Below are 56,917 nucleotides of genomic sequence, written 5' to 3'. Positions count from 1 at the left end.
GGCGATGGTGATTTGGTGATCACCGATGTGGTGATGCCGGACGAAAACATTTTTGATGTTCTGCCGCGCATAAAAAAGCTGCGGCCCGATTTGCCTGTTGTTGTGATGAGCGCTCAAAACACGTTCATGACGGCCATCAAGGCCTCCGAAAAGGGCGCCTATGAATATCTGCCAAAGCCGTTCGACCTGAAAGAACTGACCGGCATTGTCGGCCGGGCGCTCGAAGAACCGAAAGTGCGCCGTCCGGTCGACGACGATGAGGATATGGGCGAGGGGATGCCCCTGGTTGGCAGGTCTCCCGCCATGCAGGAGATCTACCGGGTCCTCGCCCGTTTGATGCAAACCGATCTGACCGTCATGATCAACGGCGAATCCGGGACCGGCAAGGAACTGGTGGCCAAAGCACTGCATGATTACGGCAAGCGCCGCAATGGCCCGTTTGTGGCAATCAACATGGCGGCGATTCCGCGCGACCTGATAGAGGCCGAGCTTTTCGGCCACGAGAAAGGCGCTTTTACCGGGGCACAGGTGCGCAGTTCCGGCCGGTTCGAGCAGGCAGATGGCGGAACGTTGTTCCTGGACGAGATCGGCGACATGCCGATGGAAGCCCAGACCCGCTTGCTGCGTGTCCTGCAACAGGGCGAATACACCACTGTGGGCGGGCGCGTACCGATCAAAACAGATGTGCGGATCGTTGCGGCCACCAACAAGGACTTGCGCCATCTGATCAATCAAGGGCTTTTCCGTGAGGACCTTTACTTTCGCCTGAACGTCGTGCCGATCCGCTTGCCGCCTCTGCGGGAGCGTGTCGAGGATATTCCCGATCTCGTGCGGCATTTCTTTACCCTTGCCGAAAAGGAGGGACTGCCGGCTAAGCAGGTGGATCAGGCGGCACTCAATTTGCTGCGCCGGTATCGATGGCCGGGCAATGTGCGTGAGCTGGAAAATCTCGTGCGGCGGCTCGCGGCGCTTTACCCGCAGGATGTCATCAGCGAAAGCCTGCTCGAACATGAGTTGAGCCAGCCGGCAACGGTTCCGATCGAGCAGGAAAGCGAAGAAGCTGCAAATTTGGGGGGCTCGGTGGAGCGGTTCCTGACGGGATATTTCGATACTTTCGGCGATGCCTTGCCGCCTCCGGGGCTGTATCACCGGATATTGCGCGAAGTGGAATACCCGCTGATCAGCGCGGCTCTGGCTGCAACACGGGGCAACCAGATCAAGGCGGCGGAGCTTTTGGGCGTCAATCGGAACACGTTGCGTAAAAAAATCAGGGATCTGGACATTCAGGTGTTGCGCCCGTCCCGATGAACAGCGGGCACGATTGCGGAAAATGGCTCTTTCAGGCGTGAACGGCCTGGGTCATTGATCAGTGCCGGAATAACACCTCGACAACGCCAGGACGATCTCTGTCAGACTGTTGCCTGCCTGCTTTAGAGCGTTTTCGGTCAGCTCCGGTCCGGCGGCAGACAGCGCTTGCGCAGACTTATTCAGCTGCGCCAGGTTGTTGTTGAGGCGGTTCAGGTCTTCACGCAGGGCGGGAGCCTGCGGTAGATCCGGGTTCTTAAGGGCCTGGGTGAGAGTTTCAATCCGCATTTCAAGCCCGTCCAGCCTGGCCTTCAAATCGCCGGGCGCGATTTCCATCCGTGCAAGAGCGGCTTCGGTTGCTGCTGCTGCAAGCGTTTCGCTTGCTGTTTCAATGCGGTTGAGCATGACAATCACCAGAACAGCCGCGACAATCACCAAAATGGACGTCGCGTTGATCAGGGCAACCAGAAATTGGCCCGGCAAGGCCAGGATGCGGCGGGTCAGGGTGTTGGACGTGTGACGCATGAAATGATCCAGGGGCTTTCAAAGCGGGGAATGTCTGTGTGCAACCTTCCTACGTTGGGGACCGCTTTGCAAACCTGCGCTTTTAGTTTTTTGAATAGGCCTGAAAGTCCGCTGCGCATCTAAAATTAGAATCTTTCTAAACAAAAACAGGCGTTTAGGGTCATTTGGCTGCGATCCATGGAAACCTGAGGTATTTTCTCCGATTTTCCTTGACGCAGGCGCTGGATCCTTTAGTGGAATGTTTGGGTCAGGTTTGGCCACCCGTTTTAAACTCAAAGGGAGAAATATATGCCGAATACCCGTACCGCCTTTGCAAGCGCCGGCCTTGTTGCTGCGCTGCTGCTGTCGGCGTCATCCGCGGCCTTGGCAAATGGCGAAGTCAATCTGTATTCGTCCCGCCACTACGATACCGATGAACGCCTTTATTCCGACTTCGAAGAGGCGACCGGCATCAAGATCAACCGGATCGAAGGAAATGCCGACGAGCTTATTGCCCGCATGCAGGCTGAAGGCGTGAACAGCCCGGCCGATGTTCTGCTGACCGTCGATACATCCCGTCTTGAGCGAGCCAAAGAGGCTGGCGTCCTGCAACCGATTGAGTCAGATGTTCTTGAAGCACGTCTTCCCGACTATGTGCGCGACGATGACAATCAATGGTTTGGCTTTTCCCAGCGCGCCCGGATCCTGTTTTATGACAAAAACGACGTCGCCGAGCCGCCGATGACCTATCAGGATCTGGCTGATCCAAAATATGAAGGCCAAATCTGCATCCGCTCGTCCTCGAACGTCTACACACAGACAATCACGGCAGCGTTGATTGAGCACATGGGCGAAGAAGAGGTCCGTGATTGGGCCGCCGCCGTCGTCGGCAACTTCGCGCGGGATCCGCAAGGCGGCGACACCGACCAGCTGCGCGGGATCGTCTCCGGCGAGTGCGACATTGCCATGTCGAACACCTATTATTTTGCCCGCGCCATTCGCAAGCCGGTTGACGGTGTTTCCGACAGCATTGACCAGATTGGTTGGGTGTTTCCGAACCAGGATGGCATTGGCGCCCACATGAACCTGTCTGGCGGCGGTGTTGCAGCCCATGCGCCAAACAAGGAAAACGCCATCAAGTTCCTGGAGTATCTGGCTTCCGACCAGGCCCAGCAGTACTTCTCAGCGGGCAATGACGAGTATCCGGCAGCTCCCGGTGTTGCAATCAGCCCGTCGGTTGCGCAACTCGGCTTCTTCAAGCCGGACGACGTGGATGCGTCCGCGATTGCCGCAAACATCCCGGCAGCCCAGAAGATCCTCAACGAGGTCAATTGGAAGTAACTGTTCCGGCTCGTGCAAGGCGGCCTTACATGCCTCCCGGTGGAAACATCGGGAGGCTTTTTGGTTCGGTGGCAAATTGGTGTGATCGCCTACGCGCCGGTGCCGGACGAGCGGCTAGTTGACGAATGCGGGCGGGCAAGATTGCGGCACACAAGAAACACCGGCAACAGGCCGATCGCGACAATGACCAGAGACGGAACGGCAGCTCCCGAAAGCCGCTCGTCCGCCGCCAGCCGGTGCGCTTGAACAGCAAGCGTATCGAAATTGAACGGCCGCATGATCAACGTCGCCGGAAGTTCTTTCATGACATCGACAAACACGATCAAAAGAGCCGTCAGCAGGCTTGGTCTCAAGAGCGGGAGATGCACCCGCCATAACATTTTCATCGGAGATTGCCCGAGGGTGCGGGAGACAGCATCGACGCTCGGTTTGATGGTGGTCATGCCGCCCTCGAGAGAATTGAGTGCAGCGGCCATGAACCGCACCGTATATGCCATGACGAGAACCGTGATGGTTCCGGTGAAGATCAGTCCGGTGGAGATGCCGAAATAGGTACGGGCGAGCGCGTCCACCCAATTGTCAAAGAAGGCAAACGGCACCAGAAGCCCCACCGCGATGACACCACCGGGAACCGCATATCCGATCCGTGCGGTGTGGGCGGCCCAGGTGGCGCGTTTGCCGGCATGCAGACGCTGGTTAAAGGAAATCAGCAGTGCTCCAACTACGGTGACCACTGCGGCGACGCCGGCAAGCGTCACCGAATTCGTGATGAAGCCGATATATCGCGCGGAAAACAGGTCTTGCTCTGACCGGAGGCCCATCGTGAACAGAAGCACCAGCGGCAGGACGAAACCGAACAGCACAGGGGCAGCGCAAAACAGAATTGCGCCAAAACGGGCCCATCCTTTCAACGGTACGGGAGGACACCGCTCGAACCGCTTTCCGGCGTCGTGGTTTTGCGCTTTTCCGCGCTGTACCCGCTCCAACACGGCCAAAAACAGAGCAAAAACCAAAAGACAAAGAGCCAGCTGCGCGGCGCCGCCCCGGTCAGCAAGCGAAAACCAGCTCGTATAGATGCCTGTTGCGAATGTCTGAACGCCGAAATAGCTCACCGTCCCAAAATCGGCGATTGTTTCCATGACCGCCAAGAGCACACCTCCGGCAATCGCGGGCCGCGCCATGGGCAGCGAAACGCTCCAAAATGCGCCCCAGGCATTGCGTCCCATGGACCTGGCGGCAAGCGTTGCGGTGGCCGACTCCTGCATGAAAGCCGCACGGGCGAGCAGATAGACATAAGGGTACAAAACAAGCGCCAGCATAAGCGCCGCTCCGCCCGTGCTGCGGACCTCGGGAAACCAGTAATCGCGCGGTCCCCAACCGGTCAGATCGCGAAGCGCGGTCTGAACAGCGCCCGGGTGATCCAGGAAATCGGTATAAGCATAGGCCATCACGTAAGCGGGAAACGCGAAGGGAAGGGCGAGCGCCACCTCGAACACCCGAACACCTGGAAACCGCGTCATGGTCACGAGCCAGGCCGCGCCGACACCGATAACGGTCGTCATGACCGCAACCAGCACAACCAGCTGCACGGTTGTAATCGTGTAGCGCATCAGGACGGTGTCGGCGAGGTGGCGCAAGGTTTCCAGGGAGCCGGTTGCAGCCGCAAGCGCGACGGCGACCATGGGCAAAAGACACAGGCCGGCAGCCAGATAGGCGCCGTATTTCAAGAATGGGGTATCGCCGGTTTTCCGGGTCGGACGGATTTTTGGTGCCCCGGAGCGGTACACATTTGCAACGTCGGTCAGGGGAATGCCCTCAAGTGTCAAAGCGCCAGAGCGAACCATGCTCTGGCCTGTCAGGTTTGCTCCGGTTCTGTCGCAGCTTGACCGAAACCTACATCATTTTCTCAAGTTTTGTCGGTAAATCGCAAACCCCGCGCCGCCCGTCAAGACAAACCCGTCGCTTTCTACGAGCAAGCCGCCAGCACATTTTTGCAGAGAACCCGGGCGACCGCCGGGCGGGACGGGCTGGTCGCACACAGATTTACCTTGGCCGATCTTGCCAAATGCTGTCATGCGTTTAGGAATGGCCGGGAACACGAGACAGGCTTCAGACCGGGAAATGATGTGAATCCCTTTATTGTAATCCCGAAAAAGCACGGCGACGCGCGCGGTTTCTTTTCCGAGACTTATAAAAAAAGCCAGCTTGAAGCAGCGGGAGTGTCCATTGATTTCGTTCAGGACAATCATGCGTTTTCTGCGGCCAAACATACGGTGCGGGGTTTGCACTTCCAGACGCCGCCTTTTGCGCAACACAAGCTGGTCCGTGTGACCCGCGGTGCAATTCTCGATGTGGCGGTTGATATTCGGTGTGGATCACCGACCTATGGTCAGCATGTTTGCGCCACGATCTCGGCAGACAACTGGCGTCAGATATTGGTGCCAGCCGGGTTTGCCCATGGCTTGATTACCTTGGAGCCGGAGACTGAGGTGCTCTACAAGGTGTCGGCAAACTACGCGCCGGACCACGACAAAGGCCTTTTGTGGAACGATCCCGATCTTGGCATTGATTGGGGCGTTGCCGAAGCTGATGCGCATTTGTCCGACAAGGACCGCACGCATCCCCGACTTAAGGATCTTCCGCAGTTTTTCCAGTTTGACCCTGAAAAGGACCTTCCGCTTGTTCTCAACAGCATTTCCTAGCCAGACACCCACACGCCTTCGTCACATTGGAAACGGGCATCGGCTTTTCCCTTTCGGGCGCCGCCCGTTCCAGACGGGAACAGGCCTGTCCGTCAAATGCGGAGCTGATGAGGCATGAAGGTTGTTGTCACAGGCGGAGCCGGTTTCATTGGATCTGCTGTTGTTCGTTATTTGGTGAAAGAACAACACCACTCGGTGGTGACAGTCGATGCGCTGACCTACGCGGGAAACCTGTCTTCGCTCGAACCGGTTTTGGCATCGCCGTTGCACAAATTCGTCCATGCTGACATCCGCGATGAGAAGAAGATGTCATCCCTGCTGGACATCGAAAAGCCTGACGGCGTGTTGCACTTGGCTGCTGAAAGCCACGTTGACCGCTCAATCGATGGTCCGGCGGATTTTATTTCGACCAACGTGGTTGGGACATATGCGTTGCTCGAGGCTTGCCGTGCCTATTGGTCGGGTTTGCCGGCTGTCCAGAAGGATAGATTCCGGTTTCTTCACGTGTCGACCGACGAAGTCTACGGGACATTGGGGCCAAAGGGCCTGTTCCGGGAGGACACTCCCTACCAGCCCAATTCACCCTATTCCGCGTCCAAAGCATCCTCTGATCATTTGGTCCGGGCGTGGCACCACACCTACGGGCTGCCGGTTATCACAACCAATTGCAGCAACAATTACGGTCCCTTCCAGTTCCCGGAAAAGCTCATACCCTTGATGATCTTGAACGGATACTCCGGAAAACCGCTGCCGGTCTACGGCAATGGAGCCAATATCCGCGACTGGCTGTTTGTGGAAGATCATGCCAAGGCGTTGTGGACCGTGTTCGAACGCGGCCGTGCTGGCGAGACCTACAACATCGGCGGAGAGGCCGAAAAAACAAATCTCGATGTGGTGCGGCAGATCTGCCGGTTGTTGGACACGCGCGCACCGGCAAAAACCAGCCGCAATGAGCTTATTACCTTTGTTGAAGACCGTCCGGGACACGATGCCAGGTACGCGATGGATATTTCCAAGATCCGCTCGGAACTGGGCTGGGCACCGGACACCACGTTTGATGCCGGACTGGAAGCCACCGTCGATTGGTATCTGAAGAACCATGGCTGGTGGCAAGCCATCCTGGATGGTTCGTACCGCGGTCAACGCCTTGGGCTGTCGACCTCCCGCCGGTCTGAGGCGCTGCAATGACGGGTATGCTTGTTCTCGGGGCGAACGGTCAGGTCGGCCGCCAACTTGTGCGGGGCGCATCCGAACAGGGGCTTGCAGCGACCGCGCTTACGAGGTCCGATCTTGATATCACCAATCAACAGGCCGTCGAAGACAGCGTTCTGCGTTTAAAACCGGATGTGGTGGTGAATGCAGCGGCTTACACGGCTGTGGACCGGGCTGAAAGCGAACCCGAAAAGGCTCTTGCGGTCAATGCGGAAGGGCCCGGTTATCTGGCTGAAGCCTGTGCCCGCCAAGGTGCAGTTCTCGTGCACTTGTCGACGGACTATGTGTTTGATGGAAAGAAGACCGGAGCGTATACCGAGTCGGACGAAGTTGCTCCGCTTGGTGTTTATGGACGCAGCAAAGAAGCTGGCGAACAGGCGATACGCCGGCATCTTGACCGGCATATCATTTTGAGAACCTCATGGGTGTACGGACTTGACGGGAACAATTTCGTCAAGACGATGCTCCGCCTGGCCACTGAACGGGAGGAAGTGTCCGTTGTCGCAGATCAGGTCGGCTGCCCGACATGGGCCGGCGATCTTGCCGGAGCGGTGTTTGCTGCAGCAGGAAAACGGCATCACCGTGCAGAGGACAGAGAGTTCTTCGGGACATTTCACTGTGCAGGGGACGGACAAACAAGTTGGCATGGGTTCGCCGAGGCTATTTTTCGCCACGCACGTGCGAGAGGGTTTCAGGTTCCCCGTGTCTTGAACAAGATCTCAAGTGCCGAGTATCCGGCGGCTGCGCCAAGGCCGGCAAATTCTGTGCTGGATTGCAGCCGGTTTGCTCACACTTATGGATATCGAATGCCGCGTTGGGAAGAGAGTCTAGCGAGAATGCTGGACGGCTGTTTGAAGCCCTGACATCAGACAATTGAGGGAATGGAATATGAAGGGCATTATTCTGGCCGGTGGGAGCGGGACCCGGCTTCATCCCATTACGCGGGCCATATCGAAACAGCTTTTGCCCGTCTATGACAAGCCTATGATCTATTATCCGTTGTCCTGTCTGATGCTTGCCGGGATACGCGATATTCTGGTCATCACAACGCCGAATGATCAGTCAAATTTCCGGGCATTGTTGCAGGACGGGTCGCAATGGGGATTGGACCTGCAATATGCGGTGCAGCCGAGCCCGGACGGGCTTGCGCAGGCATTCTTGATTGGCCGGCAGTTCATCGGCGATGACAGCTGCGCACTGGTGTTGGGAGACAACATCTTTTACGGCCACGGCCTGACGCAGAAGCTGCGCCAGGCTGCGGCACAGTCACATGGCGCCACCGTTTTTGGATATCATGTGCGGGAGCCGGAACGGTATGGCGTGGTCGAATTCGAAAGAGGAGGCCGGGCCGTTTCCATAGAAGAAAAACCAAGCACGCCGAAATCAAATTGGGCGGTGACCGGGATCTACTTTTACGATAATCAGGTTGTTGATATTGCCGGGTCAATTAAGCCGAGTGCGCGGGGTGAGCTTGAGATCACCGATGTCAACAACCACTATCTGGTGGCCGGGCAGCTGACGGTCCAACAGCTGGGCCGCGGCTTTGCATGGTTTGACACCGGTACGCATGACAGCCTGGTTGAAGCATCGAATTATGTTCAAACCATTGAAAAACGGCAGGGCCTGCGCATCTCGGTTCCGGAAGAAATCGCGTTTGACAATGGATGGATCGGCAGTGCCGAGCTTGAAGCCCTGGCGGAGCCGATGAAGAAAAACGGCTACGGCGAATATCTCATGCAATTGCTGGCCAGCCGTGGCTAAACGCCCGGCTGCAAAATATGAAAAAGGACGTTTGGCTGGGGAACCTGGATTCGAACCAGGACTAACGGAGTCAGAGTCCGCGGGTCTACCGTTAACCTATTCCCCAAGCGGGCGCAGGGCGCGCCTGAATGAGAGGGTCGTATACATCCAAGCTGCTCGAATATGCAACAGCCACACACCATTTTTTTCGCCTGCTGAAAACAGGTTGGCAAGCCTGGCACAAGCGCCAGGTCAGGTGCTTGTTTGCAGGTGCAGCTAAACCAGTTCTTTCCGTGCGCCGAGCAACCTGTTACAGTTTTGCCAACACATGATACGCGCAGTGTTAAGCTTTCGCGCTAAACAGCTGGGCTGAAAGGTAAAACAGTGACTGAGTCAGGTCAGGAGCCGCCCGAAAATGGGCGTGGAGCCGCTGACACGTCCGACAAGGGAAGCGCTCTTTCCGAGCGCGGCAGATCAAAACGGCGGCGGCGCAAGCGCCGCGCCAAGGCACGGGCGGAACACGCCGCGAAGGCGGGTGGCGGTGCCCAAGAGGGAGCAACTGACGCTTCCGGTCTGCAAAACGACCCTTTGAGCGGACGTGAGCCCCGGCATGGGCATCGCGCAGCGGATGGGAAAAGCGAACCCGGCAAGCCGGGTGCGCCGCGCCCTGGTGCCAACGGAGCCCGGCGGCGGCCGGGCGCTAAAAAACTCACAGGTCATGCGGCCGGCGCTGCAGACAATGCAGAAGCCGCAACTCCCGCCAGTGCGCCGGACAAGCTGCAAAACGAACGGCAGGACACTCGGCGCGGTCGAAAACGCAAACGGCGGGGCGGACGGTCAGAAGGCCGCAATCGGGCGGTGCCTGCCGGACCAGGCCCGGGTCTGTCACCGGGTTCACCCAGCAGCGATGCGAAACCGCAAAATGCGGCGGGACAGGGGCCGCTGGGGCACCGGCGGTCCGAGGTTTGTGATGCTTCTGCGGACGGCGACACGCTGTCCAACGGCACGCTGTCCAACGGCACCGGTCTGAATGGCCGGCCCGACGGCGCAGTCTCGCGCAGCGGGTCTGACCCCTTGCGTCAGCCTGCGGAACGGGCCGGTGTGGCGCCTTATATGCGTCACCGCGTCAGCACGCCTGATAGACCGCTCTATGCAGCACTTGATCTTGGCACCAACAACTGCCGGCTGTTGATTGCGCGGCCCGAAGAGCGCGGATTTCGGGTTGTCGATGCTTACTCAAGGATCGTCCGGCTGGGCGAAGGCGTCGGTGCGAACAGGCGTTTGAGCGACGCTGCGATGGACCGGGCGGTTGAAGCGCTGGCCAATTGTCAGCGCAAACTGGTTGACCGCGGCGTCGAACGATCCCGTCTTATTGCCACAGAAGCCTGCCGGGCTGCCGAAAATGGCACAGAATTCATTGACCGGGTGAGGAACGAGACCGGTCTGGATCTGGAAGTGGTCAACCGCGAAACCGAAGCCCGGCTTGCCGTCGCGGGCTGCGTATCTCTGGTGGACCGCGATGCGGACGGCGTCATCCTGTTTGATATTGGGGGCGGTTCTTCGGAAATCGTCTGGCTTGACCTGCGCAACCGGTGCGGTGCGCGCGGTTATGCGCTCACGCGGTTTATCCGGTCCTGGGCATCCTTGCCGGTCGGGGTGGTCAATCTGGCAGAACGGCATGGCGGTGTGCATGTCACGCCCGACGTGTTTGAGGCGATGGTCGATGATGTGAGCGCCCACCTGCAAGACTTCTCCCTTGGCAACGACTTGAGCGCGGCAATCTCCGGCGGCGCCGTGCACATGCTGGGAACCTCCGGAACGGTGACAACGCTGGCCGGTGTTCATTTCGGTCTGAAACGCTACGACCGGCGGCGTGTGGATGGCGCGTGGCTCGATGACACGCAAGTGGGCTCCATGATTGATCGCCTCCGGGACATGCCTTACGAAGAGCGCGTCGAGAATCCGTGCATCGGGGCAGACCGCGCTGATCTCGTTCTTGCGGGCTGCGCAATCCTGGAGGCCATCCGCCGCCGGTGGACCTGTTCGCGCCTGAGGGTTGCCGACAGAGGGCTGCGTGAGGGAATTTTGACAGAATTGATGTCCGCCGATGGGGTCTGGTCCCGGCGGCGAAAACACACAGGCCGCGAACGTGGCCGATATCGGGGCAAACCATGAGCCGATCGAAAAAGGGTACCGGCGACCGCGGCATGAGCGTCAAGGTCAAGACTGCCGCGCGGCGCCGGGAATCATCGACCCGCTGGCTGCAACGGCAGCTGAACGATCCCTATGTGCGCAGGGCAAAGATCGACGGCTACCGCTCACGGGCTGCCTACAAGCTTCTGGAGATCGACGACAAGTACAACCTGCTCAAACCGGGCTACCGTGTGGTGGACCTCGGGGCGGCTCCGGGGGGCTGGTGCCAGGTTGCTGTCGACAAGGTAAAATCGAAACCGGAAGCGCCCAAGGTGGTTGGCATTGACTATCTTGATATGGACCACATTCCCGGCGTCGCCTTCCTGAAAAAGGACTTTCTGGATGATGACGCGCCGGATGCTCTGATTGAGGCGCTCGGCGGGCAGGGGCCGGATCTTGTCCTGTCCGATATGGCCGCGCCGACCACTGGGCACCGCCAGACGGACCATTTGCGCACCACCCATTTGTTTGAGGTGGCGATCGATTTTGCCCGTCAGAATCTGGTGCCAGGCGGAGCGTTTCTGGCCAAGGTGTTTAGAGGCGGAACGGAAAACGAGCTCCTGCGGGCCCTCAAAAGCGATTTTAAAACCGTTGCGCACATAAAGCCGCCGGCCAGCCGTAAAGAAAGCCCGGAGTTGTATGTCATTGCCAAGGGGTTTCGCGGACGGGCCGAAACAGATGGTCCTCATCAGATGGATGATGACCTTGGATGACCTGCCGGCGCCGCGGCGAAGTTGAGAGCTGCGGCACCTGGTTTTGAAACAGGACTTTTCATCCTGTCACCTGCATGTTATTTACCCGCGCCAACTTCTCCGGCACAGCCGAAGCGACTCGATGCGACGCAAAACCCCGACTCGGTTCTGCGTCCCGGACCTTATTTTTATTCCAAGGGGAATTGGCATGGCCTCGTTTTTCGTTCCGTCCACTGGTGGTGAAGCGCTCACATTTGATGATGTGCTGCTCCTGCCCGGCCATTCAGAGGTCATGCCCGCGCAAACGGATTTGCGCACAAAGGTGACCAAGAGCCTTGAGCTGAACATACCGATCCTCTCTTCGGCGATGGATACGGTCACAGAAGGCCGTCTGGCCATCGCCATGGCCCAGGCGGGCGGCATTGGTGTCGTCCACCGCAATTTGTCGCTTGATCAGCAGGCTGAAGAGGTGCGCAAGGTCAAGAAGTTCGAATCCGGCATGGTTGTCAATCCGCTGGTAATCGGCCCGGATGCGACGCTTCAGGAAGCCTTGGACTTGATGAAGCATTACGGGATCTCGGGTGTGCCGGTGGTCGAAAACGGCGGCACCGGCGGTCAAATCACAGGCAAGCTCGTTGGTATCTTGACCAACCGGGATGTGCGGTTCGCATCAAGACCTGATCAGAAAGTCCGCGAGCTGATGACCCACGAAAGTCTCGTCACGGTCTCAGAAAGTGTCAGCCAGGAAGAAGCAAAGCGCCTGCTTCACCATCACCGTATCGAGAAATTGCTGGTCACTGACGCTGACGGAAAGTGTATCGGACTGATTACCGTCAAGGACATGGAAAAGGCCCAGCTGAATCCGAACGCCTCGAAGGACGATCAGGGCCGCTTGCGTGTTGCTGCTGCCACCAGTGTTGGTGATGAAGGTATGGAACGCGCCGAGCGCCTCGTGGATGCGGGTGTGGATCTGGTTGTTGTCGATACAGCCCATGGCCATTCCAGCCGCGTTCTGGAGATGGTTGCCAAGGTCAAGCAATTGTCGAATTCTGTTCAGGTTCTGGCTGGAAACGTTGCAACCGGCGAAGCCACAAAAGCGCTCATCGATGCAGGCGCGGATGCCATAAAGGTTGGCATTGGCCCCGGATCAATCTGCACCACCCGTATCGTTGCGGGTGTGGGTATGCCGCAACTGAGCGCGATCATGGAATCTGTTGCTGAAGCGCAGAAGCAGGACATTCCAGTCATAGCCGATGGCGGAATCAAGTTTTCAGGCGATCTTGCCAAGGCGATTGCTGCAGGCGCATCGGCCGTGATGGTCGGATCCTTGCTGGCGGGCACGGAAGAAAGCCCGGGCGAGGTATATCTTCACCAGGGCCGGTCCTACAAATCCTACCGCGGTATGGGGTCGGTCGGCGCAATGGCGCGTGGCTCGGCCGACCGCTACTTCCAGGCCGAAGTGCGCGACAGCCTCAAACTCGTGCCGGAAGGCATTGAAGGTCAGGTGCCGTATAAGGGTCAATTGTCCAGCGTTTTGCACCAGTTGGCTGGCGGATTGCGGGCTGCCATGGGATATGTCGGCGGAAAAAACATCAATGACTTCCAGGAAAAAGCCCGTTTTGTCCGCATTTCCGGCGCGGGGTTGCGTGAGAGCCACGCGCATGATGTGACAATCACGCGCGAAAGCCCGAACTACCCTTCAAACGTTTGACACATGAGCTGCCCGGCTTGATCCGGATCAGCGGAGTATTTCATGAAAGATGGTGGACGCCTTCAGGCGGCGATTGAGATTCTTGAGGAAATCGAAACGCGCCACCGGCCCGTTCAGGCGGCGCTCAAAGACTGGGGCAATTCACACCGGTTTGCCGGATCCGGTGACCGTACGGCAATTGGCAACCTGGTCTTTGATGCGCTCCGGCATAAAGCAAGTCTCTCGGGGCGTCTGAAGTCCGACACGGCGCGCATGCTTGTTTTCGGAACCTATGTTCTTAGCTGGGAAAAAGGCGCCGAACAGCTCCTCGCTGTTGTCGGCGATGATCGGCATGCACCCGAAACACCTTCAGAGGCAGAGCTGTCAGCGCTGACAGAGGCTCAAGGTGTCGAAATAGACGGAGCAGCTGCAGCGGATGTTCCGGACTGGCTTTGGCCGCATTTTGAAGATGCTTTTGGAGACAGGGCTGTTGCAGAAGGACAAGCTCTGGCTGCACGTGCGCCGATCGACTTGCGTGTGAACACACTCAAATACGACCGTGAACGGCTGTTGAAACGTCTGGCGCATGTCAATGCGGTTCCGTGCCCCTGGTCACCGGCAGGTCTTCGAATTTATCCCACGCCCGGTGCCTTGCGAATGCCGCATGTTCAGGCGGAAGAAGCCTATCAAAAGGGCTGGTTTGAACTGCAGGACGAGGCCAGTCAGATGGCTGCTTTGCTGGCAGGTGCCAAACCAGGCGACCAGGTTTTGGATTTTTGCGCCGGTGGCGGTGGCAAGACTCTCGCATTGGCGGCCGCAATGGAAAACAAGGGCCAAATTTACGCCTTTGATGCGGACCGACTGCGTTTGGCGCCGATCCATGAGCGATTGAAGCGTGCCGGCGCCCGGAACATCCAGGTGCGCGATCCGGCCAGTTCCTCGCTGGACGATCTGATCGGCGAGATGGATCTGGTGTTCATTGATGCCCCATGCACCGGCACCGGTGTCTGGCGGCGCCGGCCGGACAGCAAATGGCGCCTGTCGGATAAGGCTCTGGAGGACCGGATTGTCGACCAGCGCAACGTTCTGGATCGAGCCGCGCAATATGTAAAACCCGGTGGCCGCCTTGTGTATGCGACCTGTTCGGTTCTGCCGCTTGAAAATACCGGACAAGTCAGCTGGTTCTTGGAGAAATACCAGGACTTCTTATCTGTTTCCGCTGCTGCAAGGTGGCAGGAGTGCGCGGGCGGCGGTTCGGCAGCGGTGGAGCTGCCGGCATACGCTACCGCGCGCGGCGACATAACCCTGTCTCCGGCTTCGACCAATACCGACGGGTTTTTCGTCTCGATCTTGGAGAAATCGCAATAGCGATTTGAAGGCTCAGCTGATCAGGTCGATGCGGCCAAATCGTTGGCGTTATCCGGCGAGTCGCGCTCGCCGGTCAGTTTTACAATAAGATCGCCGATCCGCTGTCTCAAATCCTCTGGCAAGGGTTTGTTTGCTGCGACACTCGTGAGCACGGCCTGCGCGTCTTTGGGACGGGACAGGGCGGCAAGAGCCGCGCCGAGCGCATTGCCGGCGCCGATTGCAGCCGGGTTGTCGTCATAGGCGTCATTTGCAAAGGCGAGGGCGATGCCGTGTTCGCCCAGTTTCCGGCTGATAACGCTGATCCGCACCTTCAGCTCGTTGTTTTTTTCGTCGAGATTGAGCGCTTCAACAAAATCCTGGCGTGCTTCTTCCAGCCGGCCCGCGGTCTGAAGGGCGTCGCCTCGGGCGAGCAGCCCGTCCATTTCCTTCGGCTTGAGGGCAATGGCGCGATCGGCCAGGTCTATGGCCTCGTCGATCCGCTGCCTACGTTTGAGCACATGCGAAAGACCAAGCAGGGCCGGGCGGTAGTCCGGATCGATCTGGAGAGCCTTGCGAAACGCCGCAACGGCCGCGGAGGCCTGCGGGTCATGCGCTTTGGAAGCTGCATAAAGGCTCAATGCGGGCGCAGAGCCCGGCATGATTTCAACCAGATGCGCAGCCGGTTTTTCCGCATCTTGGGCACGCCCGGTTTTCAAATAGACACTCGCGAGTCCATAAAGCGCGTTTCTATTGTCCGGCGCCGCTTTCAGTACTTCCAGAAAATTGGTCTCGGCGGTTTCATAGTCTTCCATCAGCAGCTGGCAGTTTCCAAGACTTGCACGGGCGGAAACATGCTCGGGATCGGCGAACACGATCCGGCGCAGCTGCGACACCGCTTCGTCGAGAAAACCCGAGCGGAGCAATGAGACTGCAGTGCGATAGGCGATTTCCGTGTCCTCGGGCGCAAGTTCGAGCGCGCTTAGATAAGCTGCCAGCGCTTTGTCGTCTTCCCCCTTGGTTTCGTGAGCGATGGCGCGCTCGAAAGCCATTCTGGCAGCAGAAGTCATTCCAAAGGTCCTTTCGCCGCGATGGGCGGTGCGGCCGGCGAATCGTTTTGCTTGCCGACAATGCTTGCGTCCAATGGTGGGCGAGGCTCAGGAGTTAAGGAAGACGGAGGGCTGATTTTCCTGTTGATCGCACAAGCTGCCCGGAGTTTCGGCAACAGAAATTCGCTGGGAGTGGACCACCAGCCAAAAGAAGGTTTTTTCGGTTCAATTTCGCCGAAAAGGCAGATAAAAGCGCGCCATGACACATCATCACGACCGCCTCCTTATCATCGACTTTGGTTCGCAGGTGACCCAGCTGATCGCCCGGCGCCTGCGCGAGCTGAATGTCTACTGCGAAATCCACCCGTATCAGAATGTTACCGACGCGTTTTTGGCCGCGTTTGGGCCCAAGGCCGTGATCTTCTCCGGTGGACCGGATTCCGTAACGCGGGAAGGGTCTCCGCGCCCGCCGGAAAGCGTCTACAGTCTCGGCGTTCCGATCCTCGGGATCTGCTATGGCCAGCAAGTGATGATGCAGCAGCTGGGCGGCGAAGTGCATGGTGGCAAGATTTCCGGCGGGGGCGGCACCGCAGAATTCGGCCGCGCCTTCGTGACGCCTGCCGGGTCGGATCTTTCGATCCTGAACGGCTGGTTTGCAGGCGGCAGGGAACAGGTCTGGATGAGCCACGGCGATCACGTCGCCAAGCTCGCGCCTGGGTTCGAGGTTTTCGGCACTTCGCCAAACGCGCCTTACGCGATTACAGCGGACACCAGCCGGAATTTTTACGCCGTTCAGTTCCACCCGGAAGTGCACCACACACCGAACGGCAAGACGCTTTACGAAAATCTCGTCAAGCTGGCCGGTTTCACCGGTGACTGGACCATGGGCGCCTACAAGGACGATGCGATCGAGAAGATCCGTCAGCAGGTCGGCGACAAGAAAGTCATCTGTGGTCTGTCCGGCGGCGTTGACAGCTCTGTCGCTGCTGTCCTGATCCACGAGGCCATCGGTGATCAGCTCACCTGTGTGTTCGTCGACCACGGACTGATGCGGCTCAACGAGGCGGAAGAGGTCGTCTCGATGTTCCGGGACAACTACAACATCCCGCTGATCCACGCCGACGAAAGCGATCTGTTTCTCGGTGAACTGGACGGCCAGTCCGACCCGGAAACCAAGCGCAAGATTATTGGCAAGCTGTTCATTGACGTCTTCCAGAAACACGCCAATGAGATCGAGGGTGCTGAATTCCTGGCTCAGGGCACACTCTATCCGGACGTGATCGAGAGCGTCAGCTTCTCAGGTGGGCCTTCGGTGACGATCAAGTCGCACCACAATGTCGGCGGCCTGCCGGAAAAGATGGGCTTGAAACTGGTTGAACCTCTTCGCGAGCTGTTCAAGGACGAGGTGAGGGCGCTTGGCCGCGAACTCGGCCTGCCCGAGAGCTTCATTGGCCGGCATCCATTCCCGGGACCAGGCCTTGCCATCCGCTGTCCCGGCGAAATCACCCGCGACAAACTTGAGATCCTGCGCAAGGCGGACGCCGTCTACATCGATCAGATCCGCAAGCACGGCCTTTACGACGAGATCTGGCAGGCGTTTGTTGCGATTCTGCCGGTGCGCACGGTCGGTGTGATGGGCGATGGCCGGACTTACGATTACGCCTGCGCTCTGCGCGCTGTAACTTCCGTAGACGGAATGACCGCCGACTACTACCCGTTCAGCCATGAATTCCTAGGCGAGACGGCAACCCGGATCATCAACGAGGTCGAAGGCATCAACCGTGTGACCTACGACATCACCTCGAAACCTCCGGGCACGATCGAGTGGGAGTGACGCTCGCCCTTTTGCGCGGATAAGCTTGTCTCCCATGCGCATTGTCATCCTGACGGACAACTCTGACCGGCATTTCTACTTCTGCAACAAGATCATCGCAGAAACGGGAGGCGTTGTCGGGGTTGTGACCGGCGGTAAGGAGATCCGCCGGTCCGCTGCAGAGGAGTTTAAACGGGCTTGGGGACGGCATTTCGCTCGGACAGTCCAAAAACGCGTTTTTCAAGTCCTCTACAAAAACGCCGGTCTCACAGTGAAGGCTGAAAAGAAGCGGGCGGAAAAAGCGGCGTTTGGCGGAGAAACGCAGCGTTTTGCGGACCGTTACAACCACCTTCACCTTGCAGCAGTCGGACCGGACGACAGATCGATCAATGACGCGCGCTTTGTTGAGCTCGTCCGCGCCCAAAAACCGGATCTGATCGTCGTCATGGGCACCTGTTTGATCGGGCGCCGGTTGATGGACTGCGCCCCGCTTGTGCTCAACATGCACACGGGTTTGTCACCCTATTATCGCGGCGGGCGAACCAATTTCTGGCCTTTCGTTGAGGGCGAACCAGGGTATTTCGGGGTGACGATCCACAAGATGTCCGGGGGCATAGACGCGGGCGATATTCTCCATAGCCGCCGTATAGCGGTATCGGCAGGCGATGATTTTGGAACCATCAATTCACGGGCGATTGTTACCGGGACGGACCTGATGATTGATGTGATCCGGCGCGTTTCAGACGGTTCTGCCGCGTTCTTGCCGCAATGGACTTGCGGCAGGCTGTACTTTGACAAGGATTGGGATTTCCGAAAGGCTTCCGTCTATCTGAGAAACCGGGACCGGGTGGTTCAGGCAGCAATCGCGCAACAGGACGATGGCGGTGCCAGTGACATCGCGACCGTCGACAACGGGAAGCAAGTGTTTGGCTGACGGATCAGTAAATCGCAGCTTTTCGCATGTCCTGCTGTACCATGGCGCCTACGCAAGGGTACCGGCCGAACTCGGCAGCAGTCTTCACAATGTGACGCCTGATGCGCTTTTCCGGCAGCTGGAGTGGATGAAACAGCACTTTGATGTGGTGCGGCTCGACGACCTGCTGAACATGGAGGACCGGCGCGGCACGGTCTCGGTCACATTTGACGATGCTTACAAAAGCGTCTTCGATGAAGCCCTGCCGGTTCTGGAAACCTTGCAGGTTCCCGCAACTGTTTTTGTGATCGGTTGTACCTTGTCGGGTGACATTTTCTGGCGCGACAAAGTCAGGCTTTTGATCAGTGCCGGTCATGTCGAACGATTTGTTGACTGGGCCGAAGCCTTTTGCGCGGCAAATGGCATCACAAAGGGAAATTTTTACAAGCGCAGCAAAGATCCAGCGGTCGATAGCCGGAAGATCGATGATTTGATGGCAGACTTCCTGACGGCGTTCGGAAACACGCAAGAGGATGTCACTCGTTTTTGTGTCGATGCCGGAACAGATCTTCCGCGCCATGAACTTCTTGCCTACGGAAATCACAGCTTAAACCACTATGTGTTTTCGTCGCTCCAAAACGCTGTCCAGCGAGATCAGATACAAGCGAACAAAGAGGTTTTGGCGCGCATGAACCTGCCGGTCTCGGACGTGTTTTCCATACCGTTTGGCGGCTTGGACACGTTTACGCCTCATACGCTCAGGTGTATCGGCGACAGCGGGTACCGGGCAGCCCTTTTGTCGCGTGGCCGGTTAAATGCGCAAAATACCGGCGCCTTGGCAAAACTGAGCGGTTTTCCGGTCATTGAAAGATATATGCCGCCTGGAACCCTTGCCGAGTTTCAGCATCAAGTCTCTGTTTTGGAAAAAGCCGCCTTGGGCTAAGTCTCTTGGGAGCAAAACAGGCTATCGAGCGCAGGAAATGCACATGGCTGCCGCCGGATCGATTTCGAGACGCTTGTCGGCAATGTCATCTCCACATTCAACGCAACATCCGTAATCGCCGTCCTCAAGCCGTTTAAGTGCCGCGTCGATGCGCTGGATTTCAGTCCGTCTCTGCCGTTCGGAAGCCTGTGCCATGGCCTGCCCCTGCAACGCATCCATCCGGGACAAGCGGCCGACAGATTGCTGATCGAGGGCGACCGGCTCCCGCGACGTAGCGGAGAGGTTGCTGATATCTTCCAGCTCGCGTCTCAAAGCATGCAGTTTGTCCCGTATGAGTTTGTCTGTGAGCGCCATTTTTCCTCCCTGTTCCGGATTTTTACGTAAGGTTCGAAAAATGGAAAGGGATTGGCAACACATTTCGGGAACACTTGGCAACTGAAAGCAGTCTTCTTCTCGCACAGGCGAGGGGGCGGATCAGGAGATGCCAGGTGCAAACGCGGGAAAACACAGCCTATAGCGGACTTACCGAACTCCTGAATGTTGAAGCGTCCATGCGCGGATACAATGCGTTTATCGTCAATCACTTCGTACGCGAGTTGTCCGGCTGTCGGAAAGTGGCCGATTTTGGAGCAGGGATTGGTACCTTGGCCGAGATCTTTGCCGACAAGACAGGTCGTTTGCCATCTTGTGTTGAGATCGATGAGACGAACAAAGCGATTCTCGGCCAGCGCGGATTTCCGGTCTATGACACGATCGACGCGATGCCGGATGGTCTGGATGGTTTTTTCAGCTCCAACGTTCTTGAGCACATTGAGGATGATGTGTCCGTTTTGAAGCAAATGCATGCAAAGCTTGCGCCCGGCGGCAAGGTCGCGCTCTATTTGCCTGCGTTTCAGGTGCTTTACTCCGGATTAGACGAGAGCGTTGGCCATTACCGCCGGTATGGCCGCAAGGAAATCTGTTCAAAGCTCAAGCAAGCTGGCTTCCAGGTGAACAAGGTCCGGTTTGTCGACTGCATCGGCTTCTTTGCATCTCTTTTGGTTCGGTTTTGGGGCTACAATCCGCAAGACGGTTTGGGCAGCCAGGCATCGCTGAATTTCTACGACAAGTTCGTGTTTCCGGTAAGCCGCGAAATCGATGCGCTTGGCCTTCGCATGCTGTTCGGTAAAAACATATTGGTTATTGCCGAAAAACCAGCCTAACCGGGATTCCGTCACGCGTGTGTTCGCCTCGGTCCGCCATGCGTTGAACTAAGCTGACAGCTTCGTGATTTTCGCCCATAAGCGCGCCGATGCACATTGGTGCCTTGAGCGGTGCAGGAGGTTTGCGTGATCCACTTATTGAAAGCCGGAGTGTTTGCCATTTCACTTGTTGTGAGCGTGGTTCCCGCAGCGGGGGGGGAAGTTGAAATCGTTGATGCCAAAGCCTCTTCAAGCGGCGGAACGTGGCGCTTTTCGGTCACGCTCAAACACGGCGACACCGGCTGGGATCACTATGCGGACCTGTGGCAGGTCATCGGTCCAGAAGGTCAGGTGCTCGGCGAACGCATTCTTTTGCATCCCCATGTAGAAGAACAGCCTTTCACGCGAGCCTTGTCCGGCGTCGCGATCCCCGATGGGATTTCAGAGGTCAAGATTCGAGCGCGCGACAGCGTTCACGGCTTTTCGGATCAGGAATATACCGTCCGTCTCGACTGACTATCAGGTCAAGTTGTGTGACGACTTTAAAACAATATATTTCAATAAATAATGCGGCTATTTTCAATAAGAACTTCAGTTTGAAGACTTGCTCTATTCCCGGATACGCAGAGTTTATTGACCCACGAAGGCCAGCACCCCATCTGCCACGAACTGTACTGAAAGAGCGGCAAGCAGAACCCCCAGTAGCCGGGTAATGACCAACTGCGCCGTTTCACCGAGCATGCGTTCAATCCGTTCAGCGGCGAGGAATGCGAGCAGGCACAGGCCAAGGATCACCAGAATCACACCTCCCAGGCCGGCATAGGCCACAGTGTCCGGTGCCTGGCTTGACAGCAGAATAATCGCCGAGATCGCTGCTGGGCCGGCAATCAGCGGGATCGCAAGCGGAAATATGGCAATTTCATTGATCGTACCATGATGCGATTCGACCGACTCGACGGCCTTTTCCGCGGTTTCGGTTTTCCGCTCTTGTCTTTTGCCGAACACCATCTCGATTGCGATGATGAACAGAAGGATCCCGCCTGCAACCCGGAAGGCGGAGACGGAAATACCGAGAATGTTCAAAACCGTCTGGCCAGACACGTAAAACACCAGCAAAATCAATGCGCCTGTGACCGTCGCACGGATCGCAACCCGCCGGCGGTCTTGTGTCGACATTCCAGCCGAAACGGCCAGGAACATGGGCGCCAGCCCGACGGGATCGATGGTGACGAACAGGGTTGCAAAGGCGTTGATGAAGAAGTCGGTCATGGGTCCCGCAAGGTCAGAAAACAGCCGGTTTTGCCGCCGGTTTTACGTCAATTAGCCGGTTTTGGGCAGCTCGCAGGGCAAATCAATTTGGCTACCTGTGAATAGTCCGTGTAAGTCACTGAAATACCGATATAATTAGACGGTTAGAAAAGACGCGCGGATTTGGTGAGCCATCCGGAATCGGATATAAGGGAGCCAGCAATAACAAAGAAATGAGTGTCTCCTTGGCAGACCAGGATAACAGCACACCGTCAGGCGCTTCGCCCTCCGACATCAAGCCGATCTCAATCGTCGACGAAATGAAAGCGAGCTATCTCGATTACGCCATGAGCGTGATCGTTTCACGCGCGCTTCCGGACGTTCGGGACGGACTGAAACCGGTCCATCGCCGCATTCTGTATTCGATGAATGAAAACGGCTATGAATGGAACAAGCCGTACCGCAAGTCCGCACGCGTGGTCGGCGATGTGATCGGTAAATACCACCCGCATGGTGACAGCGCGATCTACGAAGCGCTTGTCCGCATGGCGCAGCCGTTTTCTCTTAGGCTGCCACTGATCGACGGCCAGGGCAATTTCGGCTCGGTTGACGGCGATCCCGCGGCGGCCATGCGCTACACCGAGTGCCGGCTGCAAAAAGTCTCCCACAAGCTTCTGGATGACATCGACAAGGATACCGTCAATTTCCAGGACAACTACGACAACTCCGAGACCGAACCGGTCGTTCTGCCGGCCAAATTTCCAAACCTGCTTGTCAATGGCGCCGGCGGCATTGCGGTCGGCATGGCGACGAACATTCCGCCGCACAATCTGGGCGAAGTGATCGACGCGGCAATCGCGATCATGGACAATCCGGCCATTACGCTGCCTGAGCTGATGGACATTGTCCCGGGGCCTGATTTCCCGACGGGCGCGATGATCCTTGGACGCTCCGGCATTCGCTCCGCATATGAGACCGGGCGTGGTTCGGTCGTAATGCGGGCCAAGGTCGACGTAGAGGAGGTCCGCAAGGACCGCAATGCGCTGATTGTCACGGAGATCCCGTATCAGGTCAACAAATCGACCATGATCGAGAAAATCGCCGAACTGGTCCGCGACAAGCGTGTCGAGGGCATTTCGGACATTCGCGATGAAAGTGACCGGTCCGGCATGCGGGTGGTAATCGAGCTCAAGCGCGATGCGGTGCCGGATGTTGTCCTGAACCAGCTTTACCGTTTCTCGCAGCTGCAGACCTCCTTCGGCTGCAACATTGTTGCGCTGAACGGCGGCAAGCCGGAGCAAATGAACCTGTCGGACATGTTGAAGGCTTTTGTTGCCTTCCGCGAAGAGGTTGTCGGCCGCCGCACACGCTTTCTTTTGAAAAAGGCGCGCGACCGGGCTCATATTTTGGTCGGGCTCGGTATTGCCGTTGCCAATATCGATGAAGTCATCCAGCTGATCCGAACGGCTCCGGATCCGGCAACTGCCCGCCGGCAACTGATGGAACGCAACTGGCCGGCCAAGGATGTCGAGCCGCTGATCCAGCTGATCGACGATCCGCGCCACATGGTCCAAGCGGACGGCACCTACAAACTGTCCGAGGAGCAGGCCCGCGCCATTCTGGATCTGAGGCTCCAGCGCCTGACGGCTCTCGGCCGCGATGAAATCGATGATGAACTGAAGAAAATCGGCTCTGAAATCTCCGACTATCTGGACATTTTGCGCTCGCGTGCCCGCATTCAGGACATCATCCGCACCGAGCTGACCGAGATCAAGGACGAGTTTGCAACCCCGCGCCGCACGGAAATCACCGAGGGCGGTGCCGATTTCGACGATGAAGACCTGATCCAGCGCGAAGACATGGTCGTGACCGTGTCCCACAACGGCTACATCAAACGCGTGCCGCTCGCGACCTATCGCGCGCAGCGCCGGGGGGGCAAGGGCCGCTCCGGCATGGCGACAAAGGACGAGGATTTCGTCACGCGCCTGTTCGTCGCCAACACCCATACGCCCGTGCTGTTCTTCTCGTCGCGCGGCATTTGCTACAAGATGAAGGTCTGGAAGCTGCCGCTTGGCGGTCCGACCTCGCGCGGCAAGGCGCTCGTCAACATGCTGCCGCTGCAGCAGGGCGAGCAGATCAGCTCCATTTTGCCGCTGCCCGAGGATGAGGACAGCTGGGCAAATCTCGATGTCATGTTTGCCACGGTGCGCGGCACCGTGCGCCGGAACAAGTTGTCCGATTTCGTTCAGATCAACCGCAACGGCAAGATCGCCATGAAACTGGAAGACGGCGACGGTATTGTTGGCGTGGACACCTGTTCCGAGCATGACGATGTGATGCTGACCACGGCCTCTGGCCAGTGCATCCGATTCCCCGTGCCGGATGTGCGTGTGTTCTCCGGCCGCAACTCCGTTGGTGTCCGGGGCATTCGCTTGGCGGATGACGACAAGGTCATTTCCATGCAGATCCTGCACCATATTGACGTAACCGCCGAAGAGCGGGCGGCCTATCTCAAGCTGTCCCGGGCCATGCGCGGCGAAGCCGATGAAAACGGCAACGGCGCGGATGAAGACGGTGTTGTTGCCGGCGATCTGCCGCAGGAACGGTATGCCGAAATGAGCGCGGCCGAGCAGATTATCCTGACGATCTCGGAAAACGGCTACGGCAAACGGACGTCCTCCTTCGAATACCGGGTGACCGGCCGCGGCGGCAAGGGCATTACGGCCATGGCCGTGAACGACCGCAATGGGGAGTTGGTGGCGTCGTTCCCGGTTGAAGAGAGCGATCAGATCATGCTGGTCACCAATGGCGGGCAACTGATCCGCTGTCCGGTTGGCGGCATCCGGATCGCGGGCCGCGCGACCCAGGGTGTGATAGTCTTCAAAACGGCAAAGGACGAAAAGGTTGTTGCTGTCGAAGGGATTAGTGAGGTCGATGAGGACGAGGATCTGGAAGGGGCAGAAGGTGAGGCACCGGAAGGTGAAGCGCCACAGGATGGGGCTCCTGACGGCGGCGACGCGCCGAACGCTCCCGGCGACGATACCCCGGAAGACTGATCTTCAGTCAAGCCTTTAACGACAACAGCGGCCAGGTTTACCTGGAGCCGCTGTTTGCCGTTCTGGGGAGGAAGGTCGTCTTACAGTTCGGAAGCCGGAAAGCGGCTCAAAATAGTTTCGTTAACGGTCGGAGTGGCTTGCTCGACGGTAACGAATTGCACGTGGCGTACGTTTTGCGCGCCGGAAAGTGCCGCGGCACAGTCCGTGCTCCATGCGCCCCATGCCTGACCTTCGCAGAGGTTTCTAGCTGGGATTGATGCGGCCATAGCGGACTTCGTTGCGATGTTGCCCTGTGTCTCGGCAACGCCTGCATTGGAAGCGCTCATGGAGCTGGCCGGCTGAAGTGTTGCGAAAATCACCATGAGGCTCATCAGGAATGCGCTTGCCAGAATAACAGCGACCTGAAGAAAACCAGCAGGATGGGTTGTTGCTGATGCACTGCCAAATGCGTCGGTTGCCTGACGTTGAACTTTGGCGTCGTGATGTGAACGGTCGAAGCTCATGGGTCTCTCCTTCAAGGCTCGTTGCCCTTCGTTGATGAGATCGTTTTCTCATTGTTTTGGCCAGAAAACCGTGATCGGCATCACACTATGCACGCATTCGGTCCGGGGGCGTTTTCCAGAGTGCTGAACTGCGACCTTGTTCGCGAGCGCGTGGCAGAGTAGGAAAACCTCATGACTCGCATCGCGCTTTATCCCGGATCATTCGATCCAGTCACAAACGGCCATGTCGATATTCTTCGTCAATCGCTTGCATTGGCGGACAAGGTGGTCGTCGCCATCGGGATTCATCCCGGAAAAACACCACTGTTCAGCTTTGAAGAACGAGTCGATTTGATTCATGCGTCCGCTGATGAACAGTTTCCGGCCGAAGACGCCCGGCGGATCGAGGTGATTTCGTTTTCAAACCTCGTCATCGACACGGCCCGTGAACAAGGTGCTGCCTACCTCGTGCGCGGTCTGCGCGACGGCACCGACCTCGACTACGAAATGCAGATGGCCGGCATGAACGGAACGTTGGAGCCTCATATCCGTACGGTTTTCCTGCCTGCGTCCCCGAGCGTACGCCACATCACCGCCACCCTTGTCCGGCAGATCGCGAAAATGGGCGGCGATATCACCGCTTTTGTACCGGAAAGCGTGGCGGACCCCTTACGCCGCCGCGCGGCCAAGTAGCCGCCGCGCATCAGCAACGTATTCATCCACATGAAAGATGGAGCATCCCTGTGACACGATTTCTCACCTTGTTTGCGGTGGTTGCGGCCTTTGTGCTGTTGCCGTTCACCGCTATGGCTCAGGACCTTGACCCTGAAAACACCCTATATCTCGACTTGAAGGACGGCCGGGTGACGATCCAACTGCGCCCGGATCTGGCACCGAACCACGTGGCGCGGATCAAGGACCTGACCCGCGAAGGCTTCTATGACGGCATTGTCTTCCACCGTGTGATTGACGGCTTCATGGCCCAAACGGGCGACCCGACCGGAACCGGCATGGGCGGGTCGGACAAGGCGGATCTGAAGGCGGAATTCAACAATGCACCATTCAAGCGCGGTGCTCTGGGCATGGCGCGTGCAGGAGATCCCGACAGCGCGAATTCCCAGTTTTTCATCATGTTTGCCGATGGCGACTGGCTGAACGGAAAATACACCGTTTGGGGCGAGGTGGTTGACGGGATGGAGCATGTTGATGCTATCACCCGCGGGGAACCGCCCGCGAACCCGGACAAGATCATCAAAATGCAGGTTGCAGCCGACGCTGCCTGACCGATACGACAACACCTTCCCAGAGTTTGGAGACAGCCGACATGGCAGATATCAAAGATCCTGAAAACACCTTGCTTATGGAAACCACTCAAGGCCCGGTGGTCATTGAGATGAAACCGGACCTTGCCCCGAACCACGTGGCGCGGATCAAGGAACTGGTGCGTGAAGGGTTTTATGACGGGATCGTTTTTCACCGCGTAATCGACGGCTTTATGGCGCAAACAGGCTGTCCGAATGGAACCGGAACAGGTGGTTCCGGTCAGAAACTGAAAGCAGAGTTCAACAAGGCGAACCACAAGCGCGGCGTCTGTTCCATGGCGCGCGCTCAAAACCCGGATTCTGGCGACAGCCAGTTCTTCATCTGCTTTGCCGATGCCTCTTTCCTCGACGGCCAGTACACTGTCTGGGGCGAGGTGCTCGAAGGCATGGACAATGTCGACAAGATCAAGCGCGGCGAGCCGGTTGTCGACCCGGACAAGATCACCTCGTTGAAGGTCGCTGCCGACGCGGCCTGATTGGTGGTGACTGGTCGAAATCTTCGGCGCTCCGGGCAACCCCGGGGCGCCTTTCTTGTTTGCCCGCCCCTTTATGCCGGATTGGGTTGACCGTTAAAGGCGCTCCGTCTAAGAGCCGTGCGACCTGCCTGAAGCACGGTAAAGCCTGCGCTCGGCAAATCCTTTCTCTTAATGACCCGGATAGCATGGCTCGATGCGCGTAGATCTGTTTGATTTCGACCTGCCGAATGAACGCATTGCGTTGAGGCCCGCCCGCCCGCGGGACAGTGCCCGCATGCTCGTTGTCCGGCCTGAGGGGTCGTTAGCTGGAGCGCCGGACCTTCAGGATAGGGGCGTTCGAGATCTGCCAAATCTTCTGGAGCCTGGCGACGCGCTGGTTTTCAACGATACCAAGGTGATCCCGGCGCAGCTTGAGGGAACACGCACGCGCGGCGACGCGGTTGCCAATATCAGTGCCACGTTGCATCTGCGGGCATCCGGCGACACGTGGTGGGCCTTCGTCCGCCCGGCCAAAAAGCTGCAAACCGGCGATAAAGTGGTGTTCAAAGGCGCAGAAGGCGCGGAACTTGCCGCAAACGTCTTGGAAAAAGGCGATGCCGGGGACGTCCTGTTGCGCTTTGACGAAAAAGGTCCAGTCCTGGACGCTGCAATCGCGGCTGTCGGTCACATTCCGTTGCCGCCTTACATTGCCCAAAAGCGCGGCGAGGACGCGCAGGACCGTGAAGACTACCAGACCGTTTATGCAGAGAAGGATGGCGCGGTTGCTGCCCCGACAGCCGGCCTTCATTTCACGCCGGAACTCCTGGACGCCCTCGATCAACGCGGGATCGAACGGCACATCGTCACGCTGCATGTGGGGGCGGGGACGTTCCTGCCGGTCAAGAGCGACGAGACCGAAGACCACAAGATGCATGCCGAATGGGGTGAAGTGACAGCAGAAACTGCGACCGCCCTTAAGGCGGTTCAGGCGCGCGGCAACAAGGTGGTTGCGGTTGGCACCACATCCCTTCGGATCCTGGAAAGCGCTGCGCAGGGTGATACCGGGCTTGAGCCGTTCCGCGGCGAGACGTCGATCTTCATCACACCTGGATACCGGTTCAGGGCGATTGACGGACTGATGACGAATTTCCACCTGCCGCGCTCAACCTTGTTCATGCTGGTTTCGGCGTTCAGCGGCCTGGAAACCATGCAACGGGCCTATGCCCATGCGATTGAGACAGACTACCGGTTTTACAGCTATGGAGATTCGTCCCTGCTGTTCCCGGCTGAAACGGCTGCCAGAGGTTAAACACATGACAAATCAGACCCAAAAGCCGTTTTCGTTCAAGCTTTTAAAAACCGACGGGCTGGCGCGGCGCGGTGAGATCACAACGCCGCACGGTACGGTCCGAACCCCGACCTTTATGCCGGTGGGCACGCAGGCCACCGTCAAGGCGATGTATCCCGGGCAGGTGCGTGAGACGGGCGCGGATGTGGTCCTCGGCAATACCTATCATCTGATGCTCCGCCCGACGGCCGAACGCGTTGATCGGCTCGGCGGACTGCACACCTTCATGAACTGGCCACACACCATCCTCACCGACAGTGGTGGGTTTCAGGTCATGTCCCTGGCGCAGCTGAGAAAACTGGATGAAGACGGTGTCCGGTTCCAAAGCCATATCGATGGCCAGAAGTATCACCTGACGCCGGAACGGTCTGTCGAGATCCAGGGCTTGCTCGGATCGGACATCCAGATGCAGCTGGATGAATGCATCAAACTGCCAAGCCCGGAAGAAGAAGTTCAGCGGGCGATGGAGCTGTCCTTGAGATGGGCGGAACGCTCACGTGTGCAGTTCGAAAAGATGGGCGGTCCCGCCAAGGGGCAGGGGCTTTATGGTATTGTCCAGGGCGGCGATGTTCCGCATCTGCGCGTGCGCTCGGCCGAAGAACTGGCAAAGATGCCGTTTGAAGGCTATTCCGTCGGAGGGCTCGCGGTCGGAGAACCCCAGGATGTCATGCTCAAGATGCTCGAGGTCACAACTCCGGTCATGCCGGCGGACAAGCCGCGCTATCTGATGGGCGTTGGCACGCCGGACGATTTGCTTGAGAGCGTTGCGCGCGGGATCGACCAATTCGACTGTGTCATGCCCACACGGGCGGGTCGCCATGGCCTGGCTTACACTCGCTTTGGCAAGGTCAACCTGAAGAACGCGCGCCATATGGATGATCCGCGTCCGCTGGACGCGGAAAGCGCGTGTCCGGCGGCAAGCAGCTACAGCCGGGCCTATCTGCATCATCTCGTGCGCGCAAACGAAGCTTTGGCAGCCATGTTGCTTACCTGGAACAACCTTGCCTACTACCAGTTCCTGATGCAGGGCATGCGTGATGCCATTGACGAGGGACGGTTCGAATATTTCCGTCTCAAGACCAAGGCAGATTGGGCAAAGGGCGACATCGCCGCCCTTTGACTTCTGAGATCAGGCGGCCACGCCTGGAGATTTTGTCAAATAGCATCCTGATATGCGCCAAGAGCCGTCTTCCTGCAGTTCAAAGCTGTAAAGCGCCAGCCATGAACCGCCTTTGGGGCCGGTGACATATACTTCCTGCATGGGCCCATGCGGCGTATCGCGCGTACTGCCGAATGTGACAGACTGCGGACGGTACACGGGCTGATAACCCTGCTTGACCATCTGCATGAAAAACTCGGGATTTTGAAACCGCTGCTGAAGGGAGCGCGTTGCAAACGAATAGGCAGCTGCAGCATCGCCGCGCTGAAAGGCGTTCATCTGGTTCTTGATGATCTTCTGAAAGGCCGCGCCATCTCCGGCGGTTTGAGCGGAAGCGCTGCCCGCTGCAAAGATCATTGCCCCGAATACCCAAAGGCAGAAAGTCAGGACCCGCATTCTGGTTTCTCCTTTTCACTGTTTCCGATCAATACTACGCGAAAATACGGTGAAAGGATCTTTGATATTACGATCAAGGGTCCGTGATTGAAATAAAATTTCTTAGATCTTTGCCCTCACAAACGCCAAAGCACTGCATTTTCTGGCGTTTTTTGGCGCTCAAGTTTTGCCGGAATGTCTGCGACGAGACATTTTTTTCACCAATCAGTTCGCGGATGCGGGACCAAGTGTCGCCATCGGTGAGAAATGTGTCATGCGGGACGGCCAGAACCACCGCATCGGCGCCGGTCAGATCGTGCCATTCTGACAAGGCAATCCCGTATTCCGCATGTGTTTCGACTGGATCCGCCAAAGGGTCGAAGACGTGGACCGCAGCGCCGAAATCTTCCAGTTCGCGAACGAGGTCGACAACCTTCGAATTCCGGGTATCCGGCACATTCGCCTTGTAGGTCAGCCCGAGAACCGCGATTTTCAGAGGCATTGCGCAGCCCAGCTTGACGCAGGCCTGGATCACTTTACCGGCAACAAAAGCTGGCATGGCTTCATTGGTGCCGCGGCCGGCAAGAATGACTTGTGGTGTCAGTCCGATCTCATGCGCCTTGTGCGTGAGGTAATAGGGATCGACGCCGATACAGTGGCCACCAACCAGGCCGGGTTGGAAGGGTAGAAAATTCCACTTTGTCGCAGAGCCGGCCAGCACGTCGCGGGTGTCGATACCCATTGCGTGAAACAACATGGAGAGCTCGTTCATCAGCGCGATGTTGAGGTCGCGTTGCGTGTTTTCAATCACTTTCGCCGCTTCTGCAACTTTGATCGAAGGCGCATGGTGCAATCCGGCTTTGACCGCCGATCCGTAAAGGTCCATCAACCGGCCGGCCGCAGCGGCTGAGCTGGCTGACACGATCTTCACAATATCCTTGAACCCGCGGTCGCGGTCTCCTGGATTGATCCGCTCGGGTGAATAGCCAACCTCAAAATCTTGCCCCAACTTCAGGCCCGATGCTTCCTCAAGAATGGGGACTGCAACCTCTTCCGTGGCTCCTGGAAAGACCGTCGACTCAAATACGACGATCGCACCCGGGCGCATCACGCGGCCAACGGTTGCGGCTGCATCTTTGAATGGGGTCAGGTCCGGGCGCTTTGCCTGATCGACCGGAGTTGGCACAGCCACGATGAAGATGTCGCAGATTTTCAGAGTTTCAGGTCTGTCGGTGAAGGTCAGTCCGGCATGCCCCAATTCGTCCGGGGCAACGGATCCGGTGACATCTTGCTTGCGTTTGAGCGCTGCGATCCGATCGCTTTTCACATCAAATCCGATCACTGTGTGACCAGCTCCGGCAAAGGCAGCGGCAACAGGCAAGCCGACATACCCAAGACCGATCACGGCAATAGATTGCTTGGAAAATGGCTGGCCTGTCATGGGTGGGTCCTAACGGGGAGTCGCAGAATTGGCGAAGCTTTAAAGCAAAATGCTTGCAGGTGAAACGGTGCTTATAGATTGTATTTTTGGCTAATATTGCAATCTATGCGAGAAATGCGCATGATCATATTCCGTTGACGTAATGTAGAGGTGCGCGGGCCGCTGATTGACGCGGGGCCGGGCCCGAAACTGGGGACGGTCATGCAAAGAGATATTCAAATTCAGATGTTTAAGAGACTGTTTGCGCTGCGCGCGCAGGGCAAACACGATGATATGCTGGGGGAGGTGAGCCATATTCCGACCTCGGTATACACATCCTCCGATATCTTTGCCGAAGAAAGGCAACATGTTTTCAATAAACACCCGTTGCTGGCCGGTCCTTCCTCCAATGTTGCCGAGCCCGGCCAGTGCATTGTCAGTGATTGGGACGAATATCCGTTCATCATCGTGCGGGGCGGGGACGGCGTTCTCAGAGCGTTCTTGAACCAATGCCGCCATCGCGGCGCTGAGCTTGTTGCCCGCGAGACCAGCCGCCTCAAAGCGTTTGTCTGCCCTTTTCATGGCTGGTCATATGGGTTGGACGGCAAGCTCAGATCGGTCACCCAGGCCAGACAGTTTCCGGATCTGCAAAAGGAAAACTACGGCTTGCATCCGGTCCCTGTCGCCGAGTTGGGCGGACTCGTTTGGGTTCTACCCGAGGAGCAGCCGGAATTCGACATCGCTGCCTATCTGGGGCCGTTTGCCGATGATCTAAAGAGTTTTGGAATCTCCGATCATGTCAGTTTCACGCAATCGCGGATTGTAAAGAAAGCGAATTGGAAGCTTTTGATCCAGACTTATCTGGAAGGCTATCACGTACCTTATCTACATGCTGAAACCCTGGCAGGGGCCTTTCGCAAGGGCGTGATTGCCTTTGACCGGCATGGTCCGCATTTCCGGTTGTGTGCGGGGCGAACAAACCTTCTCGATGCGCGGGAAATACCAGAGCAAGACCGGCGGATCCTGGATTTCGCATCGGTCTATTATTCGTTCTTTCCCAACGCGTTCTTCATCATGCACCCGGATTATGTGTCGTTGAATCTGTTCCATCCACTGAGCGCGGACCGGACTCTGTGGACCCACGAATTGCTCTACCGGCCCGAGCTCTATGCGGATGAGACAGGCATGGACCGGCTGCAAAAACGCTTCTCGTTTACCAATGACGCCGTGTTCGACAACGAGGATTTTGAGGTCTCAGTGGGTGTCCAGAACGGCATGGCGCGCGGTGGCAACACGGTCCACACACTCGGGCTAGAAGAAGGCCTCTTGACGCTTTTTCAAATGAATGTGGATGCAGCGATCGCTCAGTCTTTGCAATCAACGGACAGTGCCAAAACGGCATCGATATGATCTGAGCAGGTTTCTCTGCCGGTTTGTAGCCTTCGAGAAGCGGTCAGCCCTTCTTGATGACCGTGCCTTGCGCGAGCGCGCACAGGGTTGAGGTGTCACCGCTGACCGCATAAAGCTCACATCGGCAGACGGCTTGCCGTTTACCGGTGCTGACCGATGTTGCCCGTGCGCTGACGAAGTCTCCGGCGGCTGGTTTGACGTAGTTGATCTTGAATTCAGAGGTTAGTGCGTCCCCGCCCAAAGCGATCCCGCCGGCAAAGGTGATAGCGTTGTCCGCAAGATACGAAAGGGCGCCACCATGCACATAACCGTGCTGTTGCTGAACATTTTTTTGTATTGGAAGCCGGAGTTCGACGGAGTTGCCATCCGCATGTGCAAGCTGTGCGCCGACAAACTGCGAAAATGGCTGCGCGTCGAAAATGCCCTTCGTAAGGTCAATGATATTTGTTGTCACGGTTGATCTCCCTGTCCGCACCACAGCTTTAAAAGCACGCTATACGTGCAAACATGGGGAAATCAACCGAAATCTTACGTTTGCGTAAAGGGAAAGCTTTTCATGTGAGCAACGGTCCGGCCTGATCTGGCCGGACACTCTTTCGGCGCCAATTATTCCGCGGCGGTCCGGCTGCTGACCAATGCTGACAGATGCGGCATCACCTCCGCCGCCAGTTTCGGGTCGTCCAAGGCATAGGCAAGGTTTGCATTGATGAAACCGGCCTTGGAGCCGCAATCGTAACTTTCACCCTCGAATTCTACGGAGGTAAACCGTTGAGACTCCATAAGCTTGAGCATGCTGTCGGTCAGCTGGATTTCACCCCCGGCTCCCGTTTCCTGGCCCGATAGCAGACCGAAGATCTCCGGCTGCAGAATGTAGCGGCCTGTTATCATCAGGTTGCTGGGCGCTGTTCCAGGAGCAGGTTTTTCAACCATGCCTGCAATTCTCTGCGCCCGTCCGGTTTGGCCTGCCTCCAATTCCACAATCCCGTATTGATGGGTTTGGTCCATCGGGACTTCTTCAACCGCGATCACATTTCCACCGGCCTCGTTGTAGACGTCAACCATCTGTTTGAGGCAACTTTGCCGTGCTTTGACAATCACATCCGGCAGGAGAATGGCAAAGGGCTCATTGCCGATGATTTCCCGAGCGCACCAGATGGCATGTCCAAGCCCGAGCGGCTCCTGTTGCCGGGTGAAACTGGTTGAGCCCGCAGACGGGCGCAGCTTTTCCAAGAGTTCCAGAGCTTCGGCCTTGTCGCGCCGCTTGAGGGTTTCTTCAAGCTCATATGCGCGATCGAAATGATCGGCGATAACGGTCTTGTTGCGGCCCGTCACGAATACGATGTGCTCAATGCCCGCCGCATGGGCCTCATCGACCACATACTGGATAATCGGCCGGTCGACGATGGTCAGCATTTCCTTGGGCACGGCCTTGGTCGCGGGCAGGAACCTCGTTCCAAGTCCGGCAACGGGCAGGACGGCTTTTCGGATCGGCTTGATCATGAATTTTGTCTTTCATTCATCTGTCTGGCTGCCCGGACATACCTGTGGCCGGGCTGAGCGCACTAAACAACATCAGGGGTTTGTGGGCAAACCATGGCCACACCGTGACATGTTTAACAGCCGGACGCATACAATGATTTTGGACCGGAACGTTTCTGAGCGAGTTGCGGCCCCGGCAAAAGGCCGGTATTGAACGTGCCAATTCGACCAAAGCATAAGTGTACCCACCAAGGACATCTGATGAGCCAAGCCAACTCCACCGTCACCGCTGAAAATGTTTCTTTTGCGAATGACAAAGCCTTCAGCCTTATCGCAGGCCCGTGTCAGATGGAGAGCAAGGCGCATGCGCTGGAGTGTGCAGCAGCCGTCAAGGAAATTGCCGGCGGTCTCGGTATTCCGGTTGTTTTCAAGGCGTCGTTCGACAAGGCAAACAGAACGTCAATCGCGGCAACACGCGGCGTTGGCCTGAAGGACGCGCTTCCTGTTTTTGCCGAGATCAAGGAAACGTATGGCCTGCCAACCCTGACGGACATCCACAATGCCGAGCAATGTGCCCCGGTTGCCGAGGTCGTCGACGTGTTGCAGATCCCGGCGTTTTTGTGCCGTCAAACCGATCTATTGGTCGCCGCTGCCAAAACCGGCGCGGTGATTAATGTCAAGAAGGGGCAGTTTCTGGCACCTTGGGACATGAAAAATGTTCTTGGAAAAATTGTTGAAAGCGGCAATTCGAATGTGCTTCTCACCGAGCGCGGTGCAAGCTTCGGATACAACACATTGGTGAGCGATATGCGGTCCTTGCCGATTATGGCCGAAACCGGCGCACCAGTGATATTCGATGCCACGCACTCTGTGCAGCAGCCGGGGGGACTTGGCACATCTTCAGGCGGGGACCGTCGTATGGTTGCTGTTTTGTCCCGTGCAGCCGTTGCTGTAGGGGTTGGTGGCCTGTTCATGGAAACCCATCCAGATCCCGACAATACGACCTCCTCTGATGGGCCGAACATGATCCCTCTCAAGGATCTTGGGGCCTTGTTGTCCCAGCTCAAGGCGCTTGATGCAGTTGTCAAAGGCCAGCCTTCAGCCGCGTAACCATCGTTTCAGCCGTCCCGAGGGCGGCTTTTCTCTTTATTCCTGACGCTGTCCGCGCAGGGATCGCTTTAAGACCTGAAACCGGAGTGAATTCTATGACCGCCATCGTCGATATTGTGGGACGTGAGATCCTCGATAGCCGCGGCAATCCGACCGTTGAAGTGGATGTTTTTCTGGAAGACGGCTCGTTTGGCCGGGCTGCCGTGCCATCGGGTGCGTCAACCGGCGCACACGAAGCCGTTGAGCTGCGCGACGGTGGCGACCGCTACAAGGGCAAAGGCGTGCTGCAGGCTGTTGATGCGGTCAATGGCGAGATCTTTGAAACCGTCGGCGGCCTCGATGCAGAAGATCAGCTTAAGATCGACCAGGCGATGATCGACCTTGATGGCACGGATAACAAGGGCCGGCTGGGTGCGAATGCGATCCTTGGCGTTTCTCTTGCTGCAGCCCGTGCGGCAGCACAAGCAACCGGCCTGCCGCTTTACCGCTATGTTGGCGGCACGTCTGCACGCACATTGCCAGTGCCGATGATGAACATCATCAACGGCGGGGCGCATGCGGACAATCCCATCGATTTCCAGGAATTCATGATCATGCCTGTCGGCGCGTCATCCTTGCGCGAAGCCGTCCGCATGGGTGCTGAGGTGTTCCACACGTTGAAAAAGGCGCTCAACGATGCGGGGCACAACACAAATGTTGGCGACGAGGGCGGTTTTGCACCCAACCTGGAATCCACCGACGCGGCCATCGGCTTTGTCATGAAAGCAATCGAAACCGCAGGTTACAAGCCGGGTGAAGACATGTTCCTGGCACTTGATGCGGCGTCGACCGAGTTCTTCAAAGACGGCAAATATGTTTTGGAAGGCGAGGGCAAATCTCTCGCGCCGGATGAAATGGCACACTATCTGGCCGATCTCGTGGCCCGTTATCCGATTATTTCGATCGAAGACGGTCTTGCTGAAGACGATTGGGCCGGCTGGAAAGCGGCGACCGACCTGTTCGGAGACAAATGCCAGCTCGTCGGAGACGATCTTTTTGTTACCAACTCCACGCGTCTGCGCCAGGGAATAGAGCAGGGCGTCGCGAACTCTATCCTCATTAAGGTGAACCAGATCGGCTCGTTGTCTGAAACACTTGATGCAGTCGAAACCGCGCACAAAGCCGGCTACACGGCCGTGATGTCGCACCGTTCCGGTGAGACGGAAGATTCAACCATTGCAGACCTCGCAGTTGCAACAAATTGCGGTCAGATCAAAACCGGCTCTCTGGCGCGTTCCGACCGGCTTGCAAAATACAACCAGCTGATCCGGATCGAAGAGGAGCTGGGCCCGCAAGCGGTATTTGCCGGCAGCAGCATTTTGAAGGCCTGATTGAACAGGCCTCTGGATGACAAAGAAGGGGCCGATCCCGGCCCCTGACCCAAGTGTCGGCGTAAAGCCAACTATCAAGCCGAACCTCTTGGTCCAGCAGGGCTATTGGGGTTCGGACTTGTTTTAAAAATCTAAAACAAGTCAAAAACCGCGACTTCCCCAGCTTCGCGCTGATAGCAACATAAATCGCCCGCTTTGCGTCCGCAAATTGGTTATTCACCAGCGCTCCACCTTGTCCTGAATACCGTCGTTTGGCGCACGGAAAACGGGCATTCCTTGCAATGTGAACGAGCGGCAGCAAAGCGGACGATGCGGACCTTCAAGCATTGTTTTTCAAGGTCCGCTTTACAACTTCGTCGAAGATTCTAGCCCTGCACCAATCCCAATGCCATTGCGGCTAGTGCAGCAAAGCCAGCATTCCAAGCAAGTGTGCGCAAACCCACGATGCCGAGAGGATATGTTAAGGCATACACGACACGCGCGGCGACAAAGACAATAGCACCCCATTGCGTCAGAACGTTTGAGGTTCCCAGTAGCTCAGTCGCCAGAACGAGGGGGACGAACAGGACGGCGGCTTCGATGCTGTTTCTGACGGTCCGGTCAAGACGACCAGCGACCGGAGCGTCTGCGTCCACCGGGTGGGCACGGTTGCCGGTCACATATTGCATGCCTTTGGCCCGCGCCAAGATCAAAGGTTGAGCGAGAAGCAGTGCGGCGAACGTCGCTAGAAAGACAAGAAGGGAGATCATCTCGGGGGTCATTTTGCATTTCCTTTCACCATGGTTTGCTGTATTGTCTCGATCAGTACAAAATATACTTAATGGCTTTCAGCGTGCCGAGTCAATCGTTTTGTTTGGAGTAGTACAAAATGCCGCGTGGCCTGGAATTCGATCTCGAGACCGCGAGAGCCGCAATCATGCAGGTGTTCTGGACAAGGGGGTACGAGGCAACGAGCTTGAGTGATCTCGAACGGGCAACGTCACTCGTTCGCACCAGCCTCTACAACTCTTTCGGCAAGAAGCCAGAGATGTTTCTGGACAGTCTGAAGCTGTATCACGAGACGATTGAAAATCAGATCGAGTCCATAACGCAGGGGCGGGGCAGCGAGGCGCTCGTCGATGTGATCAGCGCCATGATGGAAGGATCGGACAAGCCTTCGCAACAGCCTGCTGGATGCCTGATGGTCATGTCAGCGACGCAAAGCAAAACCATCGAACCACGCCATTTGCAGATCGTGAAGGACTACAGACAAATGCTTGTTCGCAAGGCGGAGCGGGTGCTTAAGCGGGACAAGCAATCAGAACGGCTCGCACGACATGTCGATCCCGAAGAAGCTGCAGAATTCTTGATTTGTGTTGTCTGGGGTGCGCTTGCAGCGCAATGCCTCAGTGCCGAGCGCAACACTGCTGCAGCCGGAGCAAAAATGCTTAAGGAAACGATTAAGAACTGGCTCATTGACTGACTAGATGTCTAGACTTCGAAAGAGCGAAACCCGACGTTCGACGGCCATGCAGCATCAAGTACTTTGGGCTCGATGCGGACTTTCGCTGCGGCGTGATCGAATGTCCCGGTGGCTCGGGAAGCGCTTACGAGCCTTCCTGGCGCGAATATCCGCTTCGATAAACGACGACGCCGTTTTACCTGCAACCACATTTAGGTTAGGGGCCGGGCTGCATCCCGGGCCCCTTTTGTCGGGCAGAGCTGACCGTCAGTGCATAGCCTGTTTCGGCTCGGCTGTCCGGGTTTCATCCGCGTGGCGGATCGCAGCTGCGAGCGTTTCGGCTTTCTCGGCACCGGCAACTGCAAAACGGCCATCAATGATAAAGCATGGTACGCCGGTGACGCCCATTTCCTGCGCCTGACCAATTGATTTTTTGGTCTTTTCCAAATCGGAATCTGTTTCCAAAAGCTGTTCGACCAGGTCGGACTGCATGCCGGCGTCCTGCGCGACATCGACCAGCGTTTCCGGATTGGTCAGATCTTTTCCGTCAATGAAATAGGCCTTGAACAGCCGCTCCACAACTTCGTCCTGCAGATCATCTGCGCGTGCCCACAGGATCAGCCGGTGGCAGTCGAGCGTGTTGGGCGACAGCCTGATCCGGTCAAAGGCGAAGGGTATGCCTTCCTCCGCACCAGCAGCTTCGATTTGCTGGTAAAAGCTGAGCGCATTGTTGAGACCACCAAACTTGTCACTCAGATATTGCTGACGGTCTTTGCCTTCTTTTGGCAAGGTGCCGTCCAATTGATACGGATGCCAGCGCACGGAAACGTCGATGTCTGTCACCTGGCGCAAGGCAGCTTCGAGTCGCCTTTTGCCGATGTAGCACCATGGGCACATCACGTCCGAAATCACGTCGACCGTTATCGTTGCGGCTTCGGTCATGTCTTCACTCCATTCTCTCGTAACGATACCCTAAGGCAATTTCCCGGCCACGGCCAGTTCAAGCAAGCTCAAAGGGCCGTGTGTCCCAAGATGGATGTGATCCGCGCCTGAAGCCGCTCCCTGCCGCGTTCGTTCTTGAGCACTGCCACTGGGCCTATGTCGCGCACAACACAAACAAGGTCCTCCTCGCGGCTGGCCGCATCGGCGACCGAGAGCAGTGTGGTGTAAAGGTCGTTCGCCATCATGACGGTTTCTGCCCGCAGGGAGAACCTCTCCGGCAGGAGTTTCATCTCGCAGATTTTAAGGCCGCGCAGGGCAAGTGCCTTTCCGGCGCGCTCCAGATAGTGGTCATAGGCGTCTTCACGCACACCTCCGCTCAGCATCTGCAGAAGAAGCCAGCGGTGGCTTTCCGCAAGCATCCGGTCTGCCAGCCGCCGGCGCTTGCCCATACGGATTGCTGTCGAGAGCCGGCGTTTCAGGTCCTCTTCCACCACGTTGGAAGTCAAGACATCCGTCGCCCCCGCCTTAAACAGCATCGCCGTGTCGTCCCATTGATCTGCGAATGCAATGACGGGCAGGGATGCAAAGCGCGCGTCCATCCGGATCTGGTAGAGGTTTTCCAGCATGTCGCCGAGGCTTCCGTCGAGAACCACTGCGTCGAAGGCGCGCTGCGACATAAAGATTTCAGCTATGCCCGGGCTGAATGCACCGATCACATCGACCTTCGGGGAGCTGGCGGCTTGAAGATCCAGAAACCGCGTACCGAGGCCAACCACCAGAAAACCGCTGGTGCCTTGGTAGTGCGGCGCCGCTCCATAGCCGGGGATGCGTCCGAAAACGACGCGACGTATGCGGGCCTCTTCCGACCGCAGCAGAGCACGTTGCAGCTTGCACACCTGGTCAAATAGCGCTGTTTGCGAGACGGTTTGCGGCAGGATGCCATGTGGTTTGAAGCGGCTCGGGATCGGGGTCCGGCCATCGGACAAAAAGATCAGTGGGGCTTCTGCCGGCAAGGTCACCAAGGCCGCTTCGAGTTTTTGCGTAAGCTCGTCCCCGGCGCCTGCAAGGGCCGGCATATCGGCAACGATTGCACTTGGCAAACCAGCGGAAGGATCAACGTCCCCCTCAGCCAGATTGATATGTCCCGGCCTGTCCGACATACCGGACACCGAAAAGGCTGGCGGCCGTTCGCCAACATACCAAACCGGGCCCTGCCAGATCAGCGAGCTGTCTTGGTCCATCCGAATTAGCTCTCCGCAAATGGTCTCAGGCCACCACAGCAGGCAGCCGCTGGGTGCGCAAGGTCAGCCGTTGCCGGTCGACACTACCATCGTCCCGTCGCGGGATCGCGGTTAAAACAAGAACCCTGTTCGGGATTTTGGCAAGATCAACGCCCTCAGCGTCGAGAAATGCGAAAAAGGCTCGGGCATCCGGAACTGTCCCGGCATTCGGCACGAGGGCAACCTGAAGCCGGCCACCGAGCACTTCGTCTTCAACCACAAAAGCGGCGGCTTCGCGCACTCCCGGAAATGAAGCGTAGATCTCGTCAATGGCCTCAAGGTCACCCGACCCTGGGGCTGTCTGGCCGGGGATGCCAAAACCGTTCAGGCTGTCACCTTCGACTTCGACCACGATGCCGGTTTCGAGAAACCCATCGCTATTGACCGGTAGGTTACGTTCGCCGCCCAATGAATGCCATCCCGTCTCTGGAACCATGGCCCCTTTTACGAGGAGGGTGCGCGGCGCGTCCGGCAAGAGATCGTTTTGTGCCGAAACCGAGATTTCTAAAGGGGCTGGTCCGCTTTCACACCCGTTCGACCCGTCAGCCTTTCCCAACGGAATGGCCCCGGCTTTTGCCGAGGGTCCTCGCGCCTTGGCAACAAGGCCGAATTCGTCGGCAATTTGAAGATCGACAATGGGGTGTTTTGCGACAAACTTGGTGGCGCGAGGGGCCGCAATATTCCACGCCGCAAGTATTTTCGTTTTCCTGTGGCTGAGTTTGCGATCCAGCGTGTGGGCAAGGGGACCGGGAGCCAAGACGCAGTCCGCGCCGATATCGTTCGCATGATCCGCCAAGCCGGCAAGAGATGTTGGGTGATGAAGATGAAGACTTCCACCGCATGCTATCCATGGCACAAGTCCTGCCCCAAGTCCGGTTAGGCCGCTGAGCGAATAGGGTACAAGCAACGCGGCGCCGTCGGCCAGACTTGTGGCGTTGAGCGTTTCGCGTCCCGCGGTGAGCCAGTGATTGTGGTTGCGGGTGACCGGGATATTGTCCTGACCGCTTCGGCTCCAGCAAATGGTTGCGATATGGTCTGCATTGTCGGTACGTTCGCTGCCGGAAAATTCCAGATCATCCCCCATCTCTTTGAGCATCGGGCCAAGATCGATCAGACCATCGGGAATGTCCGAGCCAAGTCCGAAAACGAAACGCAAACTGAAAAGATCTGCGGCGACGTCCCGGGCTGCTGTCCCAACCTGCCGGGTTTCGACCCGGTCAGCGGCGATAAAACCCTTGGCCCCAATCGAGTTGAGCGCTCTCAAGACATTTTTCTGGCGCCAATGAAGCGGAAGCGGCGAAACAACAAGGTCAGCGCGTAGCGCGGCCAAAAACGCGATGACCGTATCGACCGTGTTGGGGGCTTGAAGCCCGATCACATGGTCGGCCGACAGACCGACCATCCGGAAGAACGCTGCAAGCCGGTTGATCTCGTTTTCGGCTTCCGCATAGGTCAGCTGGCGGGGATTGCCGCCCGTCCAGCTTTCCCTGTTCGGCGCATCGGAAATGGCCAGTCGGTCGGGAGCCCGGTCTGCGGTTTCCCGGAACAGGCCGTCCAGTGTCTTATGGTCCCAAAGGCCTGCGGCATGATAGTCTTCTGAAAGGGTCTCTGGCGTGGCTTTCATGTGTTTCCGTCGATCCAATCAGTTGGTAGACTCTGGTGCGGCCCACCAAGTGTCAAACTGGTGTCCGTAAAGCGAATGTGTTTCAGGTGGGACAACGCGCTTCCAGTATGCGAACCAGTCTTCGGAGACATGGAACAGTGGGACCGCATAAGCACCGGATATCAGAACACGGTCAAACGCCCTGACCGCAGATACGAACTCGTCTTCAGTGCGTGCGGCCACCAAAGCATCGATCATCGCGTCAATCGCCGGACTTTTTGCACCAGAGGTATTGAACGAGCCAGGCGCATCTGCCGAAGCGGACGACCACCGCCCGTATTGTTCTGCGCCGGGGGACAGCGAAGCCGTCAGGGTATTGAATACCATATCGAATTCGCGTTTCACCCGGCGGTCTTCAAATTGGGACGGATCGACCGTCCGGATCGAGGCCTTGATCCCCAGCAATTCGAGAATCCGCGAATAGGCGAGGCCGAGTTTTTCCTCGTCTTCGTTTTTGGTCATGATCTCGAAGGCCAAAGGCTGTCCGGTTGCGGTATGGACCAGCTGTTTGCCTTCCAGCGCATATCCGGCTTTTTTGAATTCATTCAAGGCCGCCCGCAAAACCTTGCGGTCCCGTCCGGACCCGTCTCCGTTCGCGGGCCGCCAGGTTCCATTCATAACGTCCGGAGAAACGGCATCCGGAAACGGAGCGAGGAGCGCTTTTTCGGTATCGCTGGCGGGCTGTCCAATGGAAGACAGAATGGAATTGTCCCAATAGCCCGCCGTGCGGGTGTAAAGGTCAAAATAAAGATTGCGGTTTACCCAGTCGAAATCGAACAGCATGCGCAGGCCTTTGCGCACAGACAGGTCGGCGAATTTCGGTTGCCTGACATTGAACATGATGCCCTGAAATCGGGCTGGGATGCCAAGCTTCACCGAGGCTTTCACGACATCGCCGTTCTTGGCCGCGGGAAAATCGAAACCGGTTGCCCACCTGGCGGGATCGCGGAACTGTAACGCATCGATCAGGCCCTTTTTGAAAGCCTCTTGGAGGGTGGTCTCGTCGCGATAATACTCGACGCGGATTTCGTCGAAATTGTAAAAACCAGCCGTTATTGGCAGGTCTTTGGCCCAGTAATCCGGATTCTTTTCATAAACTGTCCGGCTGCCCGGCACAATTTCCTTGAACGTGTAGGGACCGCTGCCGATTGGAGGCGTCAAACTCGACTTGTCGAAATTCTCCGCATCCGTGTGCTTCTTAGACAGGATCGGTGCCAGAGCAATCAGCAGCGGAAGTTCGCGATTATCGCCGTTTTTGAAAATCAGTTTCAGCTGGTTCGGGCCAGTGACCTGCTTTTCCGCAATCTGGGCATACCTGTCGCGGTAGGGCGGGCGGCCTTTGTCGCGTATGATCTCGAGGGAAAAGATGATGTCGTCGACCGTGACCGGTGTCCCGTCTGAAAACTTGGCTTTGGGATTGAGCTTGAACTCAATCCACTCGCGGCTTTCCGGCATGCGGACTTGTTCTGCGATCAGGCCATAAAGCGAGAAGGGTTCGGCATAAGACCGGGCTAGAAGACTTTCCCAGATATTGTTCCCGAATGGCCTCTCACGCATGCCGCGTGCCGACGTCCAGCCACCCTGAATGATAAAAGAATTTAGACTGTCAAATGTACCTTGAACCCCCAAAGTCAGAGCGCCGCCTTTCGGCGCATCCGGATTTGCATAGGGCAGGGATGTAAAATCTGCGGGCAAAGCCGGGGCGCCATGCATAGCAATGCCGTGGCTCCACGGGATTTCGTCACCGTCCGCCTTGGCTGAACCAACGGAAAGGGCAAGGGCAGTCAATCCGGCCGCCAAGGCGACGGCGGTCAATGTTTTGCGCCAAAATACAGTGGGCGCGCGCAGGGAATTCATTACGGTGGTCATGAGATACTCGTGATTCTGTTGCACAAGAATAGCACAGTGCGGAAATACAGCGGTGATGTGGCAACAGGTTCTCGCAAGATATTCAAACTTCTTTTTGTGATATACAAAGCGTTGCATAACGGTCACCCTTCTGCCGCAATCGACGCGTTACGTTGTCGGAAGGGTTAAATGCGCGTGAGGGGCCTTGATGTTCGAACTGTCTTGCCTCAGAACGACGCGCAGAGTATCGCGGACGGACGATTGAGGATGTTTCGAATGACGAAGTTTTTTAAGCGGGGTTTGATTGGTAGCGCGGTTGCAGCGCTCGCACTCACCGCTTCTGTCTCGGGTGTATCCGCGCAGTCGGAAGAGACAGATAGCCCTTGGGTGAAGGTTTGTAACGTCGATCCCAAGGTGAACAAGGAAATTTGCCTGATCACTCAGGAGCTGCGGACCAACACCGGACAGTTTTTGGCATCCGTCGCTCTTCGTGAAATCGAAGGCGAAGCACGCAAGACGCTCTTGATCGCGGTGCCAACCGGCATGCTGATCCAGCCCGGTTTGCGCGTCCAGATCGACAGCGGCAAGCAAACAAACGCCAAATATGGCATATGCTTCCCGAATGCATGCTATTCCGAGCTCGTGATTGACGACAGCTTTGTGGCCTCCATGAAGCAGGGTGGCAAAATGGTTCTGACCACTTTGAACCAGCAAGCCAAGGCTATCCCGATGGACCTTACCCTGATCGGGTTCACCAAGGTTTATGAGGGCGAGCCTATGGATGTCGCCGAGCTGCAGGAAAAGCAGGAAAAACTGCAGAATGAATTGCAGCGCCGTGCGGATGAAGCGCGTCAGAAGTTGATCGATGCTCAGGAGCAGGCGCAGTAAGCGCACGCAGCCAGTAAATAAAAAACGCCGCAGTCAGCCTGGACTTGCGGCGTTTTTTATTTGCAGAACCGCGTGATCAATGCATCTCGACCGATCGCGGGCTGTAGGATCCATCGGAGAGTTCTTCAAAGATCTCATCCACCTGGGGGTGACGTACGGGCTCTCCCGTCAGATCCTCCTCCAGGTTCTGCTCACTGACATACGCAACGTATTCTGTTTCTTCGTTTTCCGCCAGCAAGTGGTAGAACGGCTGATCACGCCGGGGCCGCACGTCTTCCGGAATGGCGTTCCACCATTCTTCGGTGTTGCTAAAGGTCGGATCGACATCGAAAATGACGCCCCGAAAGGGATAAATCCGGTGCCGTACGACCTGACCGATTTTAAATTTTGCCGTACGCATGTTGTTTACCTGACTACTCAGCTGCTTAGGCGGAGATAGCGCGGCTTATGCCGGTATGCAAGCCGGAGTGAAGTAACCGCCTAAAGGGTAATCGTAGCAGCGTTTTTGTCTAAAGTCCGTAAACGTTTGCGAGTTCAGGGTCTTTTGATGCAACCAACTTGGCAAGATCGACAATGATCTTGGCCTGTTTCCAGGTTGCATCGTCCTGCATCTTCCCGTCAATCATCACCGCACCGGTACCATCGGGCATTGCATCAATGATCTTCTTGGCGAAGGTCACTTCATCTGGGTCAGGACTGAAGACCTTTTTCGCCAGGTCAATCTGGGTCGGATGCAATGACCAGGCACCGAGGCATCCCATCAGGAACGCGTTGCGGAACTGGCTCTCGCATGCATCCGGATCGGAAAAATCGCCGAACGGGCCGTAAAATGGTTTCAAGCCATAGGACAGGCAGGCGTCCACCATTTTAGCGACGGTGTAGTGCCACAGGTCCTGCTGATACGGTGTGCGGGCTGCGCCTTCTATTGGATCGCTTAGGACCGCATAGTCAGGGTGTCCGCCGCCAACGCGGGTGGTCTTCATGCCCCTTGAGGCGGCAAGGTCGGCTGGCCCCAGGCTCATGCCGTGCATGCGCGGGCTGGCACCGGCAATTGCCTCAACGTTCTTGACGCCTTCGGCTGTTTCCAGGATTGCGTGGATCAGGATCGGCTTGCTTCGTCCTGCCTTGACTTCCAGCTGTGCCAGTAATTGATCCAGATAGTGAATATCCCAGGGACCTTCGACCTTGGGCAGCATGATGACGTCCAGCTTGTCGCCGACCGCCGGAACGATTTCCATCAAATCATCCAGGAACCAGGGACTGTTCAGGCAATTGACGCGTGTCCAGAGCCCTGTCTCGCCGAACTCATTGTCTGTCGCCATCTGGATGAACCCGCGGCGGGCATCTGTCTTGGCGTCGGCCGGAATGGCATCTTCCAGATTGCCGAGAATGACATCCACCTTGGACACAAGATCCGGGATCTTGGCGCGCATTTTTTCAATATGCGGGGGCACGAAATGGATCATGCGTTCCAGAGTGACGGGCAATTCGCGGAACGGCTCCGGCGCGCCGATGGCAAGCGGTGTGTAGAAGGCGCGCGGCGTCTTTTCCATGTTGATCCCCTGCGGATATTTGACTGACCACCCCCCTATACCGCGAGTGTTGCAGTGCAACCATTCCCCTTAAGGCGCAGACCTAAGGGAAGCGGGGCGCAAACATGGAACGCGAAGGCCTAGATTTTCGCCCATTTTTTGTGGATCCACATCCATTGTTCGGGATGCTCGCGGATCCATTCTTCAAACACCCGATGGATTTCGATCGTGGTCGCTTCAATGTCGGCTTTTTTGTCGTCCGTGACCGGTACGACCAATCCGCGGCCTTCAATCATGAAATGGACGCCGTTTTTACGCACGGTCCTTCCCAGAATAATCGGCACTTTATTGTTGCGTGCCAGCGAGGCCGGGATTGGATTCGCAAAGGCCGGCCTGCCGAAAAAGGGGACCTTGATTCCACGGGTCTCGCGCAGATCGCCCATGATCGCCACCACGCCGCCGCGCCGAAGGGCGCTGATGAGTTTGCGGGCGGTTTCATGGCTTTTAGAAAACAAGCCGCCTCGATATAGCTCTTTACGCATGCCCCGCAGCAGCTCGTCCGCGCTAGGGTTTTTAAGCGCCTGATAAACGCCGGTGATCTCGATGCCCTTGCGGACAGCGGGCTGGACGCACAGTTCCCAGTTTCCCGAATGCAATGAGACGAAAATGCACGGCTGGTTGCCTTCCAGGACCTTTTGGGTCAGTTCGTCTGCAACCGGTTCAAACCTGCGGTCCTGGGTGAGCAACCGGTCAATGAAAAAAGTCTCTGCTGCCACCCGGCCCAGGTTTTCCCACATCCGGCGAACAATCCTTTCGCGTTCCTGCACGGTTGTGTCCGGAAAGGCCACCTCCAGATGCCTCAGCGCCCGCTTGTGCCGTGCGTTGAACGGCGCAAAGCTCTTCCACAAGAAACCCATCAGGCTGGATGCTGCGTCGATCGGGATCAGACGGAACAGGAAAACCGCTGTGTGAAGGGCCGCGGCTTCGAGTTTGAATTGCAGGTTTTGAAGACGGGACGGCTTTTGCATGAACAGCACTTGTATTCGGTCAAACATCCGCGCTAACAGCATCGCTCATCTGCACTGCTGGATCGGGGCAGGGTCGTTGACCGCCAAAGGGGATCGGGTTAGGCGTGATTAGCCAAGCCGGTTCCGGGATGCAAGCGGGAACGGTCTGTTTCAGACGCCTTCCTCTGCGATTCCAAGCGCTGCACCACCGCCGGACAAGTCCATGCAAGACGTCATATCGCTCGCATTTCCATTTTTCGGTTTGATTTTTCTGGGCTTTGCGGCAGGAAAACTCGGCAAGCTGCCGGAAAGCGGTTTGGCGTGGATGAATTTCTTTATCATCTACATCGCCCTGCCGGCGCTGTTTTTCCGGCTGTTGTCTGAAACGCCCATCGAAGAGCTGACGGACCTGTCGTTTGTGACGGCGACCACCTTCACCACCTATACCGTGTTCGCCATTGCGTTTTGTATCGGGGTGCTTGCAACAAATGGAAGTATCCCCGAATCCACAGTGCTCGGGATCGCGGGAGCCTATTCCAATATCGGCTATATGGGACCGGGTCTGACGCTGGCAGTGCTCGGGCCGGAAGCAACGGTGCCGACAGCGCTGATATTCTGCTTTGACAACACGCTTTTGTTTATTCTCGCGCCCTTGATGATGGCGATCGGGGGCACCGAAAAAGAGCCGATCTCCAAGACACTGCAGAAGATTGCCTGGCGGGTGTTTAGCCATCCGTTCATTCTGGCAACAATGGCCGGGGTCGGGGCTGCGGCGATCAATTTCAGACCACCCGAAGCCATTGACACACTCCTGCTTTATCTCAGCAATGCTGCGGCGCCTTGCGCGCTGTTTGCCATGGGGGTCGGCGTGGCACTTCGCCCGGCGGGGCGCGTCCCTATCGAGCTGCCGGCCGTCTTGGTGGTCAAGCTCATTGTGCACCCGGTTATGGTTTTCTTATTGCTGAGCTGGATTGGCGGTTTTGATCCGATTTGGGTTGCAACCGCGGTCTTGATGGCATGCCTGCCACCGGCAACCAATGTTTTCGTGATTGCGCAGCAATACAACACCTATGTTCAGCGCGCCTCCAGTTTCGTGTTGATCGGGACCATCGCCTCGGTGTTTACGGTGACCGGCTTCATTTGGGCAATCACCACCGGGGTCCTGCCGACCGGATAACGAGATAACGGCTTGGGAGGGCCGCCCGATGACACAGCCGCTTGGCGGGCTCAAAGTGCTCGATTTCACAACACTTCTGCCCGGTCCGCTTGCTACACGTCTTTTGGCGGATGCCGGGGCGCATGTGACCAAGATCGAGCGGCCGGGCGGCGAAGACATGCGCAGGTTTCCACCGTTCAAGGGTGGAGAGCCAGTGCTTTATACGATGCTCAACCATGGTAAAACCGTCATCGAGTTGGATCTCAAGGACCCTGGCGCGGCAGAGCAAATCGCCCCGTTGCTGGATACGGCTGATATTCTCGTCGAGCAATTCCGCCCCGGCGTCATGGACCGATTGGGCTTTGGGTATGAAACCTTGTCAAAAAAATATCCGGCTCTGATCTATTGCTCGATTTCTGGCTACGGCCAGTCCGGACCAAGATCTCAGGAAGCCGGCCACGATCTCAATTACCAGGCGCTCACCGGTTTGCTGGCGCAATCCTACGGTTCTGCCGCACATGCATCCATGCCGCCGGCACAGATCGCAGACATTGGAGGCGGTAGCTTTCCGGCGGTCATGAACATTTTGCTGGCGGTTGTGGAGCGTCAGAAAACGGGCAGGGGCTGCCATCTTGATATCGCGATGGCGGATGCGATGTTCACCTTTGGCTTGTTTCCATATGCCCAGCATCTGGCGGGCGGCCCGATTGACGAAGCCGGGACCGGACTTTTGACCGGAGGCTCGCCGCGGTACCGGATCTACTTCGCTGCCGACAATGCTCCGGTCGCTGTTGCTGCCTTGGAGCAAAAATTCTGGGACAGGTTTTGCGACCTGATCGAGCTGCCGTCCAGCCTGCGCAATGACCTAAAAACGCCTGATGAAACGGCAGCACGCATTGCCGGCACACTGAGCGCCAGACCGTCCGCTGAGTGGCGCGCGGTATTTCAGGCCGGGGATTGTTGTGTGACGGTGGTCGAACCGCTTTCGGAGGCCCTGTCGGACCCGCATTTCGCGGGCCGCGGCCTGTTTCCGGCAACAGATCATCCGGCTGTGGCCAGCCCGATTGCGCGCCGTTTCAGGACACCCTAGTTTTCGGACGGCCGCAGCAGGCGCGGGCTTTTCGGCAAAGACCGGCGGTTGCGTTGCCGGGTGCCAGGTGCCATGCCTTCGCGCATAAGCAGTCGACGGAGCGGGCCGATCTTGTCCGCAAGATAAAGCCCGGTGCTGCGCGCTATCTGCAGCGGCAGAAAATCGCTCAGGAGCGAGCGGTTCAGCAAATCCACGGCGCCGGTCCGGGTTACAATGTCGGTCCTGCGCTTGCTCTCATAGCTGGACAGTGTTTGCGCGCCGCCGATATCGGCGGCGGATGCACGGGCTTTTGCGACAATGTCGCCAAGAACTGCAACATCCCGCAAGGAAAGGTTCAGGCCTTGTGCTCCGATCGGAGGGAAAACGTGCGCGGTTTCCCCGACCAAAGCGACGCGGTTTGCCGCCAGGTTTTTCGCATTCATGCCGGAGAGCGGAAAGGTCTGGGGTTTGGTCGCAATCTTGAATTGGCCAAGGATGGAATGAGCGCGGCGTTCCAATTCAAGCGCCAGATCATCGTCGTTCATGGCGAGAAGTGATTCGGCACCTTCGGCAGTCTCAACACACACGAGCGAAGAACACCTGCCGGGCAGCGGAACCAAGGTGAACGGTCCGGTCGGTGTGTGAAATTCGGTCGAGACGTCGGCATGCGGCCGATCGTGTTCGAGATTGAGAACAACGGCGACCTGAGGGTAGGACCACTTTCGCACACCGATTCCCGCGGCCTCGCGCAACATGGACTTGCGCCCATCAGCCGCAACGATGAGATCCGCTTCAATCTGCCGTCCTGTTTCCGTCTCGATCACCGCTTTGTCCGGCCCCAAATGAGCGTTGGATGCCTTCTCTTCAATGACCGAAAGGTTGGGCAACGTATCGGCAGAAGCGCTCAGGGCTGCGGTCAAATCCTGGTTTTTGATGTTGTAGCCAAATGCTTCAAGATCAAGTTCGCCGCTTTCAAACGTCACCTCTGGCGCCCTCATCAACCGGCCGGTATCGTCGATCATCCGCATACGGGCGAGGGGGGCGGTTTTGACGGCGAGCTCATTCCACACATCGAGCCGGTCCAACAGGTCGATCGAGGCTTGCAACAGCGCCGTTGTACGGCCGTCCGATGGCCCGCCCACCGGGGCCACCAAAGCGGTGGAAAATCCCTCACGCGCAAACATCACTGCAGCCGACAGGCCGGACGGACCCGCGCCGACAACGCAAATGTCGACGGGTTCAAGCGGTGCGGCGGTACGTGCCATGATCAAAACTCATCTTTGTTGCTATGGCGAGAAGGATGAGTAATCCGGTACAAATTGCAAGGGCTTGGCGCAAATTGACCGCGTGGCTAGAGGACGCAGTCCAGATCCACGGGCCGCGCTTGTCTACCCGTTAGTGTATGAGAAATGTCAAAGACGGACGGGGCAGAGATCGATAAACAGATTTTGCCTGCAGTCCCACATGAAGGAAACAGTTCGAGGATGCACTTTGACTGATGAGGCTTTCCCGGTCACGGACAAACAACCGGGTCCGGACAAGACGCGCTCCGTGCTTGCTGCCGAGCGGGCGTGGCCATTCGTCAGTGCGGTCGTCGCCGCACTTTCGATAGCCGGTTGGGCATATCTCAGCGCGATGATTGCCGGCATGGTCCCGCTCATGGACATGAGCGAGGCTGGACCGGGTATGGGAATCTTCAATCTGTTCAACGGCTTTGCCGGTTTGCCTCCAGAAGCGCGCGCCGCCCTTGCTGCCCTGTGCCTCCCTGACAGTGTGTCAACCTTTGGAATGCCTGGTAGCGTTTGGGCCGCCGGTGACCTCTTCAAGGTGTTCCTGATGTGGTTCATGATGGTGCTGGCCATGATGCTGCCGAGTGCGGGGCCGATGCTGCGCTGCTATGTAACGGCAGCCGCCCACACCGGGACAAGTGTTCACCGGATACGCATCGACACGGTCCTCGTGGCCCTGGGATATATCGTTGTCTGGACCGGCTATGCGCTGCTGGCAACCGGTGCTCAATGGCTGATGACCGGCGCTGGCCTGCTGGACCAGATGATGGCGCCAATCAGCCTTACTGTCACCGCCAGCGTTCTAACGGCTGCCGGTATCTATCAGTTTACCCCCGCCAAACAGGCTTGCCTTGCCCGCTGCTGGTACCCGCGCTGGCATTTTGCACTTCAGTCACCGCACGGCACGCGCCCTGCACACGCCTTCTGGGAAGGCTTGTTTCAGGGGCTCTTATGTCTTGGTTGCTGCTGGGCGATGATGACGGTCATGTTTGCCGTTGGAATAATGAATATTGTCTGGATTGCAGTTCTCGGCGCTCTGATGGCGCTGGAAAAGACCTTTCCGAACAGGGTGCTTACACCGTTGATGGGCTTGTTGTTCTTGTCCTGGGGAGGGGGCCTTGCACTCGTTCTGGTTCTTGGTGCTGGTGCCTGAAAAAATCTGAATAGCCGGATAACAAACCTGCACCGCACAGCTATTCGCAAAATTTGCAAGAAAACACTGTTCAACCTGTCATGAAATTGAAATAATAGAAACGCGCTGCGGTGTGATAGAGCCGTGGACCGCAGTATTTTGAGACCCTTGCCGTGGCATGTGCATCGCCGGGCATAGCAGCATCAACACATGGCAGAGACCAAAGCCCCGTGACCGAAATAGCCCCCGAGAAGGAAACCAAGGAACCCGCGTTGTTCCTGATCCACCTTTTGACCGCATCCGGTGCGCCAATCGCGTTGATCGCGCTTCTGGCCGGCGCCCGTGGCGCCTGGGGCGAAATGTTTGCGTGGCTTGGGCTGGCCCTGTTTGTCGACGGAATCGATGGACCGCTTGCACGTAAATACCGGATTGCTGAGCGACTTCCACGCTGGTCCGGCGCGTCGCTGGATTTTGTGATCGACTACGCGACCTATGTCTTCCTGCCAGCTTTCGCCCTTTCGGCCAGCGGCATGCTACCCCAGCCTTGGAACTGGATTTGCGGCGGCCTGGTGGTGTTTACAGGTGCGCTTTATTTTGCAGACAACGGCATGAAAACGCCGGATGGCTCGTTCAAAGGTTTTCCGGCAGGCTGGAACATGGTTGTGTTCGGGCTGATGGCGCTGTCGCCTTCGGTGACTTTCACGATCTCCTTTGTTCTCCTTTGCTGCGTTCTCACCTTTCTGCCGATCCGGTTTGTTCATCCCGTGCGCGTCAAACGCTGGCGTCCTCTGACATTGCTGGTCACCCTGATCTGGTTCGGGGCGGCCGCCATGGCCATTGTCGATGGCATGGCTCTGACCGGCCTGGCCGCATCCATCCTGACGGCTGCCAGTTTCTATCTCTTTCTCGTGTCCGCCGCTCAGCAGCTTCTTGAGCGCTACTTCTAGCCCGTCTGATTGCTCTTTGCGCGCGCTGCCGGTGCCGTTAAGGTGCCGGCGGCAGAGCGCTTTTTGGCGCCTCTCATCTGATTTGAAACAATTCTGTTCCCGCTTGGGGCAAGGGAGAAGCTGATGGTTATGGCAATGCGCGTGCACGAAACCGGGGGATCGGACGCACTTACCTGGGAAAAGGTCGATGTTGGCGAACCTGGACCGGGCGAAGCGCGCATCCGCCATACGGCAATTGGCCTGAACTTCATCGATATCTACTTCCGCTCAGGTCTTTATCCCGCACCGAATGGCACACCGTTCATCCCCGGCAATGAGGGGGCTGGGATCGTCGAAACCGTGGGCGCGAATGTTTCGCATATTCAACCGGGCGACCGGGTGGCGTATGTCGGACCGCTTGGAGCATATGCTCAGGAACGGATTGTGCCTGCCGATCGTCTTGTGGCAATTCCGGACGGGATCGACGACAAGACCGCTGCCGCAATGATGCTGAAGGGTATGACCGCGCAATATCTCCTGCGCCAGACCTATGACGTCGGCCCCGAAACCACGTTGTTGTTTCATGCCGCTGCCGGTGGCGTTGGTCTGATTGCCGGACAGTGGGCTGGGCATCTCGGGGCGACCGTTATTGGGACGGCTGGCTCGCCGGAAAAAGTTGAACTTGCGAAGGCAAACGGCTACCAGCACGTGATCAACTACCGAACTGAGAACTTCGTTGAGCGCATTGCCGAAATCACGGGCGGCAGAGGCTGTGACGTTGTGTATGATTCAGTTGGCCAGGACACTTATCCCGGTTCGCTTGACTGTCTTAAGCCGCGCGGCCTTTGGGTAAGCTTCGGCCAGTCTTCGGGTCCGATCAAGGATTTCAATCTGGCTCTTTTGGGGCCGAAAGGCTCGCTATACGCGACCCGTCCAACCTTGTTCACCTACATCGCCTCCCGTGCGGATCTGGAAAAAACGGCCGGCGATCTCTTTGACGTGGTGAAGTCGGGTATTGTGAAAATCGACGTGAACCAGGAGTACCGGCTGGCCGACGCCAAGCAGGCTCATGACGACCTGGAAGGCCGTAAGACAACCGGCACAACTGTCCTGATCCCGTAGTTCAATGCGTGGCGCGATCGGCAACCAGGACAAAGCCCGCAATCTTTATGCGCCTGCCATGCGTTATTTTGCGATGGTTGCCGAGCTCGGGTCGATCCGCGCCGCATCCCGTGAATTGAATGTGGCGTCTTCGGCAGTCAACCGGCAGGTGTTATGGCTTGAAGAAGCGCTCGGCATGCAGTTGTTCGAGCGCGTGGGTCGCACATTGCGGCTGTCTCAGGCCGGGGAAGTGCTGCTTGCTCATGTCCGGCGCACCTATTCGGATTTCGATGCCACGATTGCTGAGCTTGACGCGCTCAAGGGGCTGAGGCGGGGTACTGTAACCGTTGCCACCGTTGAAAGCGTGTCAGAAAAACTGTTGCCCGGTCTGATCAGCGGGTTTCGCAAGTCTTACCCAGGCATTCATGTCCGGGTGATTGTCACCTCTTCACAAGAAGCGGCGCGGCTGGTGGAGGCGGCGGAAGCCGATGTCGGTTTCACCTTCGACCCGCCGCAAAGCTCATCGCTGACAATTGCCTTTCATCAGGACCTTGTCATTGGTGCCCTTATGGCGCCGGACCATCCGCTGGCCAACGTTGAGGCTTTGACGCTCGCCGAGTGTTTGAAGTTTCCTGTGGCGATGCCCGCCGAGGGACTGTCCTTGCGGGCGCGGCTTGATACAGTCCGCTCGAGAATCAGCGGGGCGACAAAGACTTACGTTGAGGCGAATTCCCTGCGTTTCATGAGGGCATTGGCCCGGTCCGACAACATTATCGGATTTCAAACGCGAATCGGTTCGGAGGATGATCTGGCAACGGAAAAACTGGTGTTCCGGCCCCTGACCGATGCCCCCCTGCAAGATGACCGTCTTTGTGTGGTAACATCGTCGCTGCGGGCGCTGGCGCTGGCGCCGGGAATGTTTTTTGACCACGCGCTGATCGCTTTGAAGGATCAATTGGCGAGCATTGATGCCATTTAGGCAACAATGCGTCCGCAAATCAGCGCTTTGGATATGCGTTTTTTTGGGGCAACCTTTTTTGTGACAATTCGATGGCGCAAGCATGAAAGAGATTGCAGCGCTTTTAGGGAGAGGGGTCTTTATGGGGCGTTTGACGACGCATGTACTCGACACGGCTCTTGGTAAACCGGCCAAGGGTCTGAAAATCGAATTGTGGCGGACCGGGTCCGAGCCCAGTCACATCTCAACCCATGTGACCAATGAGGACGGCCGGGTGGACGGTCCGATCTTGTCCGGTGAAGCCTTTGCCGCCGGCACCTACGAGCTGCGTTTCAAGGCGGGTGCCTATCTGCGCTCGACCGGCCAAAACCTGCCCGATCCGCTTTTTCTGGACGAGATTCCGATCCGGTTCGGTATCGCGGAGGCGGGCGGCCACTATCATGTACCGCTGCTTCTGTCGCCTTTCGGCTACTCGACCTACAGGGGGAGTTGAGACGATGCGCGACACGGTCCGGTTTTTGAAAGGCGGTGAAGTGGTCGAATTGACCGATGTGCAGCCGACCGAAACGCTTTTGGATTATCTTCGTCTGCGCCGCCGGGAAACCGGCACCAAAGAAGGCTGCGGCGAGGGCGATTGCGGTGCTTGCACGGTTGCGCTCGGGCGTCTGATGGACGGTAAAGTCGTCTACCAACCGGTAAACAGCTGCATTCAGTTGCTCGGAATGATCGATGGTGCCGAGGTGGTGACCGTTGAAGATCTGAGGCAGGACGAGCGGCTTCATCCGGTGCAGCAGGCCATGGTCGAGCTGCATGGATCGCAGTGCGGGTTTTGTACGCCCGGTTTCATCATGACCATGTTCACGTTGTATCATGCCGAAGGTCAGGAGAAGAGCCGCAAAACGGTGACTGACTGGCTCGCCGGGAACCTGTGCCGCTGCACAGGATACCGGCCCATCGTGGATGCGGCCCTGCAAAGCTGTTTCGATGCAGCCGACGACGCCTTTGCCTGGCGGGCAAATGAAACCCGCGAGGTTCTGCGTGCGCTGATGGATTCGCGCGACATCTATATCGGAAACGGCGACAGCTTCTTTGCCTCGCCCGCCTCGATCGACGGCTTGGCTGCTCTGTACGGTCAGCATCCGGATGCAACGCTCGTGGCCGGTGCGACGGATGTCGGATTGTGGATCACCAAACACCTAAGCGATTTGCCGAAAACCATCTGGCTCGGCCGCGTAAACGGGTTGGACAGGGTTGAAGAAACGCCGACCGGAATATTAATCGGCGCAACAGCGACCTATGCGGCCTCGGAACCAGCCATGGGCCGGATATCGCCGGATTTGGCAGAGCTGTGGCGCCGGATCGGATCAAAACAGGTGCGAGCCTCTGGAACGATCGGTGGCAATATCGCCAACGGGTCGCCGATCGGGGATACGCCGCCAGCGCTGATCGCGCTCGGCGCGGCACTTGAGTTGCAGTCGGCTGATGACAGCCGCACCCTTGCACTGGAAGACTTTTTTATCGACTACGGCAAGCAGGACCGGGAACCGGGCGAATTTGTCACCGGTCTGTTCGTCCCGCGGCCGGACGACAACCAGGTCTTCCGCTGCTACAAGATTTCAAAACGGTTTGATCAGGACATCTCGTCGGTGATGGGCGCATTCCTGTTCACAATCGTCGACGGCGAAATCGCCGCTGCGCGTATTGCCTATGGCGGCATGGCCGGAACGCCGAAACGCGCTTTCGCTGCCGAAACGGGTCTGGTTGGTGCGGTGCTGGATGACCCGTCAACCTGGAGTACGGGCATGAAGGCTCTGTTGGGCGACTTCACG

General features: G+C 57.4%; 52 protein-coding genes, 1 tRNA gene and 1 pseudogene (2 of these 54 running past the window's edge). 34 read left to right on the top strand and 20 right to left on the bottom strand.

The window, feature by feature from the left end:
• Positions 1 to 1,308: the 3' portion of a nitrogen regulation protein NR(I) gene (gene ntrC, locus JM93_RS03005; protein WP_145340561.1), read on the top strand. The gene continues 135 nt to the left of window position 1, outside the view; 1,308 of the gene's 1,443 nt are visible here — the last part of the coding sequence; the start codon falls outside the window, past its left edge; the stop codon is at positions 1,306 to 1,308.
• 51 nt (positions 1,309 to 1,359) lie between these two features.
• Here ntrC and JM93_RS03000 read toward each other — a convergent pair whose 3' ends face one another.
• A complete protein-coding gene (locus JM93_RS03000; RefSeq protein WP_145340560.1) occupies positions 1,360 to 1,830 on the bottom strand; it encodes a hypothetical protein in 471 nt (156 codons plus the stop codon).
• Positions 1,831 to 2,118: 288 nt separating this feature from the next.
• Between JM93_RS03000 and JM93_RS02995 the strand changes: the two genes are divergently transcribed.
• Entirely contained in the window at positions 2,119 to 3,150 is a 1,032-nt protein-coding gene (locus tag JM93_RS02995; protein WP_145340559.1) for a Fe(3+) ABC transporter substrate-binding protein, read from the top strand.
• An 89-nt stretch (positions 3,151 to 3,239) separates the two neighbouring features.
• On the opposite strand, the gene JM93_RS02990 is transcribed toward JM93_RS02995, so the two are convergent.
• Positions 3,240 to 4,994, bottom strand: coding sequence for an ABC transporter permease (locus JM93_RS02990; RefSeq protein ID WP_208994886.1), 1,755 nt, complete (start codon positions 4,992 to 4,994; stop codon positions 3,240 to 3,242).
• Between the two features lie 282 nt (positions 4,995 to 5,276).
• Here JM93_RS02990 and rfbC point away from each other — a divergent pair, with 282 nt between their 5' ends.
• From rfbC to rfbA, 4 genes are all read left to right on the top strand, one after another.
• The gene (gene rfbC / locus JM93_RS02985) at positions 5,277 to 5,852 is read left to right on the top strand and encodes a dTDP-4-dehydrorhamnose 3,5-epimerase (RefSeq protein WP_145340558.1); all 576 of its coding nucleotides are present in this window, start codon (positions 5,277 to 5,279) and stop codon (positions 5,850 to 5,852) included.
• Between the two features lie 114 nt (positions 5,853 to 5,966).
• A complete protein-coding gene (rfbB, locus tag JM93_RS02980; protein ID WP_145340557.1) occupies positions 5,967 to 7,040 on the top strand; it encodes a dTDP-glucose 4,6-dehydratase in 1,074 nt (357 codons plus the stop codon).
• Positions 7,037 to 7,927 carry a dTDP-4-dehydrorhamnose reductase gene (gene rfbD / locus JM93_RS02975; protein WP_145340556.1) on the top strand — a complete coding sequence of 297 codons (891 nt, stop codon included), beginning with the start codon at positions 7,037 to 7,039 and terminating at the stop codon, positions 7,925 to 7,927. Before rfbB ends, rfbD begins: the two co-directional genes overlap by 4 nt.
• Positions 7,928 to 7,952: 25 nt before the next feature.
• Complete coding sequence (rfbA, locus tag JM93_RS02970) at positions 7,953 to 8,825, top strand: glucose-1-phosphate thymidylyltransferase RfbA (RefSeq protein ID WP_145340555.1); 873 nt, start codon at positions 7,953 to 7,955, stop codon at positions 8,823 to 8,825.
• A 32-nt stretch (positions 8,826 to 8,857) separates the two neighbouring features.
• Here the strand turns inward: rfbA and JM93_RS02965 are convergent.
• Positions 8,858 to 8,931, bottom strand: a tRNA-Gln gene (locus JM93_RS02965).
• 257 nt (positions 8,932 to 9,188) lie between these two features.
• Between JM93_RS02965 and JM93_RS22055 the strand changes: the two genes are divergently transcribed.
• The 4 genes from JM93_RS22055 (at position 9,189) to JM93_RS02945 (ending at position 14,747) form a co-directional block, all read left to right on the top strand.
• Complete coding sequence (locus JM93_RS22055; protein ID WP_244300743.1) at positions 9,189 to 10,979, top strand: Ppx/GppA phosphatase family protein; 1,791 nt, start codon at positions 9,189 to 9,191, stop codon at positions 10,977 to 10,979.
• A complete protein-coding gene (locus JM93_RS02955) occupies positions 10,976 to 11,710 on the top strand; it encodes an RlmE family RNA methyltransferase (protein WP_145340554.1) in 735 nt (244 codons plus the stop codon). Before JM93_RS22055 ends, JM93_RS02955 begins: the two co-directional genes overlap by 4 nt.
• A gap of 187 nt (positions 11,711 to 11,897) precedes the next feature.
• Positions 11,898 to 13,400, top strand: coding sequence for an IMP dehydrogenase (gene guaB / locus JM93_RS02950; protein ID WP_145340553.1), 1,503 nt, complete (start codon positions 11,898 to 11,900; stop codon positions 13,398 to 13,400).
• Positions 13,401 to 13,442: 42 nt separating this feature from the next.
• The gene (locus JM93_RS02945; RefSeq protein ID WP_145340552.1) at positions 13,443 to 14,747 is read left to right on the top strand and encodes an RsmB/NOP family class I SAM-dependent RNA methyltransferase; all 1,305 of its coding nucleotides are present in this window, start codon (positions 13,443 to 13,445) and stop codon (positions 14,745 to 14,747) included.
• A 20-nt stretch (positions 14,748 to 14,767) separates the two neighbouring features.
• On the opposite strand, the gene JM93_RS02940 is transcribed toward JM93_RS02945, so the two are convergent.
• A complete protein-coding gene (locus JM93_RS02940; protein ID WP_145340551.1) occupies positions 14,768 to 15,793 on the bottom strand; it encodes a tetratricopeptide repeat protein in 1,026 nt (341 codons plus the stop codon).
• A gap of 238 nt (positions 15,794 to 16,031) precedes the next feature.
• Between JM93_RS02940 and guaA the strand changes: the two genes are divergently transcribed.
• The 3 genes from guaA to JM93_RS02925 are packed head-to-tail and all read left to right on the top strand — an operon-like array spanning position 16,032 to position 19,441.
• Positions 16,032 to 17,606, top strand: coding sequence for a glutamine-hydrolyzing GMP synthase (guaA, locus tag JM93_RS02935; RefSeq protein ID WP_145340550.1), 1,575 nt, complete (start codon positions 16,032 to 16,034; stop codon positions 17,604 to 17,606).
• A gap of 34 nt (positions 17,607 to 17,640) precedes the next feature.
• Positions 17,641 to 18,519 (top strand): formyl transferase, encoded by an 879-nt coding sequence (locus JM93_RS02930; RefSeq protein ID WP_145340549.1) that lies wholly within the window; start codon positions 17,641 to 17,643, stop codon positions 18,517 to 18,519.
• Positions 18,512 to 19,441, top strand: a complete 930-nt coding sequence (locus JM93_RS02925; RefSeq protein ID WP_170230491.1) for a polysaccharide deacetylase family protein — start codon at positions 18,512 to 18,514, stop codon at positions 19,439 to 19,441. The genes JM93_RS02930 and JM93_RS02925 overlap by 8 nt, the downstream gene beginning before the upstream one ends.
• Before the next feature lie 21 nt (positions 19,442 to 19,462).
• On the opposite strand, the gene JM93_RS02920 is transcribed toward JM93_RS02925, so the two are convergent.
• Complete coding sequence (locus JM93_RS02920; protein WP_145340547.1) at positions 19,463 to 19,795, bottom strand: TraR/DksA family transcriptional regulator; 333 nt, start codon at positions 19,793 to 19,795, stop codon at positions 19,463 to 19,465.
• 134 nt (positions 19,796 to 19,929) lie between these two features.
• Here JM93_RS02920 and JM93_RS02915 point away from each other — a divergent pair, with 134 nt between their 5' ends.
• Entirely contained in the window at positions 19,930 to 20,643 is a 714-nt protein-coding gene (locus JM93_RS02915) for a class I SAM-dependent methyltransferase (RefSeq protein ID WP_145340546.1), read from the top strand.
• Positions 20,644 to 20,769: 126 nt separating this feature from the next.
• Positions 20,770 to 21,138 (top strand): hypothetical protein, encoded by a 369-nt coding sequence (locus JM93_RS02910; RefSeq protein ID WP_208994885.1) that lies wholly within the window; start codon positions 20,770 to 20,772, stop codon positions 21,136 to 21,138.
• Between the two features lie 114 nt (positions 21,139 to 21,252).
• Here JM93_RS02910 and JM93_RS02905 read toward each other — a convergent pair whose 3' ends face one another.
• Positions 21,253 to 21,891, bottom strand: a complete 639-nt coding sequence (locus JM93_RS02905) for a MarC family protein (protein ID WP_145340545.1) — start codon at positions 21,889 to 21,891, stop codon at positions 21,253 to 21,255.
• A 212-nt stretch (positions 21,892 to 22,103) separates the two neighbouring features.
• Here JM93_RS02905 and gyrA point away from each other — a divergent pair, with 212 nt between their 5' ends.
• Entirely contained in the window at positions 22,104 to 24,926 is a 2,823-nt protein-coding gene (gyrA, locus tag JM93_RS02900) for a DNA gyrase subunit A (protein WP_145340544.1), read from the top strand.
• 80 nt (positions 24,927 to 25,006) lie between these two features.
• On the opposite strand, the gene JM93_RS02895 is transcribed toward gyrA, so the two are convergent.
• Entirely contained in the window at positions 25,007 to 25,429 is a 423-nt protein-coding gene (locus JM93_RS02895) for a phosphopantetheine adenylyltransferase (RefSeq protein ID WP_145340543.1), read from the bottom strand.
• Positions 25,430 to 25,600: 171 nt separating this feature from the next.
• On the opposite strand from JM93_RS02895, the gene coaD reads away from it, so the two are divergent.
• The 5 genes from coaD to tgt all read left to right on the top strand — a co-directional run bounded on the left by coaD (position 25,601) and on the right by tgt (position 29,653).
• Positions 25,601 to 26,101 (top strand): pantetheine-phosphate adenylyltransferase, encoded by a 501-nt coding sequence (gene coaD / locus JM93_RS02890; RefSeq protein WP_145340542.1) that lies wholly within the window; start codon positions 25,601 to 25,603, stop codon positions 26,099 to 26,101.
• Between the two features lie 113 nt (positions 26,102 to 26,214).
• A complete protein-coding gene (locus JM93_RS02885; protein ID WP_145341024.1) occupies positions 26,215 to 26,691 on the top strand; it encodes a peptidylprolyl isomerase in 477 nt (158 codons plus the stop codon).
• A 41-nt stretch (positions 26,692 to 26,732) separates the two neighbouring features.
• Entirely contained in the window at positions 26,733 to 27,206 is a 474-nt protein-coding gene (locus JM93_RS02880) for a peptidylprolyl isomerase (protein ID WP_145340541.1), read from the top strand.
• 193 nt (positions 27,207 to 27,399) lie between these two features.
• Positions 27,400 to 28,494 carry a tRNA preQ1(34) S-adenosylmethionine ribosyltransferase-isomerase QueA gene (gene queA / locus JM93_RS02875; RefSeq protein ID WP_145340540.1) on the top strand — a complete coding sequence of 365 codons (1,095 nt, stop codon included), beginning with the start codon at positions 27,400 to 27,402 and terminating at the stop codon, positions 28,492 to 28,494.
• A 4-nt stretch (positions 28,495 to 28,498) separates the two neighbouring features.
• Complete coding sequence (tgt, locus tag JM93_RS02870) at positions 28,499 to 29,653, top strand: tRNA guanosine(34) transglycosylase Tgt (protein WP_145340539.1); 1,155 nt, start codon at positions 28,499 to 28,501, stop codon at positions 29,651 to 29,653.
• 9 nt (positions 29,654 to 29,662) lie between these two features.
• On the opposite strand, the gene JM93_RS02865 is transcribed toward tgt, so the two are convergent.
• Both JM93_RS02865 and JM93_RS02860 read right to left on the bottom strand, forming a co-directional pair.
• Entirely contained in the window at positions 29,663 to 30,088 is a 426-nt protein-coding gene (locus tag JM93_RS02865; protein WP_145340538.1) for a DUF4864 domain-containing protein, read from the bottom strand.
• 116 nt (positions 30,089 to 30,204) lie between these two features.
• Positions 30,205 to 31,508, bottom strand: a pseudogene (locus JM93_RS02860) (nucleotide sugar dehydrogenase).
• A 201-nt stretch (positions 31,509 to 31,709) separates the two neighbouring features.
• On the opposite strand from JM93_RS02860, the gene JM93_RS02855 reads away from it, so the two are divergent.
• Positions 31,710 to 32,897, top strand: a complete 1,188-nt coding sequence (locus tag JM93_RS02855) for an aromatic ring-hydroxylating oxygenase subunit alpha (RefSeq protein WP_145340537.1) — start codon at positions 31,710 to 31,712, stop codon at positions 32,895 to 32,897.
• 43 nt (positions 32,898 to 32,940) lie between these two features.
• Here the strand turns inward: JM93_RS02855 and JM93_RS02850 are convergent, their stop codons facing one another.
• Positions 32,941 to 33,351, bottom strand: a complete 411-nt coding sequence (locus JM93_RS02850) for a PaaI family thioesterase (protein ID WP_145340536.1) — start codon at positions 33,349 to 33,351, stop codon at positions 32,941 to 32,943.
• A 152-nt stretch (positions 33,352 to 33,503) separates the two neighbouring features.
• The gene (gene galU, locus JM93_RS02845; protein ID WP_145340535.1) at positions 33,504 to 34,397 is read right to left on the bottom strand and encodes a UTP--glucose-1-phosphate uridylyltransferase GalU; all 894 of its coding nucleotides are present in this window, start codon (positions 34,395 to 34,397) and stop codon (positions 33,504 to 33,506) included.
• Between the two features lie 240 nt (positions 34,398 to 34,637).
• Here galU and kdsA point away from each other — a divergent pair, with 240 nt between their 5' ends.
• Both kdsA and eno read left to right on the top strand, forming a co-directional pair.
• Positions 34,638 to 35,486 (top strand): 3-deoxy-8-phosphooctulonate synthase, encoded by an 849-nt coding sequence (gene kdsA, locus JM93_RS02840; RefSeq protein ID WP_145340534.1) that lies wholly within the window; start codon positions 34,638 to 34,640, stop codon positions 35,484 to 35,486.
• Between the two features lie 95 nt (positions 35,487 to 35,581).
• Positions 35,582 to 36,856 (top strand): phosphopyruvate hydratase, encoded by a 1,275-nt coding sequence (gene eno / locus JM93_RS02835; protein WP_145340533.1) that lies wholly within the window; start codon positions 35,582 to 35,584, stop codon positions 36,854 to 36,856.
• 365 nt (positions 36,857 to 37,221) lie between these two features.
• Here eno and JM93_RS02830 read toward each other — a convergent pair whose 3' ends face one another.
• Positions 37,222 to 37,617: an MAPEG family protein gene (locus tag JM93_RS02830; RefSeq protein ID WP_145340532.1), complete on the bottom strand. Its 396-nt coding sequence runs from the start codon at positions 37,615 to 37,617 to the stop codon at positions 37,222 to 37,224.
• A gap of 107 nt (positions 37,618 to 37,724) precedes the next feature.
• Between JM93_RS02830 and JM93_RS02825 the strand changes: the two genes are divergently transcribed.
• On the top strand, positions 37,725 to 38,318 hold the full coding sequence (locus JM93_RS02825; RefSeq protein WP_145340531.1) for a TetR/AcrR family transcriptional regulator: 594 nt from the start codon (positions 37,725 to 37,727) through the stop codon (positions 38,316 to 38,318).
• A gap of 246 nt (positions 38,319 to 38,564) precedes the next feature.
• On the opposite strand, the gene JM93_RS02820 is transcribed toward JM93_RS02825, so the two are convergent.
• The 4 genes from JM93_RS02820 to JM93_RS02805 all read right to left on the bottom strand — a co-directional run bounded on the left by JM93_RS02820 (position 38,565) and on the right by JM93_RS02805 (position 44,051).
• Entirely contained in the window at positions 38,565 to 39,239 is a 675-nt protein-coding gene (locus tag JM93_RS02820; RefSeq protein WP_145340530.1) for a DsbA family oxidoreductase, read from the bottom strand.
• Positions 39,240 to 39,307: 68 nt separating this feature from the next.
• On the bottom strand, positions 39,308 to 40,480 hold the full coding sequence (locus tag JM93_RS02815) for a PleD family two-component system response regulator (protein WP_145340529.1): 1,173 nt from the start codon (positions 40,478 to 40,480) through the stop codon (positions 39,308 to 39,310).
• A gap of 25 nt (positions 40,481 to 40,505) precedes the next feature.
• Positions 40,506 to 42,143: an AMP-binding protein gene (locus tag JM93_RS02810; RefSeq protein ID WP_145340528.1), complete on the bottom strand. Its 1,638-nt coding sequence runs from the start codon at positions 42,141 to 42,143 to the stop codon at positions 40,506 to 40,508.
• An 18-nt stretch (positions 42,144 to 42,161) separates the two neighbouring features.
• Positions 42,162 to 44,051 (bottom strand): extracellular solute-binding protein, encoded by a 1,890-nt coding sequence (locus JM93_RS02805; protein ID WP_244300742.1) that lies wholly within the window; start codon positions 44,049 to 44,051, stop codon positions 42,162 to 42,164.
• A 255-nt stretch (positions 44,052 to 44,306) separates the two neighbouring features.
• Here JM93_RS02805 and JM93_RS02800 point away from each other — a divergent pair, with 255 nt between their 5' ends.
• Positions 44,307 to 44,918 carry an invasion associated locus B family protein gene (locus JM93_RS02800; RefSeq protein WP_145340527.1) on the top strand — a complete coding sequence of 204 codons (612 nt, stop codon included), beginning with the start codon at positions 44,307 to 44,309 and terminating at the stop codon, positions 44,916 to 44,918.
• Positions 44,919 to 44,994: 76 nt separating this feature from the next.
• Here the strand turns inward: JM93_RS02800 and hspQ are convergent, their stop codons facing one another.
• From hspQ to JM93_RS02785, 3 genes are all read right to left on the bottom strand, one after another.
• Positions 44,995 to 45,318, bottom strand: a complete 324-nt coding sequence (gene hspQ / locus JM93_RS02795; protein ID WP_145340526.1) for a heat shock protein HspQ — start codon at positions 45,316 to 45,318, stop codon at positions 44,995 to 44,997.
• A gap of 109 nt (positions 45,319 to 45,427) precedes the next feature.
• Positions 45,428 to 46,471 (bottom strand): HpcH/HpaI aldolase/citrate lyase family protein, encoded by a 1,044-nt coding sequence (locus tag JM93_RS02790; protein WP_145340525.1) that lies wholly within the window; start codon positions 46,469 to 46,471, stop codon positions 45,428 to 45,430.
• 119 nt (positions 46,472 to 46,590) lie between these two features.
• The gene (locus JM93_RS02785; protein ID WP_208994883.1) at positions 46,591 to 47,520 is read right to left on the bottom strand and encodes a lysophospholipid acyltransferase family protein; all 930 of its coding nucleotides are present in this window, start codon (positions 47,518 to 47,520) and stop codon (positions 46,591 to 46,593) included.
• Positions 47,521 to 47,680: 160 nt separating this feature from the next.
• On the opposite strand from JM93_RS02785, the gene JM93_RS02780 reads away from it, so the two are divergent.
• Complete coding sequence (locus tag JM93_RS02780) at positions 47,681 to 48,634, top strand: AEC family transporter (protein ID WP_145340524.1); 954 nt, start codon at positions 47,681 to 47,683, stop codon at positions 48,632 to 48,634.
• A 28-nt stretch (positions 48,635 to 48,662) separates the two neighbouring features.
• Complete coding sequence (locus JM93_RS02775; protein WP_145340523.1) at positions 48,663 to 49,703, top strand: CaiB/BaiF CoA transferase family protein; 1,041 nt, start codon at positions 48,663 to 48,665, stop codon at positions 49,701 to 49,703.
• On the opposite strand, the gene JM93_RS02770 is transcribed toward JM93_RS02775, so the two are convergent.
• Positions 49,700 to 50,947, bottom strand: coding sequence for a UbiH/UbiF family hydroxylase (locus JM93_RS02770; RefSeq protein WP_145340522.1), 1,248 nt, complete (start codon positions 50,945 to 50,947; stop codon positions 49,700 to 49,702). The two genes, JM93_RS02775 and JM93_RS02770, sit on opposite strands and share 4 nt — an antisense overlap.
• Positions 50,948 to 51,146: 199 nt before the next feature.
• Between JM93_RS02770 and JM93_RS02765 the strand changes: the two genes are divergently transcribed.
• The 6 genes from JM93_RS02765 to xdhA all read left to right on the top strand — a co-directional run.
• The gene (locus JM93_RS02765) at positions 51,147 to 52,124 is read left to right on the top strand and encodes a DUF2182 domain-containing protein (RefSeq protein ID WP_145340521.1); all 978 of its coding nucleotides are present in this window, start codon (positions 51,147 to 51,149) and stop codon (positions 52,122 to 52,124) included.
• A gap of 209 nt (positions 52,125 to 52,333) precedes the next feature.
• Positions 52,334 to 53,050 (top strand): CDP-alcohol phosphatidyltransferase family protein, encoded by a 717-nt coding sequence (locus JM93_RS02760; RefSeq protein WP_145340520.1) that lies wholly within the window; start codon positions 52,334 to 52,336, stop codon positions 53,048 to 53,050.
• 123 nt (positions 53,051 to 53,173) lie between these two features.
• Positions 53,174 to 54,151, top strand: coding sequence for a quinone oxidoreductase family protein (locus JM93_RS02755; RefSeq protein WP_145340519.1), 978 nt, complete (start codon positions 53,174 to 53,176; stop codon positions 54,149 to 54,151).
• A gap of 4 nt (positions 54,152 to 54,155) precedes the next feature.
• On the top strand, positions 54,156 to 55,109 hold the full coding sequence (locus tag JM93_RS02750; RefSeq protein ID WP_145340518.1) for a LysR family transcriptional regulator: 954 nt from the start codon (positions 54,156 to 54,158) through the stop codon (positions 55,107 to 55,109).
• A 121-nt stretch (positions 55,110 to 55,230) separates the two neighbouring features.
• A complete protein-coding gene (gene uraH / locus JM93_RS02745; protein ID WP_145340517.1) occupies positions 55,231 to 55,581 on the top strand; it encodes a hydroxyisourate hydrolase in 351 nt (116 codons plus the stop codon).
• A gap of 4 nt (positions 55,582 to 55,585) precedes the next feature.
• Positions 55,586 to 56,917, top strand: the 5' portion of a protein-coding gene (xdhA, locus tag JM93_RS02740; RefSeq protein WP_145340516.1) for a xanthine dehydrogenase small subunit. Its footprint extends 150 nt past the window's final position; the window shows 1,332 of its 1,482 coding nt (coding positions 1-1,332); the start codon lies at positions 55,586 to 55,588; the stop codon falls past the right edge of the window.

Source organism: Roseibium hamelinense (assembly GCF_007830545.1).
GTDB classification, from domain to species: domain Bacteria; phylum Pseudomonadota; class Alphaproteobacteria; order Rhizobiales; family Stappiaceae; genus Roseibium; species Roseibium hamelinense.
The sequence above is the reverse complement of the archived record's forward strand: the minus strand, read 5'-3'. Positions and strand labels throughout refer to the sequence as shown.

What these genes read in the sequence shown, in the direction of transcription:
- JM93_RS03000 (WP_145340560.1), bottom strand. Translation starts at nt 1,830, where the DNA reads ATGCGTCACACGTCCAACACCCTGACCCGCCGCATCCTGGCCTTGCCG.
- JM93_RS02995 (WP_145340559.1), top strand. Translation starts at nt 2,119, where the DNA reads ATGCCGAATACCCGTACCGCCTTTGCAAGCGCCGGCCTTGTTGCTGCG.
- JM93_RS02990 (WP_208994886.1), bottom strand. Translation starts at nt 4,994, where the DNA reads ATGGTTCGCTCTGGCGCTTTGACACTTGAGGGCATTCCCCTGACCGAC.
- rfbB (WP_145340557.1), top strand. Translation starts at nt 5,967, where the DNA reads ATGAAGGTTGTTGTCACAGGCGGAGCCGGTTTCATTGGATCTGCTGTT.
- rfbD (WP_145340556.1), top strand. Translation starts at nt 7,037, where the DNA reads ATGACGGGTATGCTTGTTCTCGGGGCGAACGGTCAGGTCGGCCGCCAA.
- rfbA (WP_145340555.1), top strand. Translation starts at nt 7,953, where the DNA reads ATGAAGGGCATTATTCTGGCCGGTGGGAGCGGGACCCGGCTTCATCCC.
- JM93_RS02955 (WP_145340554.1), top strand. Translation starts at nt 10,976, where the DNA reads ATGAGCCGATCGAAAAAGGGTACCGGCGACCGCGGCATGAGCGTCAAG.
- guaB (WP_145340553.1), top strand. Translation starts at nt 11,898, where the DNA reads ATGGCCTCGTTTTTCGTTCCGTCCACTGGTGGTGAAGCGCTCACATTT.
- JM93_RS02945 (WP_145340552.1), top strand. Translation starts at nt 13,443, where the DNA reads ATGAAAGATGGTGGACGCCTTCAGGCGGCGATTGAGATTCTTGAGGAA.
- JM93_RS02940 (WP_145340551.1), bottom strand. Translation starts at nt 15,793, where the DNA reads ATGACTTCTGCTGCCAGAATGGCTTTCGAGCGCGCCATCGCTCACGAA.
- guaA (WP_145340550.1), top strand. Translation starts at nt 16,032, where the DNA reads ATGACACATCATCACGACCGCCTCCTTATCATCGACTTTGGTTCGCAG.
- JM93_RS02930 (WP_145340549.1), top strand. Translation starts at nt 17,641, where the DNA reads ATGCGCATTGTCATCCTGACGGACAACTCTGACCGGCATTTCTACTTC.
- JM93_RS02920 (WP_145340547.1), bottom strand. Translation starts at nt 19,795, where the DNA reads ATGGCGCTCACAGACAAACTCATACGGGACAAACTGCATGCTTTGAGA.
- JM93_RS02905 (WP_145340545.1), bottom strand. Translation starts at nt 21,891, where the DNA reads ATGACCGACTTCTTCATCAACGCCTTTGCAACCCTGTTCGTCACCATC.
- gyrA (WP_145340544.1), top strand. Translation starts at nt 22,104, where the DNA reads ATGAGTGTCTCCTTGGCAGACCAGGATAACAGCACACCGTCAGGCGCT.
- JM93_RS02895 (WP_145340543.1), bottom strand. Translation starts at nt 25,429, where the DNA reads ATGAGCTTCGACCGTTCACATCACGACGCCAAAGTTCAACGTCAGGCA.
- coaD (WP_145340542.1), top strand. Translation starts at nt 25,601, where the DNA reads ATGACTCGCATCGCGCTTTATCCCGGATCATTCGATCCAGTCACAAAC.
- JM93_RS02885 (WP_145341024.1), top strand. Translation starts at nt 26,215, where the DNA reads ATGGCTCAGGACCTTGACCCTGAAAACACCCTATATCTCGACTTGAAG.
- JM93_RS02880 (WP_145340541.1), top strand. Translation starts at nt 26,733, where the DNA reads ATGGCAGATATCAAAGATCCTGAAAACACCTTGCTTATGGAAACCACT.
- queA (WP_145340540.1), top strand. Translation starts at nt 27,400, where the DNA reads ATGCGCGTAGATCTGTTTGATTTCGACCTGCCGAATGAACGCATTGCG.
- tgt (WP_145340539.1), top strand. Translation starts at nt 28,499, where the DNA reads ATGACAAATCAGACCCAAAAGCCGTTTTCGTTCAAGCTTTTAAAAACC.
- JM93_RS02865 (WP_145340538.1), bottom strand. Translation starts at nt 30,088, where the DNA reads ATGCGGGTCCTGACTTTCTGCCTTTGGGTATTCGGGGCAATGATCTTT.
- JM93_RS02855 (WP_145340537.1), top strand. Translation starts at nt 31,710, where the DNA reads ATGCAAAGAGATATTCAAATTCAGATGTTTAAGAGACTGTTTGCGCTG.
- galU (WP_145340535.1), bottom strand. Translation starts at nt 34,397, where the DNA reads ATGATCAAGCCGATCCGAAAAGCCGTCCTGCCCGTTGCCGGACTTGGA.
- kdsA (WP_145340534.1), top strand. Translation starts at nt 34,638, where the DNA reads ATGAGCCAAGCCAACTCCACCGTCACCGCTGAAAATGTTTCTTTTGCG.
- eno (WP_145340533.1), top strand. Translation starts at nt 35,582, where the DNA reads ATGACCGCCATCGTCGATATTGTGGGACGTGAGATCCTCGATAGCCGC.
- JM93_RS02830 (WP_145340532.1), bottom strand. Translation starts at nt 37,617, where the DNA reads ATGACCCCCGAGATGATCTCCCTTCTTGTCTTTCTAGCGACGTTCGCC.
- JM93_RS02825 (WP_145340531.1), top strand. Translation starts at nt 37,725, where the DNA reads ATGCCGCGTGGCCTGGAATTCGATCTCGAGACCGCGAGAGCCGCAATC.
- JM93_RS02820 (WP_145340530.1), bottom strand. Translation starts at nt 39,239, where the DNA reads ATGACCGAAGCCGCAACGATAACGGTCGACGTGATTTCGGACGTGATG.
- JM93_RS02815 (WP_145340529.1), bottom strand. Translation starts at nt 40,480, where the DNA reads ATGGACCAAGACAGCTCGCTGATCTGGCAGGGCCCGGTTTGGTATGTT.
- JM93_RS02810 (WP_145340528.1), bottom strand. Translation starts at nt 42,143, where the DNA reads ATGAAAGCCACGCCAGAGACCCTTTCAGAAGACTATCATGCCGCAGGC.
- JM93_RS02805 (WP_244300742.1), bottom strand. Translation starts at nt 44,051, where the DNA reads ATGACCACCGTAATGAATTCCCTGCGCGCGCCCACTGTATTTTGGCGC.
- JM93_RS02800 (WP_145340527.1), top strand. Translation starts at nt 44,307, where the DNA reads ATGACGAAGTTTTTTAAGCGGGGTTTGATTGGTAGCGCGGTTGCAGCG.
- hspQ (WP_145340526.1), bottom strand. Translation starts at nt 45,318, where the DNA reads ATGCGTACGGCAAAATTTAAAATCGGTCAGGTCGTACGGCACCGGATT.
- JM93_RS02790 (WP_145340525.1), bottom strand. Translation starts at nt 46,471, where the DNA reads ATGGAAAAGACGCCGCGCGCCTTCTACACACCGCTTGCCATCGGCGCG.
- JM93_RS02785 (WP_208994883.1), bottom strand. Translation starts at nt 47,520, where the DNA reads ATGCTGTTAGCGCGGATGTTTGACCGAATACAAGTGCTGTTCATGCAA.
- JM93_RS02780 (WP_145340524.1), top strand. Translation starts at nt 47,681, where the DNA reads ATGCAAGACGTCATATCGCTCGCATTTCCATTTTTCGGTTTGATTTTT.
- JM93_RS02775 (WP_145340523.1), top strand. Translation starts at nt 48,663, where the DNA reads ATGACACAGCCGCTTGGCGGGCTCAAAGTGCTCGATTTCACAACACTT.
- JM93_RS02770 (WP_145340522.1), bottom strand. Translation starts at nt 50,947, where the DNA reads ATGGCACGTACCGCCGCACCGCTTGAACCCGTCGACATTTGCGTTGTC.
- JM93_RS02765 (WP_145340521.1), top strand. Translation starts at nt 51,147, where the DNA reads ATGAAGGAAACAGTTCGAGGATGCACTTTGACTGATGAGGCTTTCCCG.
- JM93_RS02755 (WP_145340519.1), top strand. Translation starts at nt 53,174, where the DNA reads ATGGTTATGGCAATGCGCGTGCACGAAACCGGGGGATCGGACGCACTT.
- JM93_RS02750 (WP_145340518.1), top strand. Translation starts at nt 54,156, where the DNA reads ATGCGTGGCGCGATCGGCAACCAGGACAAAGCCCGCAATCTTTATGCG.
- uraH (WP_145340517.1), top strand. Translation starts at nt 55,231, where the DNA reads ATGGGGCGTTTGACGACGCATGTACTCGACACGGCTCTTGGTAAACCG.